53 protein-coding genes (2 of these 53 cut by a window edge) are annotated in these 57,671 nt (G+C 59.3%); 20 read left to right on the forward strand and 33 right to left on the reverse strand.

Features of this window, described 5'->3' with window-relative positions:
* Positions 1–26, reverse strand: partial view of a ribonuclease PH gene (gene rph / locus AC1MDC_RS15735; RefSeq protein ID WP_003229494.1) — the 5' portion only. Its footprint begins 697 nt before the window's first position; the window shows 26 of its 723 coding nt (coding positions 1–26); it begins with the start codon at positions 24–26; its stop codon lies off the left edge, out of view.
* Between the two features lie 266 nt (positions 27–292).
* Here rph and AC1MDC_RS15740 point away from each other — a divergent pair, with 266 nt between their 5' ends.
* From AC1MDC_RS15740 to AC1MDC_RS15765, 6 genes are all read left to right on the forward strand, one after another.
* Positions 293–1,156, forward strand: coding sequence for a YicC/YloC family endoribonuclease (locus AC1MDC_RS15740; protein ID WP_085696818.1), 864 nt, complete (start codon positions 293–295; stop codon positions 1,154–1,156).
* A gap of 13 nt (positions 1,157–1,169) precedes the next feature.
* Complete coding sequence (gmk, locus tag AC1MDC_RS15745) at positions 1,170–1,790, forward strand: guanylate kinase (protein WP_085696817.1); 621 nt, start codon at positions 1,170–1,172, stop codon at positions 1,788–1,790.
* Positions 1,791–1,958: 168 nt separating this feature from the next.
* Positions 1,959–2,228, forward strand: coding sequence for a DNA-directed RNA polymerase subunit omega (gene rpoZ / locus AC1MDC_RS15750; protein ID WP_065258182.1), 270 nt, complete (start codon positions 1,959–1,961; stop codon positions 2,226–2,228).
* Positions 2,229–2,285: 57 nt separating this feature from the next.
* Entirely contained in the window at positions 2,286–4,391 is a 2,106-nt protein-coding gene (spoT, locus tag AC1MDC_RS15755; protein ID WP_085696816.1) for a bifunctional GTP diphosphokinase/guanosine-3',5'-bis pyrophosphate 3'-pyrophosphohydrolase, read from the forward strand.
* A 24-nt stretch (positions 4,392–4,415) separates the two neighbouring features.
* A complete protein-coding gene (locus AC1MDC_RS15760; RefSeq protein WP_085685905.1) occupies positions 4,416–4,796 on the forward strand; it encodes a RidA family protein in 381 nt (126 codons plus the stop codon).
* Positions 4,797–4,869: 73 nt separating this feature from the next.
* Complete coding sequence (locus AC1MDC_RS15765) at positions 4,870–5,610, forward strand: putative periplasmic lipoprotein (protein ID WP_085696815.1); 741 nt, start codon at positions 4,870–4,872, stop codon at positions 5,608–5,610.
* Positions 5,611–5,673: 63 nt separating this feature from the next.
* Here AC1MDC_RS15765 and AC1MDC_RS15770 read toward each other — a convergent pair whose 3' ends face one another.
* Entirely contained in the window at positions 5,674–6,531 is an 858-nt protein-coding gene (locus tag AC1MDC_RS15770; RefSeq protein WP_085696814.1) for an NAD-dependent epimerase/dehydratase family protein, read from the reverse strand.
* A 188-nt stretch (positions 6,532–6,719) separates the two neighbouring features.
* On the opposite strand from AC1MDC_RS15770, the gene exbB reads away from it, so the two are divergent.
* The 6 genes from exbB (at position 6,720) to AC1MDC_RS15800 (ending at position 13,613) form a co-directional block, all read left to right on the forward strand.
* The gene (gene exbB, locus AC1MDC_RS15775) at positions 6,720–7,673 is read left to right on the forward strand and encodes a tonB-system energizer ExbB (protein ID WP_480393306.1); all 954 of its coding nucleotides are present in this window, start codon (positions 6,720–6,722) and stop codon (positions 7,671–7,673) included.
* Between the two features lie 6 nt (positions 7,674–7,679).
* The gene (gene exbD, locus AC1MDC_RS15780; RefSeq protein WP_064379836.1) at positions 7,680–8,108 is read left to right on the forward strand and encodes a TonB system transport protein ExbD; all 429 of its coding nucleotides are present in this window, start codon (positions 7,680–7,682) and stop codon (positions 8,106–8,108) included.
* A complete protein-coding gene (locus tag AC1MDC_RS15785; RefSeq protein WP_480393307.1) occupies positions 8,105–8,854 on the forward strand; it encodes a TonB family protein in 750 nt (249 codons plus the stop codon). Before exbD ends, AC1MDC_RS15785 begins: the two co-directional genes overlap by 4 nt.
* A 264-nt stretch (positions 8,855–9,118) precedes the next feature.
* The gene (locus AC1MDC_RS15790; protein ID WP_064379831.1) at positions 9,119–10,048 is read left to right on the forward strand and encodes a hydrogen peroxide-inducible genes activator; all 930 of its coding nucleotides are present in this window, start codon (positions 9,119–9,121) and stop codon (positions 10,046–10,048) included.
* Positions 10,049–10,057: 9 nt separating this feature from the next.
* Positions 10,058–12,133: an ATP-dependent DNA helicase RecG gene (gene recG, locus AC1MDC_RS15795; protein ID WP_480393308.1), complete on the forward strand. Its 2,076-nt coding sequence runs from the start codon at positions 10,058–10,060 to the stop codon at positions 12,131–12,133.
* A 79-nt stretch (positions 12,134–12,212) separates the two neighbouring features.
* A complete protein-coding gene (locus AC1MDC_RS15800) occupies positions 12,213–13,613 on the forward strand; it encodes an aminoacyl-tRNA deacylase and HDOD domain-containing protein (RefSeq protein WP_114886341.1) in 1,401 nt (466 codons plus the stop codon).
* A gap of 120 nt (positions 13,614–13,733) precedes the next feature.
* Here the strand turns inward: AC1MDC_RS15800 and AC1MDC_RS15805 are convergent, their stop codons facing one another.
* Positions 13,734–14,120 carry an SCP2 sterol-binding domain-containing protein gene (locus AC1MDC_RS15805; protein WP_007954413.1) on the reverse strand — a complete coding sequence of 129 codons (387 nt, stop codon included), beginning with the start codon at positions 14,118–14,120 and terminating at the stop codon, positions 13,734–13,736.
* Between the two features lie 582 nt (positions 14,121–14,702).
* On the opposite strand from AC1MDC_RS15805, the gene AC1MDC_RS15810 reads away from it, so the two are divergent.
* Positions 14,703–15,080, forward strand: coding sequence for a DUF6124 family protein (locus AC1MDC_RS15810; protein ID WP_480393309.1), 378 nt, complete (start codon positions 14,703–14,705; stop codon positions 15,078–15,080).
* A 52-nt stretch (positions 15,081–15,132) separates the two neighbouring features.
* Here the strand turns inward: AC1MDC_RS15810 and AC1MDC_RS15815 are convergent, their stop codons facing one another.
* The 26 genes from AC1MDC_RS15815 to tssA form a co-directional block, all read right to left on the reverse strand.
* Positions 15,133–16,500, reverse strand: a complete 1,368-nt coding sequence (locus AC1MDC_RS15815; protein WP_480393336.1) for a lysozyme inhibitor LprI family protein — start codon at positions 16,498–16,500, stop codon at positions 15,133–15,135.
* A 45-nt stretch (positions 16,501–16,545) separates the two neighbouring features.
* The gene (locus AC1MDC_RS15820) at positions 16,546–17,673 is read right to left on the reverse strand and encodes a lysozyme inhibitor LprI family protein (protein ID WP_256579231.1); all 1,128 of its coding nucleotides are present in this window, start codon (positions 17,671–17,673) and stop codon (positions 16,546–16,548) included.
* Positions 17,674–17,850 carry a hypothetical protein gene (locus tag AC1MDC_RS15825; protein WP_480393310.1) on the reverse strand — a complete coding sequence of 59 codons (177 nt, stop codon included), beginning with the start codon at positions 17,848–17,850 and terminating at the stop codon, positions 17,674–17,676.
* A 20-nt stretch (positions 17,851–17,870) separates the two neighbouring features.
* Complete coding sequence (locus tag AC1MDC_RS15830) at positions 17,871–18,332, reverse strand: XAC2610-related protein (protein ID WP_480393311.1); 462 nt, start codon at positions 18,330–18,332, stop codon at positions 17,871–17,873.
* Positions 18,333–18,369: 37 nt separating this feature from the next.
* Complete coding sequence (locus AC1MDC_RS15835) at positions 18,370–19,302, reverse strand: tetratricopeptide repeat protein (protein ID WP_480393312.1); 933 nt, start codon at positions 19,300–19,302, stop codon at positions 18,370–18,372.
* Positions 19,299–22,100: a glycoside hydrolase family 19 protein gene (locus AC1MDC_RS15840; protein WP_480393313.1), complete on the reverse strand. Its 2,802-nt coding sequence runs from the start codon at positions 22,098–22,100 to the stop codon at positions 19,299–19,301. Before AC1MDC_RS15840 ends, AC1MDC_RS15835 begins: the two co-directional genes overlap by 4 nt.
* Before the next feature lie 51 nt (positions 22,101–22,151).
* On the reverse strand, positions 22,152–24,194 hold the full coding sequence (locus AC1MDC_RS15845; protein ID WP_480393314.1) for a type VI secretion system Vgr family protein: 2,043 nt from the start codon (positions 24,192–24,194) through the stop codon (positions 22,152–22,154).
* Positions 24,195–24,222: 28 nt separating this feature from the next.
* Positions 24,223–25,224: a serine/threonine-protein kinase gene (locus AC1MDC_RS15850; protein WP_480393315.1), complete on the reverse strand. Its 1,002-nt coding sequence runs from the start codon at positions 25,222–25,224 to the stop codon at positions 24,223–24,225.
* The gene (locus tag AC1MDC_RS15855) at positions 25,221–25,949 is read right to left on the reverse strand and encodes a PP2C family protein-serine/threonine phosphatase (protein ID WP_085696803.1); all 729 of its coding nucleotides are present in this window, start codon (positions 25,947–25,949) and stop codon (positions 25,221–25,223) included. Before AC1MDC_RS15855 ends, AC1MDC_RS15850 begins: the two co-directional genes overlap by 4 nt.
* Complete coding sequence (gene tssM, locus AC1MDC_RS15860) at positions 25,949–29,488, reverse strand: type VI secretion system membrane subunit TssM (RefSeq protein WP_480393316.1); 3,540 nt, start codon at positions 29,486–29,488, stop codon at positions 25,949–25,951. The genes AC1MDC_RS15855 and tssM overlap by 1 nt, the downstream gene beginning before the upstream one ends.
* A gap of 13 nt (positions 29,489–29,501) precedes the next feature.
* Entirely contained in the window at positions 29,502–30,377 is an 876-nt protein-coding gene (icmH, locus tag AC1MDC_RS15865) for a type IVB secretion system protein IcmH/DotU (protein WP_085696801.1), read from the reverse strand.
* 5 nt (positions 30,378–30,382) lie between these two features.
* Positions 30,383–31,714, reverse strand: a complete 1,332-nt coding sequence (gene tssK / locus AC1MDC_RS15870; protein ID WP_085696800.1) for a type VI secretion system baseplate subunit TssK — start codon at positions 31,712–31,714, stop codon at positions 30,383–30,385.
* A 2-nt stretch (positions 31,715–31,716) separates the two neighbouring features.
* Positions 31,717–32,217: a type VI secretion system lipoprotein TssJ gene (tssJ, locus tag AC1MDC_RS15875; protein ID WP_011336587.1), complete on the reverse strand. Its 501-nt coding sequence runs from the start codon at positions 32,215–32,217 to the stop codon at positions 31,717–31,719.
* Between the two features lie 5 nt (positions 32,218–32,222).
* Entirely contained in the window at positions 32,223–33,416 is a 1,194-nt protein-coding gene (gene tagH, locus AC1MDC_RS15880) for a type VI secretion system-associated FHA domain protein TagH (protein WP_085612405.1), read from the reverse strand.
* 18 nt (positions 33,417–33,434) lie between these two features.
* Positions 33,435–33,575, reverse strand: a complete 141-nt coding sequence (locus tag AC1MDC_RS15885; protein WP_003229566.1) for a hypothetical protein — start codon at positions 33,573–33,575, stop codon at positions 33,435–33,437.
* Positions 33,576–33,668: 93 nt separating this feature from the next.
* A complete protein-coding gene (locus AC1MDC_RS15890; protein ID WP_085696798.1) occupies positions 33,669–35,195 on the reverse strand; it encodes a sigma-54 interaction domain-containing protein in 1,527 nt (508 codons plus the stop codon).
* Between the two features lie 10 nt (positions 35,196–35,205).
* Positions 35,206–37,863, reverse strand: coding sequence for a type VI secretion system ATPase TssH (gene tssH / locus AC1MDC_RS15895; RefSeq protein ID WP_480393317.1), 2,658 nt, complete (start codon positions 37,861–37,863; stop codon positions 35,206–35,208).
* A gap of 11 nt (positions 37,864–37,874) precedes the next feature.
* On the reverse strand, positions 37,875–38,882 hold the full coding sequence (gene tssG / locus AC1MDC_RS15900) for a type VI secretion system baseplate subunit TssG (RefSeq protein WP_085696794.1): 1,008 nt from the start codon (positions 38,880–38,882) through the stop codon (positions 37,875–37,877).
* A complete protein-coding gene (gene tssF, locus AC1MDC_RS15905) occupies positions 38,846–40,633 on the reverse strand; it encodes a type VI secretion system baseplate subunit TssF (RefSeq protein WP_085702306.1) in 1,788 nt (595 codons plus the stop codon). Before tssF ends, tssG begins: the two co-directional genes overlap by 37 nt.
* A gap of 80 nt (positions 40,634–40,713) precedes the next feature.
* Positions 40,714–41,091 carry a hypothetical protein gene (locus tag AC1MDC_RS15910; protein WP_085702305.1) on the reverse strand — a complete coding sequence of 126 codons (378 nt, stop codon included), beginning with the start codon at positions 41,089–41,091 and terminating at the stop codon, positions 40,714–40,716.
* Positions 41,088–41,939, reverse strand: coding sequence for a hypothetical protein (locus AC1MDC_RS15915; RefSeq protein WP_085702304.1), 852 nt, complete (start codon positions 41,937–41,939; stop codon positions 41,088–41,090). The genes AC1MDC_RS15910 and AC1MDC_RS15915 overlap by 4 nt, the downstream gene beginning before the upstream one ends.
* A gap of 4 nt (positions 41,940–41,943) precedes the next feature.
* Positions 41,944–42,450 carry a PAAR domain-containing protein gene (locus AC1MDC_RS15920; RefSeq protein ID WP_085702303.1) on the reverse strand — a complete coding sequence of 169 codons (507 nt, stop codon included), beginning with the start codon at positions 42,448–42,450 and terminating at the stop codon, positions 41,944–41,946.
* Positions 42,451–42,461: 11 nt separating this feature from the next.
* Positions 42,462–42,869: a type VI secretion system baseplate subunit TssE gene (gene tssE, locus AC1MDC_RS15925; RefSeq protein ID WP_065258216.1), complete on the reverse strand. Its 408-nt coding sequence runs from the start codon at positions 42,867–42,869 to the stop codon at positions 42,462–42,464.
* A 9-nt stretch (positions 42,870–42,878) separates the two neighbouring features.
* Positions 42,879–44,354, reverse strand: coding sequence for a type VI secretion system contractile sheath large subunit (gene tssC / locus AC1MDC_RS15930; protein ID WP_065258217.1), 1,476 nt, complete (start codon positions 44,352–44,354; stop codon positions 42,879–42,881).
* A 28-nt stretch (positions 44,355–44,382) separates the two neighbouring features.
* Positions 44,383–44,886: a type VI secretion system contractile sheath small subunit gene (gene tssB, locus AC1MDC_RS15935; RefSeq protein WP_003229587.1), complete on the reverse strand. Its 504-nt coding sequence runs from the start codon at positions 44,884–44,886 to the stop codon at positions 44,383–44,385.
* A 32-nt stretch (positions 44,887–44,918) separates the two neighbouring features.
* On the reverse strand, positions 44,919–46,481 hold the full coding sequence (gene tssA, locus AC1MDC_RS15940; RefSeq protein ID WP_480393318.1) for a type VI secretion system protein TssA: 1,563 nt from the start codon (positions 46,479–46,481) through the stop codon (positions 44,919–44,921).
* Positions 46,482–47,196: 715 nt separating this feature from the next.
* On the opposite strand from tssA, the gene tssI reads away from it, so the two are divergent.
* From tssI to AC1MDC_RS15955, 3 genes are all read left to right on the forward strand, one after another.
* Entirely contained in the window at positions 47,197–50,556 is a 3,360-nt protein-coding gene (gene tssI / locus AC1MDC_RS15945) for a type VI secretion system tip protein TssI/VgrG (protein WP_480393319.1), read from the forward strand.
* Positions 50,549–51,217, forward strand: coding sequence for a DUF2931 family protein (locus AC1MDC_RS15950; RefSeq protein WP_085702301.1), 669 nt, complete (start codon positions 50,549–50,551; stop codon positions 51,215–51,217). Before tssI ends, AC1MDC_RS15950 begins: the two co-directional genes overlap by 8 nt.
* Before the next feature lie 234 nt (positions 51,218–51,451).
* Positions 51,452–51,700: a hypothetical protein gene (locus AC1MDC_RS15955; protein ID WP_227233940.1), complete on the forward strand. Its 249-nt coding sequence runs from the start codon at positions 51,452–51,454 to the stop codon at positions 51,698–51,700.
* A 130-nt stretch (positions 51,701–51,830) separates the two neighbouring features.
* Here AC1MDC_RS15955 and AC1MDC_RS15960 read toward each other — a convergent pair whose 3' ends face one another.
* The 3 genes from AC1MDC_RS15960 to AC1MDC_RS15970 all read right to left on the reverse strand — a co-directional run bounded on the left by AC1MDC_RS15960 (position 51,831) and on the right by AC1MDC_RS15970 (position 53,634).
* Positions 51,831–52,106 (reverse strand): HU family DNA-binding protein, encoded by a 276-nt coding sequence (locus AC1MDC_RS15960; protein ID WP_003213368.1) that lies wholly within the window; start codon positions 52,104–52,106, stop codon positions 51,831–51,833.
* Positions 52,107–52,296: 190 nt separating this feature from the next.
* Positions 52,297–53,445, reverse strand: a complete 1,149-nt coding sequence (locus AC1MDC_RS15965; RefSeq protein ID WP_480393320.1) for an NAD(P)/FAD-dependent oxidoreductase — start codon at positions 53,443–53,445, stop codon at positions 52,297–52,299.
* A gap of 21 nt (positions 53,446–53,466) precedes the next feature.
* Positions 53,467–53,634, reverse strand: a complete 168-nt coding sequence (locus AC1MDC_RS15970; protein ID WP_085696775.1) for a rubredoxin — start codon at positions 53,632–53,634, stop codon at positions 53,467–53,469.
* 199 nt (positions 53,635–53,833) lie between these two features.
* On the opposite strand from AC1MDC_RS15970, the gene AC1MDC_RS15975 reads away from it, so the two are divergent.
* Together AC1MDC_RS15975 and ubiA are read left to right on the forward strand one after the other, a co-directional pair.
* Positions 53,834–54,385, forward strand: coding sequence for a chorismate--pyruvate lyase family protein (locus AC1MDC_RS15975; protein ID WP_480393321.1), 552 nt, complete (start codon positions 53,834–53,836; stop codon positions 54,383–54,385).
* Positions 54,385–55,275, forward strand: a complete 891-nt coding sequence (gene ubiA / locus AC1MDC_RS15980) for a 4-hydroxybenzoate octaprenyltransferase (protein ID WP_480393322.1) — start codon at positions 54,385–54,387, stop codon at positions 55,273–55,275. The genes AC1MDC_RS15975 and ubiA overlap by 1 nt, the downstream gene beginning before the upstream one ends.
* Before the next feature lie 47 nt (positions 55,276–55,322).
* On the opposite strand, the gene AC1MDC_RS15985 is transcribed toward ubiA, so the two are convergent.
* A complete protein-coding gene (locus tag AC1MDC_RS15985) occupies positions 55,323–55,706 on the reverse strand; it encodes a COG4315 family predicted lipoprotein (protein ID WP_480393323.1) in 384 nt (127 codons plus the stop codon).
* 151 nt (positions 55,707–55,857) lie between these two features.
* On the opposite strand from AC1MDC_RS15985, the gene phoB reads away from it, so the two are divergent.
* Positions 55,858–56,547 (forward strand): phosphate regulon transcriptional regulator PhoB, encoded by a 690-nt coding sequence (gene phoB / locus AC1MDC_RS15990; RefSeq protein ID WP_003229608.1) that lies wholly within the window; start codon positions 55,858–55,860, stop codon positions 56,545–56,547.
* A gap of 74 nt (positions 56,548–56,621) precedes the next feature.
* Positions 56,622–57,671: the 5' portion of a phosphate regulon sensor histidine kinase PhoR gene (phoR, locus tag AC1MDC_RS15995; protein WP_480393337.1), read on the forward strand. The gene runs 237 nt beyond the window's last position; only the first 1,050 of its 1,287 coding nucleotides appear in the window; its start codon is at positions 56,622–56,624; its stop codon lies off the right edge, out of view.

Below are 57,671 nucleotides of genomic sequence, written 5' to 3' on the forward strand. Positions count from 1 at the left end.
GCAGCGCGACCACTTGGACGTTTCATAGGAGATACCTGTACTGGGGACGGAAAACTGCGGAGCATTATAGAGCCGCACGCCGCGCCTGGGCACTCGTTAAAAATCCCGCCGACGACCGAAGGCCCTGAAACGCGCTTCGCCGACGGCCTGCAGCCCTTTGTCACACCGTGTGTTTGGGCGCATCTGCCGCACTGCGCTACAATCCTGCGCCTTTGCTGCCAGTCGGCTTAAATTCATTGATATCGAGCTGCGGAGCTTCAATTCGCGCCGATCTGTATCGCGAGGTCACCCCATGGTGCACAGCATGACCGCCTTCGCCCGCGTCGAAAAAGCCGGCGTTCAGGGCACCCTGAGCTGGGAGCTGCGCTCGGTCAACAGCCGCTACCTGGAACCCCATCTACGTCTGCCGGAATCGTTTCGCGACCTCGAAGGCGCCGTCCGCGAAGCCCTGCGCCAGGGCCTGTCGCGCGGCAAACTGGAGTGCACCCTGCGCTTCACCGAAGAAAGCGCCGGCAAGCCGCTGCAAGTGGATCGCGAGCGCGCCGCGCAACTGGTCGCTGCGGCCGAAACCGTCGCCAGCCTGATCAAGAACCCGGCGGCGCTGAACCCGCTGGAAGTGCTGGCCTGGCCGGGCGTACTGGTCGCAGACGCCACCGACCCGCAAGCGCTGAACGCCGAGGCGCTGGCCTTGTTCAATCAAGGCTTGAAAGACCTCAAGGCCGGCCGCGAGCGCGAAGGCGCAGAGCTGGCACGCCTGATCAACGATCGCCTGACCGCCATCGAAGAAGATGTGGTGACCCTGCGCGAACTGGTTCCGCAGATGCTTGCCACCCAGCGCCAGAAAGTCCTCGACCGTTTCGCCGACATGAAGGCCGAACTGGACCCGCAGCGCCTGGAACAGGAAATGGTCATCCTCGCGCAAAAAAGCGACGTGGCCGAAGAACTGGATCGCCTGAGCACTCACATCATCGAAGTTCGCCGGGTGCTGAAATCCGGCGGTGCCGCCGGCCGGCGCCTGGACTTCCTGATGCAGGAGCTCAACCGCGAAGCCAACACACTGGGCTCCAAGGCCTTCGACCCGCGCAGCACCCAGGCGGCGGTCAACCTCAAGGTGTTGATCGAGCAGATGCGCGAACAAGTGCAGAATATTGAGTAAGGCTATCCCCGACATGACCCACAGTACCGGCACCCTGTACATCATTTCCGCCCCCTCGGGCGCGGGCAAAAGCAGTCTGGTCAAGGCCCTGACCGACGCCAAACCGGAAATCCGTGTCTCGATTTCCCACACTACCCGCGCCATGCGCCCGGGCGAAGTGGACGGCGTGAACTACCACTTCGTGACCCGCGAAGAGTTCGTGAAGATGGGCGAGCACGGCGATTTCCTGGAACGCGCCGAAGTTTTCGGCAACTTCTACGGCACCTCGCAAAGCCGCCTGCAGCAGACCCTGGACGAAGGCCATGACCTGATTCTGGAAATCGACTGGCAAGGCGCGGAACAAGTGCGCAAGCTGATGCCGCAGGCCCGCTCGATCTTCATTCTGCCGCCATCGCTGCAGGCCCTGCACCAGCGCCTGACCAACCGTGGCCAGGACAGCGACGAGATCATCGACGGCCGGATGCGCGAAGCGGTCAGCGAGATGAGCCACTACGTCGAATACGACTACCTGATCATCAACGACGATTTCGCCCACGCGCTGGATGATCTGAAGGCGATTTTCCGCGCCAACCAGCTGCAACAGAAACGCCAGCAAGTGCGTTTTGGCAAATTGCTGGCTGAATTGCTGGGCTGAAACAGCACTTCACAAAACCGCTGCAAGAGCTTTACATTGGTGCTTGCAGCGCGTTGAAGAGTCTGGTCAAAAAATCAGCGCTTCCCTAATCGCTGGTGTTTTTTTAAACTGCCGAGTCCGCTCGCCCAACCGGGCAGCGCGCATATTGCATTCGCTCCGAGGAATACCATGGCCCGCGTAACCGTTGAAGACTGCCTAGAACACGTGGATAACCGCTTTGAGCTGGTCATGCTCTCTACCAAGCGTGCCCGTCAACTGGCCACCGGCGGCAAAGAGCCGAAAGTGGCATGGGAAAACGACAAGCCTACCGTCGTCGCCCTGCGCGAAATCGCTGAAGGTATCGTGACTCCCGAATTCATCGCCGCCGAAGAAATTGTCACCGAAGACCCGGTCTTCGCTGCCTTTGCTCCAGAGGACGAGTCCAACGAGGCCGTTTAAGCCTATGCCTGGTCGACGTAGCAAGGCGCGGGATCACAGCTTGCGGCAGGAGTCATCATGCCGAGCATAGACGCCCTCGCCGATCGAATATCGACCTACCTCGGTCAGGACCAGGTCAATCTGGTCCGCCGAGCGTATTTCTACGCCGAACAAGCCCACGACGGCCAACGCCGCCGCAGCGGCGAGGCGTATGTCACGCATCCTCTTGCCGTGGCGAACATTCTTGCCGACATGCACATGGACCATCAGAGCCTGATGGCCGCGATGCTGCATGACGTGATCGAAGACACCGGTATCGCCAAGGAAGCGCTGCAAGCGCAGTTCGGCGAGACCGTGGCCGAACTGGTCGACGGGGTCAGCAAACTGACCCAGATGAACTTCGAGACCAAGGCCGAAGCCCAGGCGGAAAACTTCCAGAAAATGGCCATGGCCATGGCGCGCGACATTCGCGTGATCCTGGTCAAGCTCGCCGACCGTCTGCACAACATGCGCACCCTGGAAGTGCTGTCCGGTGAAAAGCGCCGGCGCATCGCCAAGGAAACCCTTGAAATCTATGCCCCCATCGCCAACCGGCTGGGCATGCATTCGGTACGCATCGAGTTCGAAGACCTCGGCTTCAAGGCCATGCACCCGATGCGTTCCGCGCGGATTTACCAGGCGGTCAAACGCGCCCGCGGCAACCGCAAGGAAATCGTCAACAAGATCGAAGAGTCCCTCGGCCATTGCCTCGCCATCGACGGCATCCAGGGCGAAGTCAGCGGTCGCCAGAAACACCTCTACGGCATCTACAAGAAAATGCGCGGCAAGCGTCGGGCCTTCAACGAGATCATGGACGTCTACGCGTTCCGGATCATCGTCGACAAGGTCGACACCTGCTACCGCGTACTGGGTGCCGTGCATAATCTGTACAAACCGTTGCCGGGCCGCTTCAAGGATTACATCGCGATTCCCAAGGCCAACGGCTATCAGTCGCTGCACACCACGCTGTTCGGCATGCACGGTGTACCGATCGAGATCCAGATCCGTACCCGCGAAATGGAAGAGATGGCCAACAACGGCATCGCCGCCCATTGGCTGTACAAATCCAGCGGCGACGAGCAGCCGAAAGGCACTCACGCCCGAGCCCGTCAGTGGGTCAAAGGCGTGCTGGAAATGCAGCAACGTGCCGGCAACTCGCTGGAATTCATCGAAAGCGTGAAGATCGACCTGTTCCCGGACGAGGTCTACGTGTTCACGCCCAAAGGCCGGATCATGGAGTTGCCCAAAGGCTCCACGGCGGTCGACTTCGCCTACGCGGTGCACACCGACGTCGGCAACAGCTGCATCGCCTGCCGGATCAACCGTCGTCTCGCACCGCTGTCCGAACCGCTGCAAAGCGGTTCCACGGTCGAGATCGTCAGTGCCCCCGGCGCGCGGCCGAACCCGGCGTGGCTCAACTTCGTGGTCACCGGCAAGGCGCGAACCCACATCCGCCATGCGCTGAAACTGCAACGCCGCTCCGAATCCATCAGCCTCGGCGAGCGCCTGTTGAACAAGGTACTCAACGGCTTCGACAGCGCGCTGGAACAGATTCCGGCCGAGCGCGTGAAGGCGATGCTCACCGAATACCGCCTCGAACTGATCGAAGACCTGCTCGAAGACATCGGCCTGGGCAACCGCATGGCCTATGTCGTGGCACGCCGCCTGCTCGGCGAAGGCGAGCAATTGCCAAGTCCGGAAGGCCCGCTGGCGATTCGCGGCACCGAAGGTCTGGTCCTCAGCTATGCCAAATGTTGCACGCCGATCCCGGGCGACCCGATTGTCGGCCACCTGTCGGCGGGCAAAGGCATGGTCGTGCACCTGGAAAACTGCCGCAACATCAGCGAAATCCGCCACAACCCGGAAAAATGCATCCAGCTTTCGTGGGCCAAGGATGTCACCGGCGAATTCAACGTCGAACTGCGCGTCGAGCTGGAGCACCAGCGCGGCCTGATCGCCCTGCTGGCCAGCAGCGTCAACGCAGCCGACGGCAATATCGAGAAAATCAGCATGGACGAACGCGATGGTCGCATCAGCGTCGTCCAGTTGGTGGTCAGCGTCCACGACCGTGTGCACCTGGCCCGCGTGATCAAGAAACTGCGCGCCCTGACCGGGGTGATCCGCATCACCCGCATGCGCGCATAACTCAAACAATACAAGGAGTCATACATGACCAAGACTGTTATCAGCAGCGACAAGGCCCCGGCCGCCATCGGTACTTATTCCCAGGCGATCAAGGCCGGCAATACCGTTTACATGTCGGGTCAGATTCCCCTCGATCCAAAAACCATGGAACTGGTCGAAGGCTTCGAAGCCCAGACCGTCCAGGTGTTCGAGAACCTGAAAGCCGTGGCCGAAGCCGCCGGCGGTTCGTTCAAGGACATCGTCAAGCTGAACATCTTCCTCACCGACCTGAGCCACTTCGCCAAGGTCAACGAGATCATGGGCAAGTACTTCGACCAGCCTTACCCGGCTCGCGCCGCCATCGGCGTGGCAGCCCTGCCGAAGGGTTCGCAGGTTGAAATGGATGCCATTCTGGTCATCGAGTAATGCGCCATGGCGCGGTCCAACACACCGCGCCGACCGCTCTGCGGTAAAGAAAAGGTTTTGAAAGGATTCCACCATGCGCAAAGCGCTTGCTCTCTCGCTGCTCGCCATTTTCCTCGGCGGTTGCGCCAGCAACCCTGCCGACCGTGACATCAGCGGCACCTGGATCAATCAGGTCGCCATCGATGCCGCTGCCAAGGGCGGCCCCCTGCGCGAAGCGCTTCAGGCTTACGGCCCGAATCTGGAGTGGGACGTCAACACCAAGGCCGGCCAGGCCCGCTATACCAACGGTTTCGAAAACGTCGAAGGTCGCTTGCTCGGCGAACAGTCCGGCGTCTGGAAAGTCGACTTCTATGGCAGCTCCGCCAGCGAGCTGAAACGTGATGGTGGCCAACTGCAACAAGCCGCCAACGAAAACGAACCGGAACAAGTCTTCGACCGCGCGCAAATTCCAGTGCCGGACGGCGCACCGATCGGCGCCAGCTTCGAACGCGCGCTGTATTCCGCTTATCTGGGCGGCAACTGGACGATCACCAGCGGCCAGGGCGAAGGCGCCACCGTGCAGTTTCAGGCTGACGGCCAAGTCTCCGGTCTGCCGGGTGCCGACCGCTATGCCCTGTGCCTCGCGGGCGATTGCGCGTCGATGAGCAGCGGCAACGACAGCATGTGGTTGCAGCAGAACGGCCAGGGCAACAACTGGATCTTTGTGCGCAAGGGCAAAGAGCTGGAAATCCTGCAGGCCGTGAATACGGCGCTGGCGGACGAACAACCGCAGTTCACCCCGGGTGAGCGCAAGTGGTTGCTTGAGAAGCAGTGATCTGCGCTTGAGACAAGAAAGGCGGAAGCAAGCCATTGCTCCCGCCTTTTTTATGTCCGCAAGTCAGCAGCGACCTTCAAGAATCGCGGCATACCCCTCGCGATAACTCGGATACTTCGGCACCCAGCCCAACGCCTTGGCCCGTGCATTGCTGCAACGCTTGCTGCCGGTACGACGCACACTCTCGTCTTCCGACCATTCGGTGACGCCCAGATACTCGCGCAGCCACGCCACCACCTCGGCGAGCGGCGCCGGCGCATCGTCCACGCCGATGTAGATGTCATCCAGCGCCACGCCCTTGCGATCCGCGTCCAGCAGATAAGCCATCAACCCCGCCGCATCATCGGCATGGATGCGATTGCCATACAGCGGTGGGTCAACCGCCACACGATAACCACGGCGTACCTGGGTCAGCAGCCATTCACGTCCCGGGCCATAAATGCCGGTCAGGCGCACGATGCTCGCGGGAATGCCGCTGTTGAGCGCAACCTGCTCGGCCTCCAGCATCAACCGACCGGAATAACCCGCGGCAACGGTTTCGGATTTTTCATCAACCCATTCGCCGTTCTGCTGCCCGTAAACACTGCTACTGGAAACGAACAGCAACCGATCAGGCTCTTGCCCGTAATCGTTCAGCCAACCCAGCACATGCTGCAAACCCTGCACATACGCCGCGCGATAACCGGCCTCATCGTGATCGGTGGCCGCCGCGCTATACACCAGGTAATCGATAGCGCCCACCGGCCAGGTCGCCGGGCAATCCTCATTGAACAAGTCACCGGCCACACCGATAACGCCCTCCGGCAAACGTGAAACATCCCGGCGCAGGCCGTATACCTGGAAGCCGGCAGCCAGCAATTGCGTGGCCAGACGGCTGCCGACATCACCGCAACCGGCGATCAAAACAGAAGGCGCGGACATCAAAAATCTCCCATCGGAAAGCGACAGACTAGCCTCGGCAAGGGACGAGCGGCTAGCAATGAAGGAAAAAAAGCAACTCTATTACTTTTGTTAACAAGAATTACTTGCAATAATGCACGCCACTTTTGTTCTCGGCCTCACGAGGCCTGGAAGAGCATCACCGTTTTTCTATCTCAGGTCCGGCCAGCATGACACGCATTCAAAACTCCGCTTCGCCAACCAACCGACCTCGCGCCTGGAGCGCCGTGGCTGCTCTGCTGCTCAGCCTGATGCTGGCACCAGTTGCTGCATTCGCTGACGCACAAGCCCCGGCCGCGCCAACCGCCACCGAGCAGAGCGCTCCGGCCGCCGCACCTGCCGCGACCGATCCGGTGCAGGCCGTAGAGGCCAGCGCCGCCGATGCACCGGAAGTCCTCGAAGCCGACAACAGCCTGGGCATGGCCCATGACCTGTCGCCATGGGGCATGTACCAGAACGCCGACGTCATCGTTAAAGCCGTGATGATCGGCCTGGCCATCGCCTCGATCATCACCTGGACCATCTGGATCGCCAAGGGCTTCGAGCTGATGGGCGCCAAACGCCGGCTGCGCGGTGAAATCGCCCAACTGAAAAAAGCTGCCTCCCTCAAGGAAGCCAGCGCTACCGCGGCGAAAGAAGGCACGCTGGCCAACCTGCTGGTACACGACGCCCTGGAAGAAATGCGCCTGTCGGCCAACGCCCGCGAGAAAGAAGGCATCAAGGAGCGCGTCAGCTTCCGCCTCGAGCGTCTGGTCGCAGCCTGTGGCCGCAACATGAGCAGCGGCACCGGCGTCCTCGCCACCATCGGCTCCACTGCGCCGTTCGTCGGTCTGTTCGGTACCGTGTGGGGCATCATGAACAGCTTCATCGGCATCGCCAAAACCCAGACCACCAACCTTGCCGTCGTGGCACCGGGTATCGCTGAAGCGCTGCTGGCTACCGCACTGGGTCTGGTTGCCGCGATTCCTGCCGTGGTCATCTACAACGTCTTCGCCCGCTCCATCGCCGGTTACAAGGCTCAGGTGTCCGATGCGTCGGCTCAGGTTCTGCTGCTGGTCAGCCGCGACCTCGACCACCAGCCTGAGCGCAACAGCTCGCAACCGCACATGGTGAAAGTGGGGTAATCGGCCATGGGCCTGCATTTGAAAGAAGGCGCAGACGACGATCTGGCCGAGAACCACGAAATCAACGTCACGCCGTTCATCGACGTGATGCTGGTGCTGTTGATCATCTTCATGGTGGCCGCTCCGCTGGCCACCGTGGACATCAAGGTTGACCTGCCTGCCTCCACCGCCAAACCGGCACCGCGGCCGGAGAAACCGGTATTCCTCAGCGTGAAGGCTGACCAGCGCCTGTTCATCGGCGATGACGAAGTGAAAGCCGAAACCCTCGGCGCCGCACTCGACGCCAAGACCCAGGGCAAGAAAGACACGACGATCTTCTTCCAGGCCGACAAAGGCGTGGATTACGGCGACTTGATGAGCGTGATGGATAACCTGCGCGCCGCCGGTTACCTGAAGGTCGGTCTGGTCGGACTCGAGAGCGCAGTCAAGAAATGATCACGACGCGCCATAAGCTGACGCGTTACAGCGGTAGCCTGGCCGTGGTGCTGGGTGTTCACGCGCTGGCCATCGCGCTGGCGCTGAACTGGAACGCCCGCCCGCCCATCGAATTGCCGCCGCAGGCAATGATGGTCGAGCTGGCACCGGTTCCGGCCCCGCCACCGCCCGCACCGCCGAAAGTCGTCACGCCACCGCAGCCACCGGCTCCGGTCGAAGAACTCCCGATCCCGAAACTGGCCGAAGCGCCAAAAGCCGAGATCGCGGTGCCCAAGCAAAAACCAAAACCCAAGCCAAAGCCGCAACCGTCCAAGCCGGTTGAGAAGAAACCGGAGCCTGTGAAGGAAAAACCCTCCGAGGAAAAACCGGCGGAGCCTCAGCAGACCCAGGCGCCGACGGAGAAATCCGCCCAGCCGGCACCGGGCCCGTCGCCTGCACAATTGGCGGCCAAGGCCAGTTGGCAAGGTACCCTGCTTGCGCATCTGGCCAAGTACAAAAAGTACCCGGCCAGCGCTCAGGCACGGGGCAAGGAAGGTTTGAACCGGTTGCGTTTCGTGGTTGATGGCGAAGGCAACGTGCTGTCGTTCGAACTGGTGGGCCGTTCCGGCAACGCCGATCTGGACCGGGCCACCCTGGAAATGATCCGCCGCGCCCAGCCGCTGCCCAAGCCACCGGCCGACATGCTGACCAATGGCGCGATCGAAATCGTTGCGCCGTTTGTTTACTCGCTGGAACGCCGCCGCTAGAAGGCACCGCAAACCCTGTGGGAGCGAAGAGGCCTGTCAGGCAAGGCGGCTTCGTCTGATACACCGCTTTCGCGAGCAAGCTCGCTCCCACAGGGTTCTGCGACAACCGGACGAACCCGACACAAAGGCACCCAAAGGTGCCTTTGTCATATCTACCAACGGCAAACCGGCATTGCCCGGTGTCGCATTCATCACTCAGTCTGATAACGTGCGTCTATCGATTGCAGCCGGTATGCTTGGCCCGCATCTTCATGGACGCTTGCTATGACTCTCACAGAATTACGCTACATCGTTACCCTCGCCCAAGAGCAGCATTTCGGCCACGCGGCCGAGCGTTGCCACGTCAGCCAGCCGACCCTGTCGGTGGGCGTGAAAAAGCTTGAAGACGAACTCGGTGTGCTGATTTTCGAGCGCAGCAAAAGCGCCGTGCGCCTGACCCCGGTCGGCGAAGGCATCGTCGCTCAGGCGCAAAAAGTGCTGGAGCAGGCCCAGGGCATCCGCGAACTGGCCCAGGCCGGCAAGAACCAGCTGACCGCCCCGCTGAAAGTCGGCGCGATCTACACCGTCGGCCCGTACCTGTTCCCGCACCTGATTCCGCAACTGCACCGGGTCGCCCCGCAGATGCCGTTGTACATCGAAGAAAACTTCACCCACGTGCTGCGCGACAAACTGCGCAACGGCGAACTGGACGCGATCATCATCGCCCTGCCGTTCAACGAAGCCGACGTGCTGACCCTGCCGCTCTATGACGAACCGTTCTACGTCCTGATGCCGGCCCAGCACCCGTGGACGCAAAAAGAATCCATCGACGCCGCCCTGCTCAATGACAAGAGCCTGCTGCTGCTCGGCGAAGGCCACTGCTTCCGCGATCAGGTGCTGGAAGCCTGCCCGACCCTGACCAAGGGCAACGACGGCGCCAAGCACACCACGGTCGAATCCAGCTCGCTGGAAACCATTCGCCACATGGTCGCCTCCGGCCTGGGCATCTCGATCCTGCCGCTGTCGGCGGTGGACAGCCATCACTACGCCCCGGGCGTGATCGAAGTGCGTCCACTGTCGGCACCGGTGCCGTTCCGCACCGTGGCCATCGCCTGGCGCGCCAGTTTCCCTCGCCCGAAAGCCATCGAGATCCTCGCCGACTCCATTCGCCTGTGCTCGGTCGCCAAACCTGCCGCGCCGGTCACGGCCGGTTAAGCCAGAGTCATGACTGAGCTGTCGCAGGTCTCGGTCACCGCACTCAAGGGTGTCGGTGAAGCCATGGCCGAGAAACTGGCCAAGGTCGGCCTGGAGAACCTCCAGGACGTGCTGTTCCACCTGCCGCTGCGTTATCAGGATCGCACCCGCGTGGTGCCGATCGGCGCGTTGCGGCCGGGACAGGACGCTGTGGTCGAAGGCACCGTCAGCGGTGCCGACGTGGTCATGGGCCGGCGTCGCAGCCTCGTCGTGCGTTTGCAGGACGGCACCGGCGGCCTGAGCCTGCGCTTCTATCACTTCAGCAACGCGCAGAAAGAAGGCCTCAAGCGCGGCACGCGGATTCGCTGCTACGGCGAAGCCCGGCCCGGCGCGTCAGGGCTGGAGATCTACCACCCGGAATACCGCGCCATCAACGGCGACGAGCCGCCGCCGGTGGATGAAACCCTGACCCCGGTCTACCCGCTGACCGAAGGCCTGACCCAGGCGCGCCTGCGCCAGTTGTGCATGCAGACCCTGACCCTGCTCAAACCGGCCACCCTGCCCGACTGGCTGCCGACGGAACTTGCCCGCGACTACCAACTGGCGCCGCTGGCCGACGCGATCCGCTACCTGCACAACCCGCCCGCCGATGCCGACGTCGACGAACTCGCCCTCGGTCATCACTGGGCCCAGCATCGTCTGGCCTTCGAAGAACTGCTGACTCACCAGCTATCGCAGCAACGCCTGCGCGAAAGCATGCGAGCCCTGCGCGCACCAGCGATGCCGAAAGCCACCAGACTGCCGGCGAAATACCTGGCCAACCTCGGCTTCAATCCGACCGGCGCTCAGCAACGGGTCGGCAACGAAATCGCCTACGACCTCAGCCAGCACGAACCGATGCTGCGGCTGATTCAGGGCGACGTCGGTGCGGGCAAAACCGTGGTCGCCGCCCTCGCAGCGCTGCAAGCACTGGAAGCGGGTTATCAGGTCGCACTGATGGCGCCGACCGAGATCCTTGCCGAGCAACACTTCATCACCTTCAAGCGCTGGCTCGAGCCGCTGGGCATCGACGTGGCATGGCTGGCCGGCAAGCTCAAGGGCAAGAACCGCGTGGCCGCGCTGGAACAGATCGCCAGCGGCACGCCGATGGTGGTCGGCACCCACGCGCTGTTCCAGGACGAAGTGCAGTTCAAGAATCTGGCGCTGGTGATCATCGACGAACAACACCGCTTCGGCGTACAGCAACGTCTGGCGCTGCGGCAGAAAGGCGTCGGCGGGCGCATGTGTCCGCATCAACTGATCATGACCGCCACGCCGATTCCGCGGACGCTGGCGATGAGCGCCTACGCCGACCTCGACACCTCGATCCTCGACGAACTGCCGCCCGGCCGAACCCCGGTCAACACCGTGCTGGTCACCGACACCCGTCGCGTCGAAGTCATCGAACGGGTGCGCAGCGCCTGCGCCGAGGGCCGTCAGGCCTATTGGGTGTGCACGCTGATCGAAGAGTCCGAAGAGCTGACCTGCCAGGCCGCCGAAACCACTTTCGAAGACCTGACCGCCGCCCTCGGTGAGTTGAAGGTCGGGCTGATCCACGGCCGCATGAAACCCGCCGAGAAAGCCGCCGTCATGGCCGAGTTCAAAGCCGGCAACCTGCAACTGCTGGTCGCCACCACCGTGATCGAAGTCGGCGTGGACGTGCCCAACGCCAGCCTGATGATCATCGAAAACCCCGAACGCCTCGGCCTTGCGCAACTGCACCAGTTGCGCGGTCGCGTCGGTCGGGGCAGCGCAGTCAGCCATTGCGTGCTGCTCTACCATCCGCCGCTGTCGCAAATCGGCCGCCAGCGCCTGGGCATCATGCGCGAGACCAACGACGGTTTCGTCATCGCCGAAAAAGACCTCGAACTGCGCGGCCCCGGCGAAATGCTCGGCACCCGCCAGACCGGCCTGCTGCAATTCAAGGTTGCCGACCTGATGCGCGACGCCGATCTGCTGCCCGCCGTACGCGATGCCGCCCAGGCGTTGCTCGAACGCTGGCCCACCCACGTCAGCCCGTTGCTCGACCGCTGGCTGCGACACGGGCAGCAATACGGCCAAGTGTGAGCACCGTCGCAGTTTCTCAAAGCTCGTTCCAACCAAGCTGGTTATACTCCAGCAATTGTTTCAAAAACGGATACAGACCATGACCGAAGCTGCTCTCGCCCCCGAATCCCCGCACGCTCCGTCTGTTATTCGGCTGCTGCTCAACAAGCTGGGCGTCGCCTACGAAGAAGTGCTCGACCACCACGGCCTCAACGCCTCGCGCAAAGTGCAGGCCGTGTTGCTGGACGACGCGGTCGGTGCGCTGATGGTGCTGTTTCCACAGAGCCAGTTGCTGGATCTCAACCGCCTCGCCGAGCTGACGGGCCGTCGCCTGACCGCCGTGTCCACCGAGCGCCTGGAAAAGATGCTCGGCAAACACAGCCTGAGCCTGCTGCCGGGCCTGCCGGCGCTGACCAGCTCGCCGTGCCTCTACGAAGAAAGCCTGCTGCGCGAGCCGAAGTTGCTGATCAACTCCGGCGAGCCGGGCCTGCTGCTGGAAATCGCCAGCGAAGACTTCAAGACCATGCTGACCAAGGCCAGCGCCGCCAACTTCGGCGAAGCCCTGAGCAGCATCCGCCCGAACCTCGACCGCCCGGACGATGACCGCGAGGAAATCACCCAGGCCGTTCAGGCGTTCACCGCGAGACGCATCCAGCAGCGTCTGGAAGCGACCATCGAGATTCCACCGCTGGCCGAAACCGCACAAAAAATCATCAAGCTGCGCGTCGACCCGAACGCCACCATCGACGACATCACCGGCGTGGTCGAAACCGACCCGGCGCTGGCTGCGCAAGTGGTGAGCTGGGCGGCGTCGCCGTACTACGCGTCGCCGGGCAAGATCCGTTCGGTAGAAGACGCGATCGTCCGCGTGCTGGGCTTCGATCTGGTGATCAACCTGGCTCTGGGCCTGGCCCTCGGCAAGACTCTCAGCCTGCCCAAGGATCACCCGCAACACACCACGCCGTACTGGCAGCAGTCGATCTACACCGCCGCCGTCATCGAAGGCCTGACCCGCGCCATGCCGCGCGCCCAGCGCCCGGAAGCAGGCCTGACCTACCTCGCCGGCCTGCTGCACAACTTCGGCTACCTGCTGCTGGCCCACGTGTTCCCGCCGCACTTCTCGCTGATCTGCCGGCACCTGGAGGTCAACCCGCACCTGTGCCACAGCTACGTCGAGCAACACCTGCTGGGCATCAGCCGCGAACAGATCGGCTCCTGGCTGATGCGCTACTGGGACATGCCGGACGAACTGGCCACCGCCCTGCGCTTCCAGCACGACCCGAACTACGACGGCGCCTACGCCGAATACCCGAACCTCGTCTGCCTGGCCGTGCGCCTGCTGCGCAGTCGCGGCATCGGCTCCGGGCCGGATGAAGACATCCCGGATGCGCTGCTGGAGCGTGTTGGTTTGACTCGCGACAAGGCCAATGATGTGGTCAGCAAAGTACTGGAAGCCGAAGTCCTCCTGCGCGAACTGGCTTCGCAGTTCAGCCAGGCCTGATTTGCGCTCATAAAAAAGGCCCCGCACTCAACCGAGTGTGGGGCCTTTGTATTTGATCGTTCCCACGCTCTGCGTGGGAATGCAGCCCATGACGCTCCGCGTCACAGCCTCACGCAATACTCAAGCAGCCTTGGCCTTCGCCTTCCGCGGCTTCAAATACTTCATCAACCCCTGAAACCACATGACCAGCGCCGGATTCCCCTTCAGCTGGATCGACTTGTCCTGAATCCCCTGCATGAACGCCAACTGCTTGTTCTTCGCCTGCATCGTGGCAAACCCGAACGCCGCATCCTTGAAGGCAATCGCAAACGCCGGCTCCGCCACCACCCCGGACTTGCTGGTAATGCGCTGGTCCTTCACCACGAAATGCCGCGCCACCTTCCCGTCCAGAGTCTGCAGCTGAAACACCAGATCCTTGTCACCCAACTGCTGCTGGAACGCAGGATTTGTCCGACTGGCCTTACCCATCAACAGACCCAGCATCCACAGAAGAAAACGAAATTTCATGCGCACAGCCTCAAAAGGAAAATGAACGGCCGGGGGAGTGTAAGGGATTCGAACGGATTCGCCACTATCTTGGACGGATAGAAGACGATGCATGGCTTTTCTCGCATGATGACTACCAAGTCACGATTTCCGCCCCACAACCTGATCGTTCCCACGCTCCGCGTGGGAATGCCTCCCGTGACGCTCCGCGTCACACCATCCCCCCGTCCTACACCTGAAGAAACACATTCCTGTAGGAGCTGCCGAAGGCTGCGATCTTTCGGTCTGCTGCCCCGCAAACCTATGGGAAATTTCCTGCGAAGCGCCGGGATACCTATGAACTAGGCAGGCTGGGACATCACCGATAGCCTCTGTGTGTCACCGCAAAATCGGTGACTCGGACGTGCAAGTCCGGGCTCGTCATTCATCCGGTTATAGCTATTCACCATGCATTTTCCTATGCTCGCGAATCGTTATGGCGGCTGTGTGTGGGAGACCTTTGGGTCTGCCGGTTGCCGAGTCCGGTCTTGCACACCTATACACAGCTGCCACCCTTTCGAAGCAAGCGAAGTGGTGTCGGCTCCATGACTCGGTAAAATCACGATGATCAAACCAACACCCAATCCCCCCGAAATTCCAGAAAACCCGGAAACCTCCCCTTACGAATCCCTCGATTCAAAGAAACTCCACGAAGCCGCCGAACGCGCCCTCGACCACCACTTCAAACCCAGAACCACACGCCCCAAACGCCTGGGCGGCCTGTTCGCCCTCTGCCCCAACGCCGACGCTGAAGCCCTCATGGCCAACGCCTCCGAAGACCTCCTGTCCATCAGCGCTTTCGCCGCCAACCTGGCCGACGACCTCGACGGCCCCCGCCGCTCGATGGCGCTGGGTCTGAGCAGAATGGCGGACGGCGTGCGATTGATGGTGGAAGGCACGCTCGATCACATTGAGTTTCGGGAGTATCAAACACGGGGTTGATAGCCCATAACTGACGGAGGGCGCAATGAGTGCCCTCCGTCAATTGATCGCACTAATAGCATTTGCTCGGAGCGATTGGCTCAGTCACTTCCGATTGAAGTCGCTTGGCAGCGCTGAGACCTGACTCGTAGCCCTTGTCGGCGGCAAGCTGATAACAAGCCAAGGCACGAGGGATATCCTTCACGCCGAGATCGCCACTCTTCCAATAGTCACCAAGCGAAACGATTGCATGTGCTGATCCCATGGAGCTGGCGCGAATAAGCTCTTTCTCCACATCAGCGGGCCGCTGGCAGGGTCCGCTTCCAGCCGTGTCATTGCCAAAACAATAAAAGCTTGCCAGCCCCTCAGCTCCTCCTGGCGAATTAACCGCTGCCGCTTTGAAAAGAGCTTCAACTTTGCTGTATTCCAACTGCGGAGCCATACCCGACAGACTCAGCCTAGCCGCAGTCTCGCTGGAAACAGGATCGCCTGAAGCAGCCGCACACAGATAATTTTCCAATGCAGCCTCAAAAAGTTCTCCTGTCAGACGGTATTGCTCAAGACCACCCAAGCCAACAAATCCTTGCGCACGCTGTGAGCAGAAATTTTCCTCGCGACTCAATGAGCGAGTATTGGCTACAGAAAGCTCCTTTTCGGGAATCGACCAATCCTCAACCCCCTCAAGCGTCCAGCAGGCTTTGCGCGAAAAGTTGAAGATCTTGATATTGCTGTTTCCGGCACGTTTATCCACAACGTCAACGTGACGATCATCCACTCTCTCGATTTCTATCCCTTCGACTTTCCCATCAGGCACCACAGCCATTAAGGGAAACACCATGTCGCGCCCTACCTCCGCAGTGACGTGAGTCACTATCCGTCCTATATCCGACGTCCCCTTCAACACCAATAGCTTCACCGCTTGCGCAGTCAGTCGCTTTTGCGATTCGGCATTAGCGGAGAAGTATGGAAGAAACTGGGCGAAGTCTTGCGTCGGGCACGAGCCACGCCCAAATGCAGAGCCACCACCGCTATCGGACGCGATATTGTCCAGAAACACCGACCGCTCACGGCTCATGCTGGCGATGCAATTATTCACGGCCGCCACATGCGCCGAAGAGCCCGGCTCCGTCTCCAACGCATCGATCTGGCAATCGGTATCGCGTAGCTTGATCCAAGCGCGCTGAGCCTCCTGAACCGTCGCCTTTTGGCTTGCGGCAAGTACAGGATCGGTCTGATATCCACCTTCGAGCCGAACCATCAATTCTTGATAACTGGTATTCAACCGCGCATCTGCAGCAGCCTTGGCACTCACAGAACATCTTTCACTCTGGGAATTTGTAGTGATATCAACACATGCATCCTGGGCGAATGAATCCCCCCCGAACAGAGATAAACCGCAAAGCAATAAACTGCACAATAATGGAATAAAATATTTATTCACGGAAAATTCCAACGACAGATTTCGAAGGCATACTTTAAGTTGCACTTATTCATCAAGCGATATAGCCATTTTCAGAGTATATCCATTCAGGTAAACGACTGCTTCGCGTCCGTTTATATCGACAGGCGTAGGGTTATTAATCATTCCGTCATCAATGGCCGTTGCAATTTTCGTCAGCGTTTTATCCGCAACATTGGCACGCCAAATAGTCTCATTGCCATTTTTGAAGTAAAACGTCGGCCGGGATTTGCTCCAAATCGGACTATAAATATTCCAACCCACCTCCGGCCGGCCAACCGGAGCTATCGTCTCATATCCTTTGGTGTGCGAATAATACGCTTGCAACTTCCCATAATCACCACCCCAACCGAATGTCAATCCACTGACAGCGTTTTCATCAGTATTTGGCCACTGCTGGAACAATAAACTACTTTCAACCGGTGGCAGCTTGGAGCCGAGTTTATATACCATCCCCCGCAACTGATTTTTCGAAAGCTGCTGTCGATAGTAAAACGCCCCATCCAAGATTCCAGCAAACCTTTTCCCTTCGTCGTTCGAACCCAAATTCAAGGCACCGTCAAAGCCGATATCTTTTGCAATCGTGTGCAGCACGGGCCTGTCGTTGCGGTCAACGTACTCATATAGATTACCCCGGTACGCAATCATCGCTGGATCAAAGTGCCCTTCAAATACGATGACATACAACATGCCTGAAATTGTTTCGGCGGAGATTACAAATCGTTCAACAGCGCCTTTCTCATTGGGAAGCCATGCTAAATCAATGACCCTCCATGAACGCTCAAACTGTGCATAGGCTTTATCGCCCAACATCAACTTAATATCTTTCTGAGTCGGTCTAGGCGCAATAGCAACCGGTGACAGAAACTGAATCTGATGAACATAAGCATCCTCTAAGCATTCAACAGACTCACAAGAATTTCGCTCTGACTCGAGCCAATCACTCTCGATTACTTGAAAAGCTCGTCTATTCTTCAACGGCTTGAAAAATTCACTCAGCTTTTCATCCATTATGGACAATGAAGGAGAGCTACAAATTTTCTTTTCTACGCCCGTCGAAGCCTTGCCGCAATCGAAACTCGCGGAAAGCACGAACGAACTAAAAAACAAAAAGGTTAACGATAAAAAACCAGGAAACGAATAAATACTCTTCATTTAGTTGACCATCAAGTAAGAAGCGGGACAGATCTGTTTAAATACCCTACGAAGACCAAAGCCACTAAGCGCAACAAATAAATCCGTCCCCTTTAACTCATGGCTGCAGTCATCCTGCGCGTACGCTGCTGAAACAGGCAGCAGCACGGCCAGCAGGGTAAAAACAAAACGTTTCACTGTGTTCATCCTTGAGTCGTTCAGGCTTTGCGTTTGGCGAACCGGGTGACGCATTGCTTGGGTATGTTCATTTCCCAATAGGTGCTGAGCAACGCTTTACGTTTTTTATCGACACGCAAATTAACGAAACCATCGCCGCAGTCCGGTTTCAATTCTTCGAACGTGCCGAATTTTGCTTGGTAAATGAACACTCGGTAGTAGTCGTAAGTGCCCATGCCGTCATCAAGCTGCCAGACCGCGAAATCCTTGGCACCGTCAAAATTGAAATCATCGATCTGCACATGAAGTTCGTTTAAGGCTTCAAAATTGATTGTCCGCGACTCGTTATGCATTTCGCCTTTAACCGCGACGTTCAGCGTGGAGCCTTCGAGAACCAGCGTCGCATCGACGCCTTTGGTTGGGCTAAACGTCGACGTCTCGGCAAACGCCTGGAGGGTCCACATCAGGCCAAGCAGTGGTACCGCTAGATTTTTGAATTGCATGTACTCGCCTAACTTTCACTGACAAACGCGGCTCGTCTCAATTGCAGTTTTCCCGAGATTTCGCCGCCTGTGGAATACGTCCACCTTTTCCGTTTTTTGTCATTTGCGCGATGTATTCCTTATAAAGCGGACATGCGTCGGACCTCATTCCTATATCCCAATAGGCATCTGCCAAATTTAGTGTTGCAACGACTCTCTCCGGGAATTTTTTATGAATCTCCCTCAAAAGCAAAGCAGCTAAAACATTGTTTTTGCTGCGATACAAATAATAAGCATAGTCATTTAAAGGTCCGACATTATCATCAGCAACAATCAAAGTCAGCTCATACACCAGCTCTTGGGGAATGTTCCGCCTTAACTTATTCCCGCTATCATCGAGCCCATAAAACAATTCTCCTTTTTCACCCTGGGGAAGCTTGCTAAGGATATATTTGAAGTCTTTCCTGATTTCTGCAAGCTGAGCCTCATCACTCAAATAGCTAAAATTCGGTGCACCTTCGGAGAATTGAGAAAACGAAGTGCAACACGCTATACGCTGAACATTAAATTGCTGAGGAAATAGCAATTCAATTGGCGCCTTCTCACCACTCAAGGTATATTTTTCATCTCTACTAGGTTCCACCCAAGTTGATTTTTTATAGAGAACCCAATCTTGCTGCGCAGAACTCCATTTAAAGCTGAACTGCGTAATATCTGTATTACGAGTATAAAAATCCAGCAGCAACGAGAATTCACCTGGTAAATAACCTACAGACAACCCACCTTCTCCAAGCTCAAAATTTCCCGAAACAGACTTATTACTCCCGCCAATATCGATAGTGATTCGCGAAATTGTGCCGTCATCCTCGAGCGGGCTAACACTATACGGATCGCAGATTCCATCTCCATTCAGGTCAGCCTCGCAGCTAGAGCTCGCACTTGCCGCTGTTGCCATGAACGTGAGAATAAAAAAAACAGCTACTTTGATCATAAGGTCCCCCCAAGTGCGACGATACGCGCTTCCGCGTACTGTTTAGCTACCGATGCTATTCGTCCTGACGCATAGTAAGTGGTATTGGTATTACCACTAACAGACGAGTCCGAGTTATATAAATCCAAGAACCTTTTATATCCGATTATTGCTTGCGCAGCATCCGGTGTCTTCCCAGCTTTTCCACCCGCGGGATCGCTCCACAGACCCCAAGCAAAGGAAAACTTAGCTTTATTATATGCCTTGCTATCGAGCAAATCATATGCGCCAGATTTATTCAACTTCGCACAACCTTTAATATCCAAGGCTTTCAAAGCATTGTTCAAAAACAACAATCTTTCATCATAATGGTTCAAACCACCATTCACTAAAATCGTGCAATATATAAAATCATCTGCATCCGAGTGCGTGAGTATTTTTTTATAGTCAACCCAATACCATCCCGCCGACAGTACGCTATGCGGCAACTGACCGAGCTTGTTATAATTTGGCGCACCTATAAAACTCTCACCGGCAAACTGCCCATAGGCCTCATAATTGACTCTATGGGTAATTTGCATAAGACCACGACCAATGTAAGGGTGATATGTAGGCAAAGGTTTATCTGGATCGAGACCTTCTACTGTGTAGTGCAGATGTCCGCTCTCATGCAGCATTTGCGCAAGGATATGCGCCTTACTTATACACTTAACTACCCCAGACCTCTCAAACATCTCACCTAAAAGATCTGTATATTTATCAATATTAGCCTGAGTCGCTGAAGGATCGATCAATTTCATTTGATCTTTAGTAATGGTATCCGAGCAGCTACAGCCACCTGCATGTGCAAATGACGAAATCAGCCCAATAGGATGAATATGTTGCACACTCGCATTGCTGGTAATTCCATGCTGACCCAACAGCTTGCTCCACCAACTGAGCTTCTCAATTCGCGCCTTTTCTTCTACCCATTCTTTATGAGGTTCAGAATCGCTATGCCCAATTATTTCGTCTAGGGCATCCCACTTATCTTTTTTAAAGTCCCACTCATTTTCATAACGGGTGACCATTTGCGATATTGGCTGAGAGTACCAAGGTTTGTTCAATGCTTCTGCAATCTCAGTAGGAGCGATTTTTTTATCCCCGTCCCGATCAAGTATTTTATACAGCTTCTCGTTAACGGAACCCGCAATAGCCGCCTCCACGTTTGGCAAATAGCCTTCACGCTCCTGCTCACTGAGATTCTCTTGGGCATGTAAAAACGCTGCAAAGTGATCGGCATTGCTGGTGGTCTCTTCGATAAAATCGAAGCCATTCCACTCAAATGGTGAATGTCGCGAAATGACTATGTCTTGCTCCGCAAACCACCCATCAATCCCGTTACCGTCCTTGTCCCCCAAAAGACCATCTAGACGCCACCAATACGTGGTTGTCGTTGACTGCCCCATTGTGACTGTTTGTTTTATTTTTTTGTCCGCAGGTAGCGTCTCTAGCAATCCTACAGGGACATAAAAATCGTACCCCACATCATTCCCAGCGTCTGATGCTTTAGGAGGATTTGTAGCGTTCATACCTTGCACGTGAGTAATAAGCTTGGTGCCTACAGGTATTTTGACTATCGATTTCTCAGCGACGGGGGCCCCTGCGGCTTTAGCTTTACTCTGCTCAGTGAACGCCTTCACATCCTCACAGCTGAAAACCTCTAGGTGCAAGAGGTTCTTCGGAGCTGCATCTGAATGGTTCTGATACTTGCCAACATGCCCCAGAATCTCACCGGCTTTGATCTTGTATGTCGGAGAGAGAACAACAACATCTCCCATCGGGCTGTGCGGCTCACTCTTTGGCGTAAGTGACTGCAACCAAATAAACCCAGGAAGCTTCCCATCCGCGCCGGGCGCTAAGGCCGGAGTCGCCTGGCCACTGACGATTTCGGCGAGTTTACGAAAGTTGTTAGGTGTCGCTTCGTCACCAAGCCGTACTTGGGCGCCTGCTGGTAAGTGGCTAAGCGGGAGGCCGCTGGTATGGGCGCCGCGGATATTCGCTCCGTGCTGAGCGCCTCCAGGGACAGGATCTTGAGCTTCGTTACCCACAAAATACTTGCCACCTCCCAAATCTTTCAATTGACCCTTGTATACCCATCCGCCCGCAGGCAAGCCTGCGATTTCAGGACTAACGCTGATAACCGCAACCCACATTTGATTCGCTGGGGCAGGTTGTGTAACCACGGTCGTCCCCCGGGGCAAAACTGCCAAGACGGGAAAGTGCCCGGCGTTACCACTTCGCATCCGGATACCCAAAGGCTTGTCTGGAGCATTGGCCTTAACTTCATAAAGCCCCTTTCCCCAAAAGCCCGGCCGGTCTTTAAGCGTAGGGTTCGCTTTGTAACCCTCCCAATCCAGCAAGTGCATATAGAGGCTGAAAAACGTCAGACTTGGCCCTGCTACCGGCGAGCTTGCCGGGGCCGCCCCGGCTGCAGGCGTCGGAGGTGCCGGTAACTCAAGTCGATGCTTAACCAGCACAAACCCCGTCGAATAAACCGAGTGCGTCGAGCCAAAATCCGAAGTCGGATATTTCTCGTCAATACGGTAGGCGACGACTTCTCCATCAGCGATGCACCTGACCTCCGTCAGATCCTTCACCAACCCCGAAGCTTCATCGAAATGAACACCACCATGCCAAAGACCATTGGCTCCCAATGGGTAGTAACCATCTTGTGCTTTAGCTAAGGCTTTGTAGAACTGCTGCGGATCGGTCGCTTCGGCTGTCCCTACCTTCAGGGGATACGACCATTTTTGAATTTTGTTCGTTGTCTCTGTCATTACCAATTACCTGAATTCTGATCCTTGGTGGCTTGGATTGCCGTCGATGTCTTACCCGGAAAAATTGAGCATTCGTTTCGGCTTGCGTTTGACCTGTTCTTCAGGCGCATTCAACAACGCCTGATCCATCAAACTCCCCGCCTTGTCCTTATCCGCCGCCCCCGGCAGCACCGGCGGTTTGATCCCGATGCCAGTGCCCGCACCCGGCGAGCCGCCGGCATTGATCTTCACAACCGGCCCAACCACCGTCACACCACCGCCATCGAGCTTGATGAAACTGCCGCCGCCGAGAATCGTCAGTTCGGAACCGGCCTCGATGACGATCTTGTCTCCCGCCTTGATGTGTATCTCTTTGCCGACGCTGGTCAGTTGCGCCGTCCCGAGCTTCACATGCTGGCTCTCGCCGATGGTCAGGTGGTCGTCCAGCCGTGCTTCGATCTTGCGGTCGCTGATGGTGGTGCGGTGTTCTTCGGCCTTGAGTTCGGTGTAGGTGTTCTTCACCACGGTGTCGTGGCGTTCATTCCCGACCCGAATCTTCTGGTCGTGTTCGACGTTTTCGTCCCAGTCGCGCTGGGCGTGGATGAAGATTTGTTCGGCGCCTTTTTTGTCTTCGATGCGCAGTTCGTTGTAGCCACCGCCGCCCGGGGAGCTGAGGGTTTTGAAGACGCTGCGGGTCTTGTTCGCCGGCAAGGCGTAGGGCACCGGGTTTTCCTTGTGGTACAGGCAGCCGGTGACCAGTGGCTGGTCGGGGTCGCCTTCGAGGAAGGTGACGAGGACTTCCATGCCGATGCGCGGGATGGAGATGGCGCCGTAGCGGTCGCCGGCCCAGGAGCTGGAGACGCGCAGCCAGCAGCTGGTCTTGTCGTCGGCCAGGCCTTCGCGGTCCCAGTGGAATTGCACCTTGATGCGGCCGTACTGGTCGCAGTGGATTTCTTCGCCTTTGGGGCCGGTGACCATGGCGGTCTGGCTGCCGAGGACGCGGGGTTTCGGGTGTTCCAGCGCCGGGCGGTAGAACACGTCCCATGGGGTGGCGAGGAAGCGGTTGCGGTAGCCCTGGTGGAAGTCGTCCTTGTTGTCGGTGGTGTCGCTGGTCACCGATTCTTCGAGGACTTGCGGCTGTTTGCCTTCGTGGAAAATTTCGGTGAGCAGCCACAGGTCGTTCCACTCGCTGCGCGGGTGGTCGGACATTTCCATGAAGTGGCCGCTGACCAGTCGGGTCTGGTCGCCGCGACCTTCGGCCTGACGGTAGTCGGCGCGGTGGCGTTCGAGGGCGCGCTGGCTTAGGAACTTGCCGCGCGCGCGGTCGATGAAACGGCCGGGGTAGTCGTAGTCTTCGAGATCCGGTTCAGTGCTCTCGCCATCCGGTTTGTAGGCCGCTTCCATTTGCAGGCGCGGCTTTTCGAAGTCGTAGTCGCGGCGGGTGGTGCGGCTGGTGCGGGTTTCCAGGCGCAGCTTGAAGCCTTTGATCACCGGCTCTTCGGCGACCATGCCGCTGCCCTGCACGTACGCGGTCGGCTGGCCGAGGTTCGGGAACACGGTCTGGTCATCGCCGAACACCAGCAGGTGGCCTTTCTTGCTGTGCTGGAAGTGGTAGTGAATGCCTTCTTCTTCGCACAGGCGCTGCACGAAGTGCAGGTCGGTTTCGTCGTACTGCACGCAGTAATCGCGATCCGGGCACGGCTGGCTCAGCTGGAAGCTGTAGGCGTTGCCCTTGATGCCGTGCTCGTCGAGGATCAGCGCGATGATTTTCGGCGCCGACATCTGCTGGTAGATGCGCTGGTTGGTGCGGTGATGCAAGTATTGCAGCTGCGGCACCAGCGAAACCTTGTAGCGGGTCAGGCGCTTGCCGGCATCACCCTGGGCGACGCGGTAGATCTGGCCGTGGATACCGGAGCCTTGTGGATCGAGGGCGAGGAAGGCCTGTTTGTGCAGGAGCTTTTCCAGGTCCAGATCCGGGTTTTCGCTGACCAGTTCCAGGTCGAAACGGAACGGCTGGCTGATGCCTTCGGTGCCGGTGAACGACAGGACTTGCAGGTCGCCTACGTAGTCTTCGACCGTGAGGCTGAAGTGCGTTTCGTTAGCTGGGTTGAACATAGTGTGCTCCCTGTTCGAATGTCATCCGTTACGCCCTCAGCCGCAAACGCTGCAACCAGGACGAAGTGGCGCCCAAGGCGTCACGCAATTGGTCGGCAGAAATGTTGCGCTCTGCCGCGTCAAAGGCCAGCGCGGTACGCAGCGCGGGCCAACAGTGGGTCGGCAGATTTGCCGGGGCTTGCAGTTCGCGATCCAGGTGTTCGTCACGGGCCTGGGTCGAGGGCAAGCGGCGGAACGGGGGTTTGCCGCCCGCCAGTTCATAAATCACGCAGGCTACGCCGTACACGTCTGCGCTGGCCGACAACGGCTGGCCCTCGAGCAGTTCGGGGGCGGCGTAGCCTGGGGTCCAGGCGTTGAAGCGCTCGCGGCTCAGGTGCGGCAGGCCGGGCAGGATGCCCTCCTCGGCTTGCCCGAGACCGAAGTCAAACAGGCGCACGCCGTCTTCGCTGAGCATGACGTTGCTCGGTTTCATGTCACCGTGCAGCACGCCGCGACGGTGGGCGTAGGCCAGCGCGTCGAGCAGCGGCAGCGCGATGTCGCGCAGTTCTTTCCACGGCAGGCCCAGCGGCCGCTCGCAGAGCAGTTTGTCCAGGGTCAGGCCACGCATGAGCTCCATGGTGATGAAGGCCCGCTGGCAATCGGTGTCCACTTCGAACGTGTGCGGTCGCAGCACGTTGTCGTGACGCAGGCGTCGGGTCAGGGCGAACTCGCTGTAGAGCAAGGCACTGGCGTCCGGCGACTCGGCAAATTCTTCGCTGAGGATTTTCAGCGCAATGTAAGGATCGGGATCGCCGAACTGTTCGTGCAGCAGATCCCGGGCCCGGTAAACCGCACCCATGCCGCCGGCCCCGAGCAGACGCTCGAGGTGATAGCGGCCTGCCAGAACGTCCGGCAGTTCGCCGATGCTGGCCTTGGTCGGCGCCAGCGCGGGTTCGGCGTTGTGCTGCTTCGCGAAAGCGAAATAGGTCAGGTTATTGGCCTGCTCTTCGCTCATCAGCAAGTCGTCGACTGAGGATTCGATTTCAGTCATTGGCGGATCACCACGGCAGTCAGGTTGTCGCGCGCGGCACCCCGCAGGGCGCCGTCGAACAGACGTTCCAGCGCCACATGCGGCGCCGCCAGACTGAGCGCATTGCCGAGGGCATCACTGCTCAGGCCTTGATACAAACCATCGCTGCACAGCAGGAACACATCGCCCGGATACACCTCGAGTTCCAGCACATCCAGGGTCAACTGTTCCGCCGCGCCCACGGCCCGGGTCAGGGCTTGGGCGGCCGGGTGCGCCGCCGCCTGCTCGACGCTCATCTGTTGCTCGTCGATCAGCTGCTGCTGCAGCGAATGATCCTTCGACAGCTGATATAAGCGCTGCCCGCGCCACAGGTAGCAGCGGCTGTCACCGGCCCAGATGCAGGCCGCGCGATTACCTTCCACCAACAGCGCCACAACGGTGCTGCCCATGATGCTGTCGTGGCGTCCGGCAGTGACGGTCAACTCTTGCCCCAGGCGCCGGTTCAGCCAGTGCAGGCACTGGCGGATGGCTTTGAGGCGTTCGTCGAAGTCCTCGTGCTGCGGCAGTTCAGCCAGGCTGGCGACGATCAGCTGGCTGGCGATGTCGCCACCCTGATGACCGCCCATGCCGTCCGCGACCACCCACAGCCCATGCTGCGGGGTGTCGAGGAAGGCATCTTCGTTGCGCGACCGCACCTTGCCCGGGTCGGTTCGCGCCGCGCTGCGCCAGGGACTGGCCACCAGCATCAGAGCTGCACCGGCATACGGAAGGTACGCATCACGCCCATGTCGAACGGATTCGGCGTGCGCTGGCTGGTCAGCAGGTAGTTGGCGCGCAGGCCACCTACGTCGGCTTTCAGCACCAGCACGTCGCGACCGGTCAGGTACTCGGTCTGCATCAGGTCGAACAGACGGAACAGCGACCACGGGCCGGAGTTCTTCTCGATGCCGATCGGGCGCCCTGCCATCTTGTCCATGACCAGGCTGGTGCGACCGTCTTCAGCATCGGTCGGCCACTTGAAGCTCATGGGCAGAATCGGACCGTGGCGGTATTCCATGGTCTTGTCGCCAAATTTGAACTCCGAACGGCTGACCGCCGGATCGAGGGTGTACGGCTCAAGCTTGAACTGCACGGTCGGTTCGGCCGGGTTGATCGAGAAGAAGCTCTGGCGAATGTTCAGTGCAGCCGCCATCTGGTCGAGGAAGACCTTGGACACCGGCAGGCTGCGACCGTCGATGCTGCGCATCCGGTAGTTGCCCGGATCACCGCTGACGAACGGACGCATGTAGTTGTCGAAGAAGCGGTCGATGGTGCCTTGCGCCCGGAAAAACTCGCGGAAATCGCTGATCGCCACATCGCTGGTGCTTGAGGCGCTGAACGGATAGCGCTTGCTGATGGTTTTGCCATACACGCTGTACAGCTCGTTCTGATACCGGCCGTTCAGGTATTGGTAGGCATCGTTGAGCACCAGACGCCACGAGTCTTCGGCCAGCACGTTGAACCACACGCTCAGCGGACGCGGCAGACGGCCGGACGCATTGCGCAGGTTGGTCAGCGCATCACGCTGGCCGCTCATGCGGGTCTTGGCCAGTTCGAACGCGGCCTGCTCCGGCGTGCTGGAACGGGCCAGGCCCGCCAGTTGCAGTTGCAGGTCGTTGAGCGCGGTGAAGGCCGGGGTCAGGTCAGCGGCCGGGCCGTTGTTGTCGTCGAGCAGTTTATGCAGCGGCTCGAAGCGACGTTGCAGCGACTTCTTGGCAGTGTCCGGCAGATTCTTCGCCACGTTCATGGCCGAAGCCTTGTCGGCGACAGCGGAAGCGAGCTTGCCGACCTTGCCCAGTTTGCCCTTCTGGCCTGCCAGTGCATCGGCGGCGTCACCGGCTTCATCCACCGGTTCAGGAGCAGCCGGGAAACGAGTGTTCTCACGCACTTCGGTCAGCAGCGCCAGCACCGGCGAGTTGGCCGAAGTCAGGCCCGCCAGTTGCTCGGCGCCTTCACCGGCATCGCTGATCGGCGGCAGTGCCACCTGGCCAACCGCTTCGCTCCAATAGTTGGCGTAGTCGCGGAAGTACAGTTGCTCCAGCTCGACCATCAGGCGACGCAAGTCCATGTCGCTGATGCCCGCGCCTTCGCCCAGCACCCAGTTGTCACGCAGGATGTCGGTGACCAGCGATGCGCCCTGCACCGAGAAATACTGCTGATAGCCGGTCTGGGTGTAGAAGCCCGGAATCACGTATTCGGTGCCGATGAACAGCGAGCCCTGCGGCCCGAGGTGTTGGCTGAAGCGATAGTCCGGCAGGTTGCGCGCCTGCTCGCGGAGCATGCGGTAAACCACGTTTGCCAGCGATTCACTGCGCAGGACCTGACGCGCCTGAGTCACCAGTTGCTCGTTGAGCGGATAGATGAACGGCAACTCCAGCAGACGCTCCAGATGGGCATTCAAACCGTTCTGCACGGCGGTGTTGCCGGAGTAGCGCTGGGACCAGTCGGTGGCGACCCAATCCTTGAGCCACGCCGCGTCACGACGATCCTTCATGTTCAACATCAGGTACGCGCGCAGGCTGTTGATCAGCTTTTCGCGGTCCTTCATGTTGGCGCGGATCTGGCCTTCGAGCAGGGTGGCGACCCGTGGCAGCAATTGCTTCTCAAGCTCGCGCTCGTAAGCCTCCTTGACCACCGGATTGACGTCCTGGCCCTGATACAGACCGACGCGTTCGTGGTACGCAGCGTCGCCTTTCTTCGGGAACACCTGGGTCGCGGCGTAGCTGGTGTCGAGGGTTTTCAGCGTGCCCATGGCGTCATCGCGCGGCGACAGTGCCGTGCGTTGCTGGGTCCAGTTCTGCGCCAGGTTGCGCAGGTTTTCCAGACGCTCCCAGTTGGCCGAGAAACCGCCGGCCCAGAGCATGCCGAACAGTACCAGCGCGCCCAATGCACCGACGTACAACGCACGCTGACCCCAATGGATGCGGCTGCGCTCGCGCTTGTCCAGACCGGCCAGGTCGGACTCGGGGAAAATCACGCGGCTGAGCAAATGGTGGATGAAACGCGAACGACCGCTGCGCAATGTCGGCAGCACGCCGGCCCTCATGCCCAGACTCGCGCCGATACCGGCAGTGGTCGAATCCATTTCCTGAGTCAGATGCGGAGCACTGGTCAGATAGAAACCACGCAGCAGCGTCGCACGCTGGTAGCGGTTGCCGGTGAAGGCCATGTCGACGAACAGGCACAGGCGCTCGCCGATCTGGCCCATCTGGTGCGGGAAGTCGAGGATGCGGCCACGGCGCTGGGTGTCGCGCTCGGAGTGCATGCGCATGATCACCTGACTGTTGAGGCGACGCAGCAGCTCTTCGAACTCGTTGCGCAACACGGCCACGTCGGTGCCGACCTGATCCTTGCGGAAACTGGTCCCCAGCACCTGATCGCTTTCTTCGCGGGTCAGTTGGTCGAAGAACTCGTCGAAGCCCAGCAGCTTGTCAGCCTTGCTCAGCACCAGATACACCGGCACATCGACGTGCAGCTTCTGATAGACGTCTTGCAGACGCGCGCGCACCTGGCGGGCCAGGGTGTCGATGTCCTGCTCACTGCCACTGGTGAGGGTTTCCACCGGAATGGTCACCAGCACGCCGTTCAGCGGACGACCGCGACGACGCTTGCGCAGCAGTTCCAGCAGAGTGGTCCAGGCGCTGCCGTCGACTTCCGAATCCGGCTGGGTCAGGTAGCGGCCGGCGGTGTCGATCAGCACGCCGTGATCGGCGAAGTACCAGTCGCAATGACGGGTGCCGTGGGTGTCGCGGGTCAGCTTGCGGTCGATCTTGTTGATCGGGAATTCCAGCCCGGAGAAGTCCAGCAGGCTGGTCTTGCCGCTGGCCTGCGGGCCGATCAGCAAATACCACGGCAAGTCACTGCGCCAGCGCTCGCTGCGGCCGCGATACAGGCTCGAAGTCTTGAGGGTTTTCAGGGCTTCCTTGAAACGCTCCTTCAACTCCTTCTGCTCTTCTTCGATCAGTTCGTCACGGCGGATACGGTCCTGGCCGTCTTCGGTTTCTTCGACGGCTTTCTTGCGGATGCCGGCGCGCCAGCTGACGAAGACCATGGTCAGGCCCCAGATCAGGAACAGCACGGCGATGGTCAGCAAGCGCGAGGTGGAACTCTCCCAGAACTTGTAATCATCCACTGCCAACAACGGGCCGACGAACCACACCAACAGTGCCACGAACAGCACCAGCAACAGCGTCCAGACCCAGGTCTGGCGCAGGAAGGCGCCGATTTTCTTGAAAAACTTTTTCATCACACGTCCCTGTTTACGGCTGCGACTGCGGCTGGGCCGCGGCCGGATCAAGCGGCTGATAAGGTTGCAGAACGGTGTCGCGCTGCTCGCCCAAGACCCAGGCGAAGCCCGAATACATCATCACCAGACAGACGAAGGTGAACAGCACCACCATCCACGCCGGCACGATGCGCACCAGGTTGCGACGCTGATCGTTGAGGCCTTCCCACTGCGGCGACAATTCACGCGGCACATCGCCACGCAACTGGCGGATCTGCCGGTACAGGGCGTCGCGGATGCCTTCGAGTTCCAGCATGCCGCGTGCCTGCACGCGGTACTTGCCCTCGAAACCGAGGGACAGGCACAGGTACATCAGCTCCAGCATCGGCAGGTGCTTGACCGGGTTTTTCGACAGCCGATCGAGCAGCTGGAAGAACTTCTCACCACCGAAGGTTTCGTTGTGGAAACTACTGAGCAGGCTCATCTGCGACCACTCGCTTTCGTTGCCCCACGGCGTGGTCACGACGGCTTCGTCGACCACGGTGCAGAGCACGTAACGGGCGGCCATCACCTGGCTGCTTTCGGCGCCGTTGTGCAGGGCACGCACTTCAAACAGCTTGAGCCCGGCGGTCAGGCGCTCGTTGAGCGCGTAGAGGTCTTCGCGGGTGTCGCTGTGTTTGAGGCGCACCACTTCCGACAGCAATTCGGAAGAGGCGGCCACCAGCGAATTGAGGCTGATATTGAAGGCTTCCGCCGGGCGCAGGCGCGCGGCGTAGATCATCCGTTCTTCCAGTTGTTCAAAGCGCGGTGGCGCAGCGAAGTCGGTCAGCGGACTCGCCGCCGGGCCATGGCCCTGACGGTCGAGCAGGACGGTTTTGTCGTCCTGGTTGTGTTCCATGTCCTTGATCATGTCGGTCAGTTCCTGATGGCCCAGAATTTCAGTTCAAGCTCGGCGAATTCGCCGGACACGTGGAACGCGAAGCCGCCGGAGCGCTCGAGTTGCGCCAGGTCTTCGGAACTGAGTTCGAGGATGAAATAGGTTTTGTTGGAGTGGAACGCGATCTGCCGCGGGGCCACCGGCAACGGTTTGACCTTGATCCCCGGCAGGTGCAGGTTGACCAGTTGGCGGATGCGTTCCACCGGGCCGACCTTGAGGTGCGCAGGCAAGCGGTTGCGCAGTTCTTCGGAGTCGCAGTTGGCACTGGCTGCCAGCACGAACGACGCCGAGCCCAGCAGTTTGTGGTCGTGCAGCGGCGACACGATGATCCCGTACTGACGCGCTTGCAGGATCAGTTCGATAGCGTGCTGTTCCAGCACCATCGACAGTACCTGACGGATCGACTCCATCAGTTTGCGGAAGCTCGCACCCTGGTCGGCGTGGGAGTAACGGCTGTCCAGGCGCGGGCGTTTGCTGTCGCTGGAGAAGGTCGCCAGATCGCCGAGCATGGTCAGCAGCGTGCGGTACAACTCTTCCGGATGAACCTGCTCCAGACCCAGGTAGTGGCGCAGCAGCAGTTCGGTGCGGTTGATCAGTTGCAGCATCATGAAGTCGCCGATTTCCGCGCCACCGACCTTGCCGTTCGAACGGATGCGCTCGGCAATGGTGTCGCCCCGGTGACCGAGCATGCTGATCACTTCTTTCAGGCACGACAGCAGGTAGCTGGAAGCGTGGGCCTGAATGTAGGTCGGCACGAAATCCGGATCGAGGCTGATCACGCCGTCCGGCGTGGTGTCGAGCACGTCGCAGATTTTCAGCTTCACGTAGGCCTGGTCGCTCTGCTGCTCGCCGAGCAACAATTTGAAGTCCGGGCGACCGCAGCTGACCTGGCTGGCGGAATCATCACCGGCGTTGGAGTCGGCCACTTCGGCGTCATACGCGGTGTAGCGCGCCAGCACGTCCGACTGCTCCGGGCGACGGGCCTCGATGTGGTTACCGGTGACCAGCGGCAGCGCCAGGTAAACCGGCATGTTGCCGGTGTTCGGCGGAATGTCCAGGGCCAGCGGTTCGGTGTTGCCGCCGAGTTCGAACAGGCTGCCGTCCGGCAGGATCCCCGAGGCTTCACTGATCACCAGTTTGCCCATGTTGAGGAACTGCAAGTCGATCTCCAGATTCAGGAAACCCCAGGTGTAGCCGCCCAGCAACTGGGTGCGGGTCTTCATCTGGTGATCGTAGTAGCGGTCGTTGTGCTGGAAGTGCTGCGGACGCAGCAGCATGCCTTCCTGCCAGATGACTTTATGGGTATTCATGGTCAGTCATCCGCCTTGGCGAGCACTTCGTTGGTCTTGCGGATACCGGCCTGATCCAGAGTCAGATCGGCTTCGGTGACTTCCAGCGGCGTGATCGGGAACGTGTGGCGCCACTTGGTTTCCGGCAGGTCACGGTACGCGGCGAGGATGCCGATGAAGCGACTGCCCTCCTCCACGCTGAGTTTCAGTTCCACGGTTTCACCCGGGCGCAGTTCGAGTTCTTCGCTGGCCACCAGGTCCGGGTTGAGGGATTCCTTGGCGCGCTCGTAGAGGCTGAAGAAATCGGCGTTCTCGAACGTCACCGGGTGCTTGAGTTCGAACAGGCGCACCACGATCGGCGACGGACGACCGTTGAGGTCCGGGTTCAGCTGGTCGCTGCCGGTCAGCTTCAGGTTGATCTTGGTCACTTTCGAATACGGCGACAGCGACGAGCAACCGGCGAGCAGCACCAACAGGGTGAGCGCGGTCAGCGTCTTGAAAAAAGCGGTCGAGCGGCGAGACATGCGCATCATCCTTGGTGGTCGGTGTGGAGGGTGGAGATCAGGCGGATCTGTTCTTCGTAGGCCTGGGCGAAGTCGCGGGCCAGCAGACGCTCGCTCCAGTCGTCGTCCTGACGCAGCGCATGGTGATAACGGTTGAACGCTCTCCAGCGCCCGCCGGCGGTGGCGAGCAACGGCTTGTTGTCACGCTCGAAACGCAGGGTCAGTTGCTCTGGCGAGAAGTGCTCCAAAGTGCCGCGCACCGCCGCGCGGCTGGCGGTCAGCAGCGCTACCTGATGCGCCTGCAAGTCGCGGAAAGCGCGGGAGATCGCCTGCTCGGCCGGCAAGTGACCCGGCTTGTGCGGCTGCAACAGGATGTCCAGCGCTTCGCTCGGGTCGACGGCGAATTTCAGCGGGTTCTTGTTGGTGCCTTGCACGGTGGTCTGGGCCAGACGCAGTTCGTTCTTCAGCTCCGAACGGGTGCGCAAGCTCTGTTGCAGACCGCCGATGCTCTGGCGCAGCAGACGTGCAGCGTTCAGCGCGAGGGCTTCTCGCTCGTCGTGGCTGAGGTTCTTCACGTTCACGCCGAGGGCTGCGCCGAATTTATCCCAGAAGGTTTCGCTCTGACGCTCGACCGCTTTCGGCGCCGGCGCAGGTTCTGGCGTGGGCTCGACGATCAGCTCCGGCACCATCAGGCTTTCCATGTCGATGCGCGCGTAGTCGGCGCGCTGACGGGAGTCTTCAGGGTCGGTCACCGGTGCGAGCATTTCCTCGAACTCCGAGTACACGCGCTCTTGCTGCTCCAGCGACTTCAACGGGTCGAGGTCGAGGAACGCGTCGTCCGGAATGATGCTGCCAGCGGCGCGGGGCAGGCCGACTTCACCGTCGAAGGTCGCCGGGTCGCGCACCAGGCGCGCACGAATCTCGAAGTCGCCCAGCACGTAGGTGCTGCCGTGCTCGATGCGTACCGGTTCGCCCTTGTGCAGGCGTGCGCCGCTGTCGCCGTCCTGAACACCGTTGCTGCTGGTGTCGGTCAGGAAAAACGTGCCCTCGCGATAGCTGACGATCGCGTGATGATTGGACAAGTGACGCTTGCGGTCAGGGATGATCCAGTCGCAGTCCTCGCCCCGCCCGATCACGCCGCCGGCCTGTTTGAAGGTCCGCTGGCACAGCTCGGTGGGCACGAACTGCTTGGTGTTCAGCATTTCGAAAACCAATTCCATGTTTGATGCTCCTTGCGGTCACTTGCCGCGATTGACCGCCTGCGGATCACCCAACGGGCGGTAATCGTTATCGTTGAATTTGTAATTGCCGCTGCAACCGCCGAGGCCGCATAGAACGACGAGGGTCAGCAGGACAGCGTGCCAGTGACGAACAGACATCAGAGGGTCTCCAGGTGTAGACAAAGCACAAAGCGCCGACCCTCGCGGGCGGCGCTGAAACAGGTTTTCGAGGTGAATCCGACGGACTTTCGCCTACCCATCGAAATCACCCAGATTGATGTTCAAGCGGCCGAGCCGGTACAGCAGCGTGCGGCGTGGCAAGCCCAGTTCGCGTGCGGCGAGCGTCTGGTTGCCGTCGTTCTTGCGCAGGCAATCGAGCAGCAGATTGCGTTCGACCGCTTCCAGTCGTTCGCGCAGATTCAGGCCGCAGTGGTCTTCCGGCGCCGGCGTCAATTCCAGGCGCAGCGAGAAATGCTCGGCCAGCAACTCGCCGCCCTCGCACAACAACACCGCGCGCTCGACCAGGCCTTTGAGTTCACGCACGTTGCCGGGGAAGGTGTAACCGGACAAATGTTCCAGGGCCGCGTCCGACCAGCGCACCGGATCACGTTGCAGGAAGGTGCAAGCCTTGTCGGCGAAGTGTCTGGCCAGGTCGAGGATGTCGCCTTCGCGCTGACGCAGGGCCGGCAACTCGATCGGGAACTGCGCGAGGCGGTAGTAAAGGTCCTCACGGAATTTGCCTTCGCTGACCAGCACCGACAGATCGCGGTGCGTCGCGGCGATGATGCGCACGTCGATCTTGTGGGTGTCGTTGGAACCCAGCGGTCGGATCTCGCCTTCCTGCAGAACACGCAACAACTTGGCTTGCAGCGACAGCGGCATGTCGCCGATTTCATCGAGCAACAGGGTGCCGCCGTTGGCCGCGTCGAACAGCCCGGCGCGGTCGCGATCGGCACCGGTGAACGCACCTTTGCGATAGCCGAACAGCTCGCTTTCCAGCAGGTTTTCCGGGAATGCCGCGCAGTTCTGCACGATGAACGCCTGGGATCGGCGCGGGCCGCAATCGTGGATCGCCCGCGCGACCACTTCCTTGCCGGTGCCGGTCTCGCCACGCAACAGCACGGTGTACGGGCTGTGCAGGACTTTGCTGATCAGCGAATAGGTCTGGCGCATCGCCGCGCTTTTGCCGATCAGGCCGTAACCGCTGGCGCTCGGCAAACTGCGCACGACCGGCGCGGCCGCATCCACTGGCTGGCGCAGGCGTTGCAGCAAATGCAGCTGACCCAGCACGAACGAGCCGAGCTGGCCGAGGGAATCGGCGAAGCCTTGCAGGTCGACATGCCGACGGCTGGCGCACAGCAACAGACCCTCGACGGCCTTCTGCTGATTGACCAGCGGCACGCACAACAGTGATTGCCAAGGCGTGGACGACGCCGGCAGAAAACTGGTTTCGTGCAGGCTGCCGCCCAGGTCGTCGAGGCAAACCACGCGGTTCTGGCACAGGGCGAACTGCAACAGTTGCTCGCCGTTGTAGTCCGCCGGCAGGCTCGCCGCGCTGCGCGGTTGCAGCACGCCGTCGAGGCATTCGGCATTCATCCCCAGCGACGTGTGCGTGGCGTCCAACAGGTACAGCTGCGTCAGTTCGCAACCGCTCAGCCCGGCCAGACCGCGCACGAAGTCACCCAGCAGCGCAGCACCGTCCGCCGCGCGCGACAGGCTGGCGAACTGCGCCAGCAAGGCTTCGGCATAGACCAGTGGCTGCGGCACTTGAGTGAACATCACACTCACCTCAGGCGAACTCGCAGGTCACACCGGCTTCGCCGTCAAGCGTCGCATGCACGCGCTTGAGGCTTTCACCGGTGGCCATGGCATCGAGCAAGCGGTCGGCCACCAGCGGCAGCACGTGCTGGTCGAGCAAATGGTCGATCAGGCGCGCACCGCTTTCGCTCTGCGTGCAGCGCTCGGACAGGTGATCGACGAGGTTCTGGCACCAGCTGAAATCCAGTTGGCGACGGTTCAGACGCTCGCCCAGACGACCGAGCTTGATCTCGATCAGCTCGCGCAATACCGGGCCGCCGACCGGGTAGTACGGCACCACTTTCATCCGCGCCAGCAGCGCCGGTTTGAAGTGTTTGCTGAGCACCGGGCGAATGGTTTCTTCCAGCACTTCGGCGGTCGGACGCGCGCCGTCTTCGCAGAGGTCGCTGATCTTGTCGCTGCCCAGGTTCGAGGTCATCAGGATCAGCGTGTTGCGGAAATCGATCTCGCGCCCTTCGCCGTCGTTGGCCACGCCTTTGTCGAAGATCTGATAGAACAGGTTGAGCACGTCCGGATCAGCCTTTTCGACTTCATCGAGCAGTACCACCGAATACGGTTTCTGGCGCACGGCTTCGGTGAGCATGCCGCCCTCGCCGTAACCGACGTAGCCTGGCGGTGCACCGATCAGGCGGGAAACGGTGTGTTTCTCCTGGAACTCGGACATGTTGATGGTGGTGATGAAACGGTCGCCGCCGTACAGCAGGTCGGCGAGCGCCAGGGCCGTTTCGGTCTTGCCGACGCCACTCGGGCCCACCAGCAGGAACACGCCAACCGGTGCGTCAGGCTTGTTCAGGCCGGCAGCGGTGGCGCGCATCGAGCGATCCAGCGCGTGCACGGCTTGTTCCTGACCCCGGATGCGGGTGCGCAGGTCAGTGGCGAAGCTTGCGACCTTGGCATTGTGTTCACGGGCCAGTTGCGCCAACGGCACGCCGGTCCAGGCGCTGATCACTTCGGCCACCAGACGCGGGCAGACTTCGAAGCTGACCAGACGCTCTTTGACCTGCGCAGCCGTCAGCTCGCTGTGAGTCTTGTTCAGCTCGGCCTCCAGCGCTTCGACGCTCTGGCCTTGCACGACTTCGACAGCGCGAGTTTCGATCACGGTGCCTTCGGCGTCCTCTTCAACACTGACGGTCGGCTCGACGGCGGCGGCTTCGCGAGCCTTGGCCAGTTGCTGACGCAGCTCCAGCAGGCGCTCGGCCAGTTGCTTCTGTTCGGTCCACAGGGTTTCCAGTGCGACCATTTCGCCTTCGGCTTCGTCCAGACGCGCCTCCAATGCCTCCAGCGCTTCGTGGTCGATCAGCAGACCGGCTTCGGCATCGCGGCGCAGGGCCTGACGCTGACGGCCACCTTCAGCCAGTTCGCCACGCAGGCGCTCCAGGCTTTCCGGGGCAGCAGCGAGGCTGATGCGAACGCGGGCACACGCGGTGTCGAGGACGTCGACAGCCTTGTCCGGCAGTTGCCGACCAGCAAGGTAACGGGCGGACAGTTCCGCTGCCGAGACCACCGCGTCATCGCGCAAGTAGATGCCGTGGCTCTTCTCGTAAACCTGCGCCAGGCCACGCAGGATGGTGACGGCTTCGCTCACGGTCGGTTCGTGCAGTTGAACCGGTTGGAAACGACGGGCCAGCGCCGGGTCTTTCTCGAAGTATTTCTTGTACTCGGCCCAAGTGGTGGCGGCGATGGTGCGCAGCTCACCGCGAGCCAGCGCCGGTTTCAGCAGGTTGGCCGCGTCGGAACCGCCGGCATTGCCGCCCGCGCCGATCAAGGTGTGGGCTTCGTCGATGAACAGGATGATCGGCTTCGGCGAGGCCTTGACCTCGTCGATCACGCCTTTGAGACGACGCTCGAATTCACCTTTGACGCTGGCGCCAGCCTGCAACAGGCCCATGTCCAGCGACAGCAGTTCAACGCCCTTGAGCACTTGCGGCACTTCACCGGCCGCGATGCGCGAGGCCAGTCCTTCGACGATGGCGGTTTTACCGACACCGGCTTCACCGACCACGATCGGGTTGTTCTTGCGGCGACGGGCGAGGATGTCGACCATCTGGCGGATCGCACCATCGCGGCACAGCACCGGGTCAAGTTTGCCGTCGCGGGCCTGTTGGGTCAGGTTGTGGGTGAAGCGCTCCAAAAGGGATTCGCCCTGGGCGGCCGGTTTGCCGTTGGCCGCGGCCTGAGGCTGTTGCGACAGGGCGAATTCTTTCAGCCGATCGATGTTCAGTCTGGCGAGCAACGGCTGGTAGCGGCTGCCGGCGTAGCGCATCGGATTACGCAGCAGCGCGAGGATCAGCGCCGCGTCTTCGACCGAGGTCTGGCCCAGTTCAAGGTTGGCCACCAGCAGCGCGTCCTGCAGCCACTGCACCAGCTCCGGGGCGAACACCGGGTTGCGCGAAGCGCTGTGCTCGACCCGCGATTGCAGCGCAGCGCTCAGTTCGCCGGCATCAACGTCGGCATCCTGCAGCGCGCGGGAGAGCAGACCGTTCGGGCGCTCCAGCAGGCCAAGCAGCAAGTCTTCGACCAGAATCTTGCTGCCGCCACGGGCGACACAGCGCTCGGCCGAACGCTCCAGATCGCGACGGGTTTCGGCGTCCAGCGCCTGGATGAGTTGTTGCAGGTCTACGTTGATCATGGCTCACGTCCTTAATGAATTTTGCTGCCCAGGGTCACCACGCCGTCTGCTTTCTCGCAGCCCAGCCAACTGGTCCAACCCAGGCGACAGTCGTTCTTCTCGCCAATGCGCAGTTCGCGGATTTCTTCCGGACGCAGCACCAGGCGAATGTCGTAATCGAGCGGGTCACGCAAGGTGAACCGAACCAGCGCGCAGAGCGGCTGGTAACCGAAACCGATGGGCAGGAATTCGTGGAATCGCTCCCAGTCGAGTTCGGTGATGTGAATGCGGAATTTGCCGCTGCGATCGCGCACCTGTTCGCCCAGCACCAGGTCTTCACCCAGCACGCTGTTGGCGAAGCCGAGGCGGTTGCGCTGTTCTTCGAGAATTTCCACGCGGCGCTCGATGCACTGCTCGATGACCAGGTCTTCGTGTTTGAAGTAGTAACGCAGCACCGCTTCGATCAGCGCCGCCGAGTGCGCCCGCAGACTGAGCAGGCCGAGGTACGGCAGCAGGCGTTTCCAGTTCAGCTCCTTGGCCTTGCGGATCTCGTCGCCGCCGAGGCCGATCAGGGCAAACAGGTGCGAGGAGAACGGGTCGACCGCGCCGCTCTGGAAGCTCGCGCGATAGCGATACTTGCGCCAGATCGGCAGCATCAGTCGTTGCAGGCGATGGTGGAACAGGTCGAGGAAATTGCGCGTCGGGTTGCCGTCTTCGCTGTCGCCCAGGGCTTGTTCGCCATAGAACGCCGGCAGCGGCGAGCCGGAACCGACCAGGCCGATCAGGTTGAATCGCAGGCGCGCGCGCATCTGCCCGTGCTCTTCGAAAAACTCCACGCGATCGACATCGCTGCGCGGAAACCCGAGGCTCGGGTTGGCCTGGAATTCAAGCTGGTCGTACAGGTCGTCTTCGCTCAGGTACGGGTGCGCATCGCGCAGCCGGTCGATCACCAGCAGCACGGCCTGAAACAGCGAGTACTCGCGTATTACCTTCGTCAGCCCGCTTAAAGCAGGGGCTGCAGGCCCATACGTGGTGTCCATTGGTACACCTCTCCCTGTGTGCTTTTTACCCGCAGCTCGTGGAATGAATTGAGACTGGCGTAAAGCGCGAAAAACTCGTTGAGAACCGAGGCGAAGACGAACAAGTCGCCCTCACCGATATACCCTTCCGGGTCGATGGTCAGTTCGGTGCGCAGACCGCGCACCGGCAGACCACGGTGCAACCGGTCCACGTGGTGATGCTTGATGTGCTTGAGGCCGCCGAGCAGGCGCTTGCTGACCTTCTCCGCGTGCTGGTCGTAGTAGCGCGGCAGGTCGTAGGTTTCGAGAATCACCTTCAGTGCATTGACGTCGGCCAGCGACAGATAGTTGAGCGACATGTTGCTGATCAGCTTCCACAGGAAGTCACGGTTCAGCGGCGGCGCGAAACTGGAAGTGGCCGGGGTGATGTTGCGGAAACTCAGAAACTCCGGGGTCTCTTCGCAGGCCATGCAGATCTGCCCGAGCTTGAGTTTGCGCGGCAGGTTCTGGTTGGTGCAGACCAGCTCGATCGACAGGGTTTCGTGGGCTTCGGTGTGGCGGATGCCGAAGCTCAGGTAGGTGTCGAGACCGTCGTGCAGCAACGACGAACGCTGGCGGATGCTGTAATGCGGACGGCTGTTGGGCACGTCGAAACTCGGGTCATGCTCGAAGGATTCGAACGGCACGTACTCCTGATATCCGAGGCCGCCGGGCTTCCAGCCGGTCACGGTTTCCACCGAAAACACGCCGCAGTTTTCCAGATCGTATTCGGCCGGCAGCAGCAGGTATTCGTCCTGTTTGCCGTCGAGGCGGATCGGCAGTGCGTCGTGCTTGAACAGGTTGACGATCGGCGTGCAGAACAGCTTCACGTTATCCGTCGTCGGACGCATGCGCATGATCCCGCTCTTGCGGATGTCGAAGCGCAATTCCAGGCCGCGCATTTGCTTGAGGGTGTCTTCCGGCAGCGCCTTGAGGATGTCCAGACCGTGGACATCGACGAACAGGAACTTGTCCTGGAAAGCGAAGTATTCCTGCAGGTAGCGATAGCCGCGGAAGGTGTTCAGCGGATACGGGATCAACGCTTCTTCTTCGGCAAAACCCACTGGCTTGACCCGGTCACCCGGAATCTTGAACGCCATCGGCTTGCCGCTCACGCCATCGATGGGCTTGCCGGCGCCGTCGAGGGGGATCAGTTCGATGCCGTCGAGGTTGCGCAGCAGGCTCAGGTAGAGCATCTGGCTGATGTAGCGCTCGCCGGCAAAGTGCAGACGCAGCTTGCTCAGCTCCAGCTCGCCGAGGTGGCCGTCGGCGCTCATCTCCAGGCGCAGGCTGAGCAGCGAACCGTCGCCCTTCACCGAGTAGTTGAGCGCAGCCAGATCCAGCGCCATGACTTCAGTCGGATAGCAGGTGCGGAAACGGCAACGCACGTCTTCGATCGGCACGCTCTCGACCGGCGTATCACGCTCGACCTTCAGCGCCGGCCCGGAACGCTTGAGCGGATCGAACTGCAGAATGCTGAACGCCGGCAGCGGGCGCATGTAGTTCGGCCACAGCAACTGCATCAGGGAATGGCTGAGCTCCGGCAACTCGTCATCGAGCTTCTGGCGCAGACGCCCGGTCAGAAACGCAAAGCCTTCCAGCAACCGCTCCACATCCGGATCCCGCCCGGCCTGCCCCAGGAACGGCGCCAGTGCCGGACTACGCTCGGCGAAACGGCGGCCCAGTTGGCGCAGTGCGGTGAGTTCGCTTTGGTAGTAGTGGTTAAAGGACATGTCTGGCTGCCTAGCTATTGATTCGTTTTATTTGCAAACTGAAACTACTGAAAGCGTTAATACGAAAAAAAGAAAACATTTCATTTAGTACTCCGAGCCAACAATAATCTTTCAAACTTGTTAGCCACCCATATCGCCAGAGCAGTCAGCCCACCCGTTAAAACGCTATAAGCCGCCGCGCGAACAGGGTAAAGCGGCAAAAGATAAATCAATATCAATGCAACCATTAAAAAAACGATGCTAAATTTAAATATCCGCCCTGGAATCAAAGCAACAACTAAATTTACAAAAACAAATAGATAAAAGACCATATACATGGCAATCCCGACAGAAGCGCCACGCGAAGTCAAACCACCAAATAAAACCTTATATAGCGAAACACCATAGTAATTAACAACGACATAAATTACGCAGGCAAAAAAATGCACTGATAGGCCCGCCGCCAGCCTCGCCATCATCTTTTCCACTCTCCATACTTATCTACAGAGCCTTGCGTGATGGAGCTTCTTAACTTCTGATCGGATGTGCCGAGATAAACCGTGCTGGTCACCACTTTCTCGCGATAGCCCATTCGCCCAGCAAATACCCTTACCGTTTCAGTACGTAGTTCAAAGTTCTCCGAAGCCCATAAAGCCCCACGCAGCACCATGTAATTATCGTATTCGTTGGTTTTGTCCTCCTTTGGGAATATAGGAACACCGTCACCATATTTCATACCGGTTTCAACGGTTTTCTTAATAGCGGCTTCCAAAGATTTGGTTTCTTCCAGATATAAACGGTAGGTATCGGTCGCAAACGGTATTTGCCCAACCCCATCACCCCAATAGGGCTCACCATCGATCATGACCAATATAAATCCGGCACCACCCTCAGAACTATTTTTCCAATCACCAGGCATTGTCGGAGCAAAGCTAATTGACATCCTATCAACAATTGCAAATTTAATAATTTGCGACCAGTTAAACTGCTTATAGGCATTATAAGCGTCTGTGCCAGCAGTTTTAGACTCGGGATTCACCCAAATTTTCTTCCGATAATTATCAGCCAGAGGTTCAAACCATTGAATTGCTTCCGCATACAGTTTCTCAGCTTTCATGATTCTGAACTGAACATCTGAAGCATTCGGTTTTAGAGCAAAAAGAGGTACCCCATTCCCTCTGGTTATTAGCCAGACGTGAGGCAATGGAATCTGTTTCGGTTTTTTATCTTCACTCGGCGTAGTTTCGGCTTTGATTTTCAGTTCCGTTTTTCCATCGGAAGTTTCGAAAATGTGAGCAACGCCGTCGATGACAATAGAAGTTTCCACGCGATTACTCCGACGACACGTAGATGGTAACCATCTCGCCTTGTTTTCCAGTGGAGAAACACCCTGTGCCTCCCGCCGCCGATGAACATCCTGCTTTCTCTAAGCCACTGTCAGAAACTATTCTGTAATTCAGGTTTGCTACTGGCTGTCCATCCGCTGTATGGAAAGAAAAAACGCGGTTGAAAACTCCAGGAATGACTAATGGCTCCGGCGGCACAAACGGCGCCGGCGAATGCGAATTGCCGATAATCACCGTCCCGGAGCCGGCAGTGACCTTGTTGCCATGGGCCCCGACCGAACCAACGGTGGCAGCCGGCTTGCCGTTGATCAGAACCGTAGTCGCAAGGTCGCCGACCAACGCGCCACCACACGCCGAGGCATCGCCCTGGCGAGCGGCCGGGAGGCCGTCGAAGAACACGTCGCCAGAACCGGCGGCGATCGGGTTGGTGCCGTGGCCGGGGAGCGGGCAAGCAGTGGGGTCGGATACGCGTGCTGCAGGTTTGCCAGACATCGGGATTCTCCTTAGTTGACCTTCACTTGACCGCTGCCATCCAGGCGCGCGGCGAAACTCACCTGACGCTTGAAACCCTCGACTTCCAGCAGGCCTTCGATGCTGAAGGCCAGGCGGAGCTGGTCGTGATCACGCGGCAGGGAAATGACACGCACGTTGCTCAGGCGCGGTTCGTAGGCTTCGATGAAGCTTTCGATGGCCAGGCGGGCCTGACTCAGAGAGTCGTGCAGGCTCAGGCGCATGTCATTGAGATCGGGCAACCCGTAGTCGGACAGCGTTTGCACGCTGCCGGCCCGGGTGCTGAGCATTTTGGCCAGATGGGCAGCCACCGACGCCATGGCAGAAGCCTCGAGGCTCTTGCCCTTGCGTAGTTCCGCGTCGCCGTTGAGGCGTTCGAAAAGGCTGCCGTATCCGTCCATGAGTCGCTCTTACTCTTTGTCCAGCTTGCCAACCAGCGACAGGGTGAAATCGGCACCCATGTACTTGAAGTGCGGGCGCACGTTCAGGCTGACGCGGTACCAGCCCGGCTCGCCTTCAACGTCGCTGACGATCACTTGCGCAGCGCGCAGCGGACGACGGCCACGCACTTCGGCGCTCGGGTTTTCCTGGTCGGCCACGTACTGGCGGATCCACTTGTTCAGTTCCAGTTCGAGGTCGGTACGCTCTTTCCACGAACCGAGTTGCTCGCGCTGCAGCACTTTCAGGTAGTGAGCCAGGCGGTTGACGATCATCATGTACGGCAGCTGGGTGCCGAGCTTGTAGTTCAGCTCTGCCGCCTTGCCTTCTGCGCTGATGCCGAAGAACTTTGGCTTCTGCACCGAGCTTGCGGAGAAGAACGCCGCGTTGTCGGAGCCTTTACGCATGGTCAGGGAGATGAAGCCTTCCTCGGCCAGTTCGTATTCACGACGGTCGGAAACCAGAACTTCGGTAGGAATCTTGGTTTCGATTTCGCCCATGCTTTCGAAGTGGTGCAGAGGCAGGTCTTCGACCGCGCCGCCGCTCTGTGGGCCGATGATGTTCGGGCACCAGCGGAATTTGGCGAAGCTGTCGGTCAGCTTGGTACCGAAGGCGAAAGCGGTGTTGCCCCACAGGTAATGCTCGTGGCTGTTGGCAACGTTTTCCTTGTACACGAACGACTTGACCGGGTTCTCTTCCGGGTCGTACGGGTTACGCAGCAGGAAACGCGGAACGGTCAGGCCAACGTAGCGGGAGTCTTCCGAGGTACGGAAGCTCTGCCATTTGGTGAATTGCGGGCCTTCGAAGTGATCTTTCAGATCCTTCAGGTCCGGCAGACCGGTGAAGCTTTCCAGACCGAAGAATTTCGGGCCGGCAGCAGCGATGAACGGCGCGTGGGACATGCAGGCTACGCTGGACACGTACTGCATCAGTTTCACGTCCGGCGAGCTTGGGGACAGGTAGTAGTTGGCGATGATCGCGCCAACCGGCTGACCACCGAACTGGCCGTATTCAGCGGTGTAGATGTGCTTGTACAGGCCCGACTGCATCACTTCCGGCGAATCTTCGAAGTCGTCCAGCAGGTCGTCCTTGGAGACGTTGAGGATTTCGATCTTGATGTTTTCACGGAAGTTGGTGCGGTCGACCAGCAGTTGCAGGCCACGCCACGACGATTCCAGCGCCTGGAAGTCCGGGTGGTGCAGGATTTCGTCCATCTGACGGCTGAGCTTGGCATCGATCTCGGCGATCATGCGGTCAACCATGGCTTTCTTGACCGGCTCACCGTTGTTCTGCGGCTTGAGCAGCTCTTCGATGAACGCCGACACACCGCGCTTGGCGATGTCGTAGGCTTCGTCGTCCGGCGTCAGGCGGGTTTCGGCGATGATGCTGTCGAGGATGCTGTATTCGCCGTTTTCTGCGGCGTTCTGTTGTGCTGCGCTAGTGCTCATTGTGTTGGCTTCCTTGGCTGCTGGAGTCTCAAGCGTCCGGGGCTGCGGCGTTCAGGCCCAGCTCACCGAGTACGCGACCGCGGGATTCATCGTCGGCGAGCACGCCTTCGATGGCTTTACGGAACGCAGGTGCGTTACCCAGCGGGCCTTTGAGGGCCACCAGCGCGTCACGCAGTTCCATCAGTTTTTTCAGCTCAGGCACTTGCTCGACCAGGCTGGCCGGGTTGAAGTCCTTCATGGAGTTGACGCGCAGTTGCACAGCCAGCTCGTCGGCCTCGCCATCTTCCTGCAGACGGTTCGGCACGCTCAGCGTCAGACCCAGCTCTTGCTTGGCCAGCACTTCGTCGAAGGTCATCTTGTCGATGCTGATCGGCTTGCGATCCTCGATCTTGCGATCGTCCTTGCGGTGGGTGTAGTCACCGATTGCCAGCAGCTTCAGCGGCAGTTCAATCTCTTCCTGAGCACCGCCGGTGGCGGGTTTGAAGGTGACGTTGATGCGTTCCTTGGGGGCTACCGAGCCTTCTTTGGCCATGGCTTTTCTCCTTGCGGTTGTGGCCCTGGGGCCTATTCGAGTACCACTTCGAGATCGAGGTGGCACAGCCTGCGATAAATCTCTTCCTTGCGTTCACGTACGGCATGGTTCTGCGGCAGCAACTCGCAGCAACTGTGCAGCAGGTGCAGCACTTCCAATGCAAGATCGGGCTCCCAGGCGTGCAGGCCTGAGTCCTGTAATGTCTGATCGAGGGTTTCGAGCTGGTTCTTGGCGAGTTCGTATTTCTTGGCCAGGAAGCACAGCCGCGCGAGAGCGAACTGCCAGAAAAAGCGTTCGCGACCGCCGTGCGCCGATTGCAGGCCCTGCTTGAGGATCTGCACCGCTGGCTTGAGGCCTTCCTTGCGCAGGATCGGCTGGACTTCTTCCAGCGCTTTTTCCCAGGCAGGCTGGGTTTCGACGTTTTCGGTCTCGACCTTGCGCGGCGCGCTGGCGCTTTGCAGGTGCGGCATGACGTTGCCGGCGATCCACGCCCGGGTGGACGGATCGGCGAACGGCGCGCCGTCATGGAAACGCAGCTCGATGATGCCGGGCAGGCGCTGAATCAAAAGCGCGAAGTGGATTTCCACTTCGCGCATGGCCAGCTCGGCGTTGAGGTTCTGGAGACATTCCCAGACCATTCGCTGGCCATCGAACCAGAACGGCGCCTTCGCCAGGCTCGCCTCCAGTTCCACCAGCAGGTCGGCGTATTTGCCCTGGTCGAAACGGTCCTGATACTGCTTGAGCTTGTCGACCGGCAACCCGCGCAGCACGGTGATCTGCTCGGCGTTGCGCTCGGGCACCGCGTCGATTGTCATCCACAGCAAGGTACGGTTGAGGCGCAGGGCGCGCAGGTCGGTGGCTTTCTGCTTGAGCCACCAGGCGCACAACGGGCGGGCACTTTCCTGCTGGGCTCGCAGGGCCTTGTGGGCTTCTTTCTCGTTGTCGATCGGCGCGCCGGGCGCCAGCAACTGGCTGGCGGCCTGTTTGACCTGTGCCACCGCCGCGCCCACCACGCCGGGAGCCGGCTGATTGTCGGCAGCGCGCTGGATCATGGTTTTCAGGCGGCGGGAAAGCGGCAGCAGCAGCGGCGCATCATCGCCCAGATGCTCAGTGCAGACGGCGTCGAGACCGGACAGGTGCTCGGATAACTGCCGGAACATCGGCAGCTGTTCCTTGATCGCGATGTTCTCGGTAATCACCTGCTCCAGACGCGGCACCAGCCAGCCAATGGCGGCGGCCCGGGTGCGGGGTTTGAGCGGGTGAACTTCGGCCCAGTTGTTTTCCGACAAGTGGTGCAGCATACCGAGGCCGGCCAGCAGACCGGGGAAGGATTCACGCTGGTACAGCGACCAGGTCAGCCAGGCGCCGACACGCAAATCCTTGGATTGGGTACGCAGGAGGTTTTCGCTGTTTTCGCGAATTTTCAGCCAGTCGATCTGTCCGCTTTCGTGCATCGACGAGGCTTTGGCCAGCTCGCTTTCCAGCGCCTCGAACTCGCTCGAGAAACGAACGTCTTCGCCCGCAAAATTCTCTTTGGAAACAGAGACTTTAGCGAGTTCGAGGTAATGGGCGGAAAGTTTGCTTGAGTAGGACATCCATGGCCTTTATTTGGATTACGGTCGTGCGCCTATTGGAATTGCAGCGGCGCGGGACAGTATCGAAGAGCAGAGGGAAGACTCATCCAATTGAGTACGTGCTCTTTCAAGTGGGCGCATCGTAATCACTATGATGGCCACTAGCAAGCATCTGATTAAACAACAAGACGAAGTGTTCATTGGGGTGTGTAGGAGATCCCCTATATGTCGCAGGGGTTTCCCTGATATCGGTTTATATTTCACATTTTCGACCTGCTGCCCCGTAAGCATTGATCTAGAGCGCCCAGTGAAAGCCAGCAACAGTAGTGGCACGCCCGTTCCATAAATACGGATAAAAGCATGACAAAAACGGAAAAAATTTGAAGTAGGACGATTCCGAAAATACACGCTCATCTATTAACAAATGACTGGCGACAGCAGCAAACAATAAAAGTGCCATCAAATTGATGGCAATTCATATGTTGAATATTGTTGGAATACCTGCACAGACAGGACTATCGCAGGGTTTCCTTATCACCTTGAATCACTTTCCCACAGGCATTTCCCACAACCCTGGCGCTGTTTTACAACGCGGAATGTTCCGACTTAAACCAGGGACTCTTCTTACATAAATTTGTTTCACGCCTTGTTAGCGTGCCGGGCAATGTTCGCGTGCGCTGACCAGGGAGGGTTTCGACATCACGCCAAATTTCCCTCTCTGCTTAAGGACAAGCGTATGTCTGGAGCTGTCAGTTCTGCGCGCTTTACGCTGCAGATTCCCACCGTTCGCAACGACTTCAAGGTGTTGGCTTTCGAGGGTTCCGAGGCCGTCAACACGCTTTATGCCATCAAGGTAGAACTCGTCTGCGAGGTTCATGATTTCGACATGGAACCTTTGCTTGGTCAGCCGGCGTTCCTGCGCTTCGGACTGGATGGCGAAGGTATTCACGGGTGCATCGAGGATGTACAGGCAGGCGAGTCTGGAAAGCGCCTGTCGCACTATGGCCTGACACTGGTTCCAGTCCTCCACTATTTGCAGTTCAGTCACGATCAACAGATTTTCCAGAACCAGACTGTCCCGCAAATCATCACCCAAGTGCTCAAACGTCACGGCATCCTTGCCGATGCGTTCAGGTTCCATGTCCAGACCTTGCCACCACGCGCGTACTGCAGCCAGTACGGTGAAAGCGATTTCGAGTTCATCCAGCGCCTGTGCGCCGAAGACGGCATCACATGGCATCACCAGCATTCTGTGGAGAGGCATTTGCTGGTGTTCACCGATGACACGGTGTTCCTGCCGACATTGCACGCAACAACCTACCGGCACGACAGCGCGATGGTGGCGGAGCACCCGATGGTCCACCGGTTTTCCTGGCACGCCCGAACACGTACCAGCCGCGTCACCCGTCGGGACTACGACCTGAAGCGCCCGCACCTGTTGCTTGAAACCCGCTTTGTCGCCGATTTCACCCCCAAACTTGAGGACTATCGCTACCCGCTGGCGATCGAGAACGAAAAGCGCGGCAAACAACTTGCCCGTCAGGCCCTGGAACGCCATCGCTCCGATTATGAAACGGCCGAGGGTCAGAGCAACCAGCCAACCCTGCGCTGTGGCCACCTGTTCGAATTGACTGAACATCCCCGCAAGCAATGCAACGGGATGTGGCAATTACTCGAAGTCACGCACACCGGGCGACAACCTCAAGTTCTGGAGGAACACGCCACAAACGAAACCACTACTGCAGACGGTTTTACCCAGGGGTATCGCAACAGCTTCCGCGCCATACCTGCCGAAGTGGTTTTCCGCCCTCCACTGCCTGCGCGCCGGCCACCGTTGGTGAGCCAGACGGCTCGGGTAACCGGGCCAAAAGGTGAAGAGATCTACTGCGATGAGTTCGGTCGCGTAAAGATCGAATTCCACTGGGACCGGGCCGAGCTGAACTGCGAACGCAGCAGTTGTTGGGTACGAGTGTCGTCGAACTGGGCCGGAAACGGTTTTGGCGCAATGACCCTTCCCCGTGTCGGAATGGAAGTCGTGGTGACCTTTCTGGAGGGCGACCCCGATCAGCCACTGATTACCGGTTGCGTGATCAACAAACTCACGCCCGCGCCTTACAGATTGCCCGAGCACAAGACCCGCACCGTGCTGCGCAGTCGCAGCTCACCCGACACCGGCGGCTACAACGAACTGACGCTAGAAGACCGTGCCGGCCAGGAACTGGTTTACCTGCGCGCCCAGCGCGACATGGAGCGGCAGATCCTCCATGACAGTCGACTGGAGGTCGGACGCGATCGACAAGAAAGCATCCAGGGCAGCAGCCAGACATCTGTCGGCAAGGTCATTGCCGTCGAGGCAGGACAGCACGTGCAGATCAAGGCCGGTGCCAATGTGGTGCTGGATGCGGGCGCCAGCATCACGCTGAACGCGGGCGGTCATCACATCGTGATCGACGAGGGCGGGATTTTCAGCAGTACCGAGATTGTGACGGGCGGCGAGGTATCCAGGGATGAATCTGCCAAGCGTTTTGTATCGCAGGGCACGGGCAATCCGGCAACGGGACAGGCGAACACCTCGCAACCGTCACCAGACGAAAGTGAGCTCGAAGAGGAGGAAGAAGAGGTCGAGCTGGAGGATGAAACGCCTGCCGGGATTACGTTGAGGATTGGCGTGTTTTTCGATGGGACGGGAAACAACAAGGCCAACAGCGAAACGGTCGCGGCTTGCTATGCGCCCGATGCCAATCTGGCTGAGGCAGCCGAAGAGATTCAAAAGCACTGCGCCACTTATGGCTATGACGGAAATGGCAACTCGCCGGATAACAGTTATGGGAATGATGTGAGCAACATTGTGCGGTTGCATGAGCTGTATACGGACGATGCCTTCGAGGTATTACCGGAAAAAATGAAGCAGGCTTCCTTGCGCGTATACATCGAAGGCATCGGTACAACCGCTGATGGAGGCGATTCACTTTACGCCCAGGCAACCGGCCGAGGCGAAACGGGTGTCCTGGCTCGTGTGGAGCAGAGCCCTGAAAAAATCATGGAGCAAATTCGATCACTGATTGATAGCAACCCCAACGCGCTAATAGAAAAAATCGAGTTCGATATTTTCGGTTTCAGTCGAGGCGCCGCCGCTGCACGGCACTTCGCAAACGAAGTGCTCAAAGGCAAACGCAGCATTCTCGCAAAGGCGTTGCCAGCGGGCTCTCCTTTCTTAGTCAGTAGCTTTGACTGGGATTCACAATCCAGTATCGGCATCAATTTCATTGGTCTGTTTGATACCGTCGCGGCAATCGCCAATCCATGGTTGCTCGATTTCACAGGTGCAAACAGCAGAAATCCGGGGCTGAACTTAAAGTTGCCGGATGGTTGCGCCAGCAAAGTGGTGCACCTGGTGGCCCGTGATGAACATCGCGAGAACTTTGCCCTTAACAGCCTGGGTGAGATTGATCTGGTTTTGCCCGGCGTCCATTCGGATCTGGGAGGTGGTTATCTGCCCAGAGCCAGGGAGAAACTTCTGTTGAGCAGTCCGGTCACCAGCACCATCAGCCGAAGCCACGAAGCGACTCGTAGCGCAGCCTATGTCGCTGCCGAAAAGGAGGCGTTTGCCTGGTATACGAAAGGCGTCATCGAAGATGACGCTCCAGGCAATCAACTGCGGGTTGCACTCTGGGAAACCCCTGTAATTCAACGATTGGAAAGGGGCCGATCCACACCGGATCCCCAGAAGCGGGTTTATGCTGCGGCCATGATTGAACGCCCGGTACATGGTGAGTTGTCGTTGGTGTATTTACGCATCATGCGTGAGCTGGGGGTCAGACATGGTGTGCCATTTGAAGCGATTGACGAAAACGATTCAAAACTTTCGCTACCTGAGGAACTGATCCCGATCCACACCAAGCTTGAGGCTTATGCGCTTGGAAATTCATCCGTTGAGGGACTGACCATCCAAGAACGGGCTTTGTTACGCAGCCGCTATATCCACCTATCTGCGCACTGGAACGCAGCCAAAGATTTCAACAACAGCGACTGGAGCGTTGTTTTTATCAACCGCCCAACAAAGAACAAACAACGAGTGGTGCACCCCCATGAATAAATTCACTCGGCCCGTCAAAAAACACACGGGGTTCGTCTTCGGATTGCTGTTGGTGCTTTGCACTCAAAGTCATGCACAACCGATCACCAAACGGCCCTGGTACCTCGGCTTCGGAGCACCCGCCTACATGGAGGTCTGGATTGAAACGGCCGACGTGGTGGATATCCGTGAACGTGTGTTCAAACGCGCCGGAGCCGGGATTGCCTCGGTGAACACCCCCGCCGACAACAAGGGCAAGCCCGCAGGCTGGCCTGACAGCCCCGGCAGCGGCGCCGGACGTGACGTCACCGGTGCCGATCTTCCCCGCTTGATCTATGTGCGATGGCAATCACTGGCTGAGCCTCAAACCTATGAGGCCTACATTGTGATTCCCGAATCTGCGCAGGAAATCATGCGCAAGCCGGAAAAGGCGTACTGCAGACTGGATGGTAAATGGATCACGGATTACCGCGACCGCGTAACTATTGGCTTGGCGCCCGGGGGAATTGCCAAGGTGTGGCTGAGGGGACCGTGCTTGAGGTCAGTCGAAATTACCCGAGTCGAAGGAACTATCAATCCCAAAGGTCCCTATGACGGTAAATCCGGAGGTAAACATCGACCTCTCAAAGACGTATCCAAAACCTACATCGAAAAATACGGCATCCCCTTCGGAAGCTGGTAAGGCATCACAAACACCCTCCAGTCACTTGTCATGTGCAATCGCTGCACAAAGTATTCCGTAATCAATAAAGGGAGCGTTAAAAGCATCATGAGCGGTAGACACAATAAACAATCAATATCGGGGATTGGATGCGCTCTGGTTGTCATGCTGACGCTCACAACCAGCACCTCTGTTCGAGCGGAAGGCTGCGTTGGTATTGGATGCCTGGTGAACGGTGGCCCCCTGGAGTTCTCAATGCTGACGGGTATCGGCTTGCTTCTCACAGTGGCGGGACCGTTCATTTCAACTTCGGAGGCCAGTGCAAACAAATCCTCGAAACATTACACCCAGGCCCTGATAGACGATGCAGCCACACATCTGGCGACGGAGGGCGAATACGAAAGCCCCATACTCGAGTCCGAGTGGCGTAAATACCTGAAATCTTATGGACACCAGCCAAGCAAGAACGAGTTCGCCAGAATGGTGCTGGCCACCTACGGGTAACCGGCCAAGACAAATGCCATTACGATCTGCCAAGTCCGGTTCGGCTGGTCAACAGCCAACAAAAATGGGCATCCGACCGCAATCGAGATGCCCATTTTTTATTCCGCTCCCCCGCTACGCGGGCTGTGGATTACGGATTGACGCTGTCTTTCAACGATTTGCCTGGCTTGAACGCAACGGTGTTGCTGGCCTTGATCTTCACCGGTTCACCGGTTTGCGGATTTTTGCCGGTGCGGGCACCGCGGTGGCGTTGCAGGAAGGTGCCGAAGCCCACCAGCGTGACGCTGTCCTTGCGGTGCAGGGCGCCGGTGATTTCTTCGAGAACGGCGTTGAGAACGCGGTTGGCCTGCTCTTTGGTCAGATCTGCTTTTTCAGCGATTGCAGCGGCGAGTTCTGGTTTACGCATTAGTGAAGCCCCTTTGACGGTTTTTTGTTGTTATGTCCGTGCTGTTCTCGTTGGAACAGCGCCCAAGGCGCCGCAGGCTCTACTCTGCGGCAGACGGGAGTGAGGATGGCACGCGGTTAAGGGCGGCGCCAGTCTCCACGCGACCTTTGTGGGGGCAAAAGCGGGGTGATTCCGACAGAACGACCGGTATTTACGCCAGCAAGGCCGGAAGCTGTTTGTTCAGCGCGAGTTTTTCCATCACTGCCGCACCGGTCAGGGCATAACCGAGCAATTGCCCTTCGGCGTCGTGGCACAGCACCTTGATGTCGGCGCCCTGCCCTTCGACCGTCCAGACACCCTCGCGGCCCCGTGGTGGCGGCGAAACCACCAGCGGGCAAACCGGCGTTTTCACGGTGATCGGCATCGGCCCGTAGTTCACCACGGTCGGGTTGCCGGCCAGAGTCTGTGCCAGCGCTCGCGCACAACTCATGAGGGGCATGACGTACAGAAGATTCAGCCCGTCGACCTCGGCGCAGTCGCCCAGGGCGTAAATATTGGCGTGAGAGGTCTGCAGATGACGGTCGACCACCACGCCGCGATTGGTCTGGATACCGGCAGCCGCCGCCAGATCGATCCGTGGACGCAGGCCGATGGCCGAGACCACCACATCGCAAGGGATGACCTGGCCGTCGGACAGGTGCGCTTCCAGCCCTTCAGCCACTTTTTGCAGACGGGTCAGCACCGGGCCGAGGTGAAAACGCGCACCGAGACTTTCCAGCCCGGCCTGCACCGCAGCCGCCGCAGCGGGGTGCAGCAGGGTCGGCATCACCTGTTCGCACGGTGCAACCAGTTGCACCTCGTAGCCGCCCAGAATCAGGTCATTGGCGAACTCGCAGCCGATCAGCCCGGCGCCGAGCAGCAACACCCGACGCTTGCCTGCCGCCGCCTCGCGAAAACGTGCGTAGTCTTCGAGATCGTTGATCGGGAACACCAGATCCCCGCCATCGCCTTCGATCGGCACCCGCACGGTTTCGGCGCCCCAGGCAAGGATCAGGTCGCGATAGCTCACCGCTTCCTCGCCGATCCACAGCCGCTTGTGGCCCGGGTCGATGCCGCTGATGCGGGTGTGGGTGCGGATTTCGGCCTTCAGTTGCTCGGCCATGGCGCCCGGTTCGGCCATGCTCAGGCCATCGGCGTCCTTGTCCTTGCCAAAACCGGTGGACAGCATTGGCTTGGAGTAGGAACGACCGTCATCGGCAGTAATCAGCAGCAACGGGGTTTCGCCATCGAATTTGCGAAACTCGCGGGCCAGGTTGTAACCCGCAAGCCCGGTGCCAACGATTACGACAGGTGCGCTCATGCCCTACTCCTCAATGTTTTCTCAGTTGATTTCGATCATTTCGAAGTCCATCTTGCCGACGCCGCAGTCCGGGCACAGCCAGTCTTCCGGCACGTCCTGCCACAGGGTGCCCGGCGCAATACCGTCATCCGGCCAGCCTTTGGCTTCGTCATAGATCAGGCCGCAGACCACACATTGCCACTTTTTCATTCAGGTACTTCCTCAGGGTTCAGGCTTTAGCCGGCGCGGACGGTCGATGGTGCCGCGCTGCCGTCCGGCTCAGGGCGTTTTGTACTGATCGGGCCGGGCAGATGCAAGCCTGTTCGGCGCAGCGGCGACCCGGATCACTCAAACTCGCGGCTCGCCATGGTAAGCTCGCCGCCTCATTTGCTGCCAATAATGACTCATTGTGCAACACACAAACGACCCGCTGTGGCGCCCGCAAAGCGAACTGACACCCCTCCCCGACACATCCACGCTCGACTGGCTGTTCGACGAAGGTTCCCTGACCCGCCGGCTGACGCGCCTGTCCGATGACGGCTTCAGCATAACGCCGCTGTTCGAGGGCTGGCAGACCCTGCGTGACGACGAATGCGCGGCGCTGGATCTGGCCGAAGGCAGTGAAGGCTGGGTGCGCGAGGTTTATCTGCGCGGGCATGGCGAGGCCTGGGTGTTCGCCCGCAGCGTGGCGTCACGCAGCGCCTTGCAGGGCGACGGCTTGCACATGGATGAACTGGGCAGCCGTTCGCTGGGCGAACTGCTGTTCTGCGATCACGCCTTCCAGCGCCGCGCCATCGAAGTCTGCCATTACCCGGAACACTGGCTGCCCGAAGGTTCCCGGGGTGCCGGCCTGTGGGGCCGCCGTTCGCGCTTCGACCGTGGCGCCTTGAGCGTACTGGTGGCGGAGATTTTCCTGCCTGCGCTGTGGGAAGCCGTCCGCGCCCGTCCGGAGAACTGCTGATGTACCAAAGCCTGCTCAAATCCCTGAATCGCTTGAACCCGCGCGCCTGGGACTTCATCCAGCTGACCCGGATGGACAAGCCGATCGGCATTTATCTGCTGCTGTGGCCGACGCTCTGGGCCCTGTGGATTGCCGGTAAAGGCTCGCCATCGCTGGCCAATATCGTGATTTTCGTCCTCGGCGTGGTATTGACCCGCGCCGGTGGCTGCGTGATCAACGACTGGGCCGACCGCAAGGTCGACGGCCACGTCAAACGCACTGCGCAGCGACCTATCGCTGCCGGCAAGATCAGCTCGAAAGAAGCGCTGGTGTTCTTCGCGCTGCTGATGGGCTTGAGTTTCCTGCTGGTGCTGTGCACCAACGCCGCGACAATCTGGCTGTCGCTGGGTGGTCTGGCGTTGGCGTTCACTTATCCGTTCATGAAGCGCTACACCTATTACCCGCAGGTGGTGCTGGGCGCGGCGTTCTCCTGGGGGATGCCGATGGCGTTCACCGCCGAGACCAGTGAGCTGCCGGCCACAGCCTGGCTGCTATGGATTGCCAACCTGCTGTGGACGGTGGGCTATGACACTTATTACGCGATGACCGACCGCGACGATGACCTGAAGATCGGCGTGAAATCCACGGCGATCCTGTTCGGCGATGCCGACCGGGTGATCATCCTGACCTTGCAGGCATTGTCACTGGGCTGTCTGCTGCTGGCGGGGTCGAAGTTCGAGCTGGGGATCTGGTTCCACCTCGGTCTGCTGGTGGCTGCCGGGTGCTACGCCTGGGAGTTCTGGTACACCCGCGACCGGGACCGGATGCGTTGCTTCAAGGCGTTCCTGCACAACCACTGGGCCGGGCTGGCGATTTTCGTCGGGATCGTGCTGGATTATGCGTTGCGCTGATCCAAAGAACCTGTGGGAGCAAGCCCGCTCCCACAGGGGAGCTGCGTTTATTTGTGCTCGTGCACCACGTGCCACACATCCTTCATGCCATCGCCCTTCATTTCTCCAGGCTTCTCATCCTTCACGAACGTATACAGCGGCTTGCCGTCGTAGGCGTACTGCATCATGCCGTCATCGCGCTTGATCACCGTCCATTTGCCTTCGGTCTTGGCGCCTGCGGGAGCCATCATCGGCGGCCAGTTCTTGGCGCAATCGCCGTTGCACATCGACTTGCCGCCACTGTCCTTGTCGAACGTGTAAAGCGTCATGCCCTTGTGGTCGACCATCATTCCGTCCTTCATCATGGCCGGCTCGGCCGCCATCGCGAGTCCAGGCAGAGTCAGGGCGGCAGCCATCAGCAAAGCCTTAAAGGAAGCAGTCAATTGAGTCATGGAAACCTTCTTTTGTGGTTGTCAGGATTCGGACTTAGAGCTTAGTTCAGGATTTGCACAATCGCCGCCGGACTAAAATACTGTCACACGACTGCAATAATTCCGTTATCTAATGCGGCGCAAGACAGTTAAATGACAAGAGGATTAAGGCATGGTTGGCAGGAGCATTCTGATCGTCGACGACGAAGCGCCCATTCGCGAAATGATCGCCGTTGCGTTGGAAATGGCCGGCTATGACTGCCTCGAGGCAGAGAACTCGCAGCAGGCGCACGCCATCATCGTCGATCGCAAGCCGGACCTGATTCTGCTCGACTGGATGCTGCCGGGCACCTCCGGCATCGAACTGGCCCGCCGCCTCAAGCGTGACGAGCTGACCGGTGACATTCCGATCATCATGCTCACCGCCAAAGGTGAAGAGGACAACAAGATCCAGGGTCTGGAAGTCGGCGCCGACGACTACATCACCAAACCGTTTTCCCCACGCGAACTGGTGGCGCGCCTGAAGGCCGTGCTGCGTCGCGCCGGCCCGACCGATGGCGAAGCGCCAATCGAGGTCGGCGGCCTGCTGCTCGATCCGATCAGCCACCGCGTGACCATCGACGGCCGTCCGGCCGAGATGGGCCCGACCGAATACCGTCTGCTGCAATTCTTCATGACCCATCAGGAACGCGCCTACACCCGCGGCCAGTTGCTGGACCAGGTCTGGGGCGGCAACGTCTATGTTGAAGAGCGCACCGTCGACGTGCACATCCGGCGCCTGCGCAAGGCCCTCGGCGACGCCTACGAAAACCTGGTACAAACCGTGCGCGGCACCGGCTACCGGTTCTCCACCAAAGCCTGAGCCGAGCGCCAGCCCCGCAGACAAGGACCGCATTTTCCGTGAACCAAAACTGGCATGGCACCCTGATTCGCCACATGCTGTTGCTGGTCACCGGCTGCCTGGTAATCGGCCTGATCACCGGCTACTACGGCTGGAGTCTGGCAGCGGGCCTGGGCCTGTACCTGGCCTGGACGCTCAAACAACTGCTGCGCCTGCACGAATGGCTGCGCCTGCACCAACCCGATGAAGCACCGCCCGACGGTTACGGCCTGTGGGGCGAGGTGTTCGACAGCATCTACCATCTGCAACGCCGCGACCAACGGGTACGCGGACGCCTGCAAGCGGTGATCGACCGCGTTCAGGAGTCCACCGCCGCGCTGAAAGACGCGGTGATCATGCTCGACAGCGACGGCAATCTGGAATGGTGGAACCGCGCCGCCGAGACCTTGCTCGGCCTCAAGACCCCACAAGACAGCGGTCAACCCGTGACCAACCTGGTTCGTCATCCGCGCTTCAAGGAATACTTCGAGCAGGAAAGCTACGCCGAGCCGCTGGAAATCCCCTCGCCGACCAATGATCGCGTGCGTATCCAGATGTACCTCACGCGCTACGGCAACAACGAACACCTGATGCTGGTGCGTGACGTCACACGCATCCATCAGCTGGAACAGATGCGCAAGGACTTCATCGCCAACGTCTCCCATGAGCTGCGCACGCCGCTGACGGTGATCTGCGGCTACCTGGAAACCCTGCTCGACAACGTCGAGGAAGTGAACCCGCGCTGGAGCCGCGCGCTGCAGCAGATGCAACAACAGGGCGGCCGCATGCAAACCCTGCTCAACGACCTGCTGTTGCTGGCCAAGCTGGAAGCCACCGATTACCCGTCGGACAATCAGCCGGTGCACATCGACACTTTGCTGCAGTCGATCAAGAGCGACGCGCAGCAGTTGTCCGGCTCAAAGAATCAGCACATCACCCTGGAAGCCGACACCCGCATTCTGCTCAAGGGCAGCGAGGCGGAACTGCGCAGTGCGTTCTCCAACCTGGTGTTCAACGCCGTCAAATACACGCCGGCCGAAGGCAGTATCCGCATTCGCTGGTGGGGCGACGATCAAGGCGCACACCTCAGCGTGCAGGATTCCGGG

The sequence above is a fragment of the Pseudomonas sp. 1 genome, assembly GCF_056626735.1.

Bases quoted from the DNA above. Each gene is read 5' to 3' on its own strand.
- AC1MDC_RS15760 (WP_085685905.1), top strand. From the start codon at position 4,416: ATGACCAAGACTGTTATCAGCAGCGACAAGGCCCCGGCCGCCATCGGT.
- AC1MDC_RS15830 (WP_480393311.1), bottom strand. From the start codon at position 18,332: ATGCAATTCAAAAATCTAGCGGTACCACTGCTTGGCCTGATGTGGACC.
- tssH (WP_480393317.1), bottom strand. From the start codon at position 37,863: ATGATCAACGTAGACCTGCAACAACTCATCCAGGCGCTGGACGCCGAA.
- icmH (WP_085696801.1), bottom strand. From the start codon at position 30,377: ATGATCAAGGACATGGAACACAACCAGGACGACAAAACCGTCCTGCTC.
- tssE (WP_065258216.1), bottom strand. From the start codon at position 42,869: ATGGACGGATACGGCAGCCTTTTCGAACGCCTCAACGGCGACGCGGAA.
- AC1MDC_RS15960 (WP_003213368.1), bottom strand. From the start codon at position 52,106: ATGCGTAAACCAGAACTCGCCGCTGCAATCGCTGAAAAAGCAGATCTG.
- AC1MDC_RS15950 (WP_085702301.1), top strand. From the start codon at position 50,549: ATGAATAAATTCACTCGGCCCGTCAAAAAACACACGGGGTTCGTCTTC.
- AC1MDC_RS15920 (WP_085702303.1), bottom strand. From the start codon at position 42,450: ATGTCTGGCAAACCTGCAGCACGCGTATCCGACCCCACTGCTTGCCCG.
- AC1MDC_RS15770 (WP_085696814.1), bottom strand. From the start codon at position 6,531: ATGTCCGCGCCTTCTGTTTTGATCGCCGGTTGCGGTGATGTCGGCAGC.
- AC1MDC_RS15890 (WP_085696798.1), bottom strand. From the start codon at position 35,195: ATGTTCACTCAAGTGCCGCAGCCACTGGTCTATGCCGAAGCCTTGCTG.
- AC1MDC_RS15910 (WP_085702305.1), bottom strand. From the start codon at position 41,091: ATGATGGCGAGGCTGGCGGCGGGCCTATCAGTGCATTTTTTTGCCTGC.
- AC1MDC_RS15965 (WP_480393320.1), bottom strand. From the start codon at position 53,445: ATGAGCGCACCTGTCGTAATCGTTGGCACCGGGCTTGCGGGTTACAAC.
- recG (WP_480393308.1), top strand. From the start codon at position 10,058: ATGACTGAGCTGTCGCAGGTCTCGGTCACCGCACTCAAGGGTGTCGGT.
- tssC (WP_065258217.1), bottom strand. From the start codon at position 44,354: ATGAGCACTAGCGCAGCACAACAGAACGCCGCAGAAAACGGCGAATAC.
- AC1MDC_RS15970 (WP_085696775.1), bottom strand. From the start codon at position 53,634: ATGAAAAAGTGGCAATGTGTGGTCTGCGGCCTGATCTATGACGAAGCC.
- AC1MDC_RS15885 (WP_003229566.1), bottom strand. From the start codon at position 33,575: ATGTCTGTTCGTCACTGGCACGCTGTCCTGCTGACCCTCGTCGTTCTA.
- tagH (WP_085612405.1), bottom strand. From the start codon at position 33,416: ATGGAATTGGTTTTCGAAATGCTGAACACCAAGCAGTTCGTGCCCACC.
- ubiA (WP_480393322.1), top strand. From the start codon at position 54,385: ATGTACCAAAGCCTGCTCAAATCCCTGAATCGCTTGAACCCGCGCGCC.
- AC1MDC_RS15740 (WP_085696818.1), top strand. From the start codon at position 293: ATGGTGCACAGCATGACCGCCTTCGCCCGCGTCGAAAAAGCCGGCGTT.
- rpoZ (WP_065258182.1), top strand. From the start codon at position 1,959: ATGGCCCGCGTAACCGTTGAAGACTGCCTAGAACACGTGGATAACCGC.
- AC1MDC_RS15985 (WP_480393323.1), bottom strand. From the start codon at position 55,706: ATGACTCAATTGACTGCTTCCTTTAAGGCTTTGCTGATGGCTGCCGCC.
- AC1MDC_RS15765 (WP_085696815.1), top strand. From the start codon at position 4,870: ATGCGCAAAGCGCTTGCTCTCTCGCTGCTCGCCATTTTCCTCGGCGGT.
- AC1MDC_RS15790 (WP_064379831.1), top strand. From the start codon at position 9,119: ATGACTCTCACAGAATTACGCTACATCGTTACCCTCGCCCAAGAGCAG.
- tssI (WP_480393319.1), top strand. From the start codon at position 47,197: ATGTCTGGAGCTGTCAGTTCTGCGCGCTTTACGCTGCAGATTCCCACC.
- AC1MDC_RS15835 (WP_480393312.1), bottom strand. From the start codon at position 19,302: ATGATCAAAGTAGCTGTTTTTTTTATTCTCACGTTCATGGCAACAGCG.
- exbD (WP_064379836.1), top strand. From the start codon at position 7,680: ATGGGCCTGCATTTGAAAGAAGGCGCAGACGACGATCTGGCCGAGAAC.
- AC1MDC_RS15850 (WP_480393315.1), bottom strand. From the start codon at position 25,224: ATGACTGAAATCGAATCCTCAGTCGACGACTTGCTGATGAGCGAAGAG.
- AC1MDC_RS15845 (WP_480393314.1), bottom strand. From the start codon at position 24,194: ATGTTCAACCCAGCTAACGAAACGCACTTCAGCCTCACGGTCGAAGAC.
- spoT (WP_085696816.1), top strand. From the start codon at position 2,286: ATGCCGAGCATAGACGCCCTCGCCGATCGAATATCGACCTACCTCGGT.
- tssM (WP_480393316.1), bottom strand. From the start codon at position 29,488: ATGAAAAAGTTTTTCAAGAAAATCGGCGCCTTCCTGCGCCAGACCTGG.
- tssK (WP_085696800.1), bottom strand. From the start codon at position 31,714: ATGAATACCCATAAAGTCATCTGGCAGGAAGGCATGCTGCTGCGTCCG.
- tssA (WP_480393318.1), bottom strand. From the start codon at position 46,481: ATGTCCTACTCAAGCAAACTTTCCGCCCATTACCTCGAACTCGCTAAA.
- tssG (WP_085696794.1), bottom strand. From the start codon at position 38,882: ATGGACACCACGTATGGGCCTGCAGCCCCTGCTTTAAGCGGGCTGACG.
- tssJ (WP_011336587.1), bottom strand. From the start codon at position 32,217: ATGTCTCGCCGCTCGACCGCTTTTTTCAAGACGCTGACCGCGCTCACC.
- AC1MDC_RS15785 (WP_480393307.1), top strand. From the start codon at position 8,105: ATGATCACGACGCGCCATAAGCTGACGCGTTACAGCGGTAGCCTGGCC.
- AC1MDC_RS15805 (WP_007954413.1), bottom strand. From the start codon at position 14,120: ATGAAATTTCGTTTTCTTCTGTGGATGCTGGGTCTGTTGATGGGTAAG.
- gmk (WP_085696817.1), top strand. From the start codon at position 1,170: ATGACCCACAGTACCGGCACCCTGTACATCATTTCCGCCCCCTCGGGC.
- tssF (WP_085702306.1), bottom strand. From the start codon at position 40,633: ATGTCCTTTAACCACTACTACCAAAGCGAACTCACCGCACTGCGCCAA.
- phoB (WP_003229608.1), top strand. From the start codon at position 55,858: ATGGTTGGCAGGAGCATTCTGATCGTCGACGACGAAGCGCCCATTCGC.
- AC1MDC_RS15955 (WP_227233940.1), top strand. From the start codon at position 51,452: ATGCTGACGGGTATCGGCTTGCTTCTCACAGTGGCGGGACCGTTCATT.
- exbB (WP_480393306.1), top strand. From the start codon at position 6,720: ATGACACGCATTCAAAACTCCGCTTCGCCAACCAACCGACCTCGCGCC.
- AC1MDC_RS15810 (WP_480393309.1), top strand. From the start codon at position 14,703: ATGATCAAACCAACACCCAATCCCCCCGAAATTCCAGAAAACCCGGAA.
- AC1MDC_RS15840 (WP_480393313.1), bottom strand. From the start codon at position 22,100: ATGACAGAGACAACGAACAAAATTCAAAAATGGTCGTATCCCCTGAAG.
- AC1MDC_RS15800 (WP_114886341.1), top strand. From the start codon at position 12,213: ATGACCGAAGCTGCTCTCGCCCCCGAATCCCCGCACGCTCCGTCTGTT.
- tssB (WP_003229587.1), bottom strand. From the start codon at position 44,886: ATGGCCAAAGAAGGCTCGGTAGCCCCCAAGGAACGCATCAACGTCACC.
- AC1MDC_RS15820 (WP_256579231.1), bottom strand. From the start codon at position 17,673: ATGAAGAGTATTTATTCGTTTCCTGGTTTTTTATCGTTAACCTTTTTG.
- AC1MDC_RS15855 (WP_085696803.1), bottom strand. From the start codon at position 25,949: ATGCTGGTGGCCAGTCCCTGGCGCAGCGCGGCGCGAACCGACCCGGGC.